Source organism: Caproiciproducens sp., assembly GCF_053840905.1.
Genome location: NZ_JBNLXQ010000012.1, coordinates 1 through 57,671, shown reverse-complemented (window position 1 = coordinate 57,671; position 57,671 = coordinate 1). Strand labels below are relative to the sequence as shown.

General features: G+C 54.5%; 48 protein-coding genes and 2 riboswitches (1 of these 50 running past the window's edge). Of the genes, 11 read left to right on the top strand and 37 right to left on the bottom strand.

The features are described 5' to 3' along the window. Positions 1 to 515 carry the 5' portion of an amino acid ABC transporter permease gene (locus ACQGQ5_RS12515; protein ID WP_455736864.1) on the bottom strand. The gene continues 151 nt to the left of window position 1, outside the view, so 515 of the gene's 666 nt are visible here — the first part of the coding sequence; its start codon is at positions 513 to 515; the stop codon falls past the left edge of the window. 18 nt (positions 516 to 533) lie between these two features. Continuing rightward, on the bottom strand, positions 534 to 1,367 hold the full coding sequence (locus ACQGQ5_RS12510; protein WP_455736834.1) for a bifunctional hydroxymethylpyrimidine kinase/phosphomethylpyrimidine kinase: 834 nt from the start codon (positions 1,365 to 1,367) through the stop codon (positions 534 to 536). Between the two features lie 430 nt (positions 1,368 to 1,797). Between ACQGQ5_RS12510 and ACQGQ5_RS12505 the strand changes: the two genes are divergently transcribed. Further along, on the top strand, positions 1,798 to 3,093 hold the full coding sequence (locus ACQGQ5_RS12505) for a phosphodiester glycosidase family protein (protein WP_455736833.1): 1,296 nt from the start codon (positions 1,798 to 1,800) through the stop codon (positions 3,091 to 3,093). Between the two features lie 61 nt (positions 3,094 to 3,154). Here ACQGQ5_RS12505 and ACQGQ5_RS12500 read toward each other — a convergent pair whose 3' ends face one another. The 4 genes from ACQGQ5_RS12500 to ACQGQ5_RS12485 form a co-directional block, all read right to left on the bottom strand. Next, the gene (locus ACQGQ5_RS12500; RefSeq protein ID WP_275716563.1) at positions 3,155 to 3,298 is read right to left on the bottom strand and encodes a CPC_1213 family protein; all 144 of its coding nucleotides are present in this window, start codon (positions 3,296 to 3,298) and stop codon (positions 3,155 to 3,157) included. An 18-nt stretch (positions 3,299 to 3,316) separates the two neighbouring features. Then, positions 3,317 to 3,526, bottom strand: a complete 210-nt coding sequence (locus tag ACQGQ5_RS12495) for a heavy-metal-associated domain-containing protein (protein ID WP_038325264.1) — start codon at positions 3,524 to 3,526, stop codon at positions 3,317 to 3,319. Continuing rightward, positions 3,523 to 3,687: a hypothetical protein gene (locus ACQGQ5_RS12490; RefSeq protein ID WP_455736832.1), complete on the bottom strand. Its 165-nt coding sequence runs from the start codon at positions 3,685 to 3,687 to the stop codon at positions 3,523 to 3,525. The genes ACQGQ5_RS12495 and ACQGQ5_RS12490 overlap by 4 nt, the downstream gene beginning before the upstream one ends. A 183-nt stretch (positions 3,688 to 3,870) precedes the next feature. Further along, complete coding sequence (locus ACQGQ5_RS12485) at positions 3,871 to 4,980, bottom strand: DUF362 domain-containing protein (RefSeq protein ID WP_455736831.1); 1,110 nt, start codon at positions 4,978 to 4,980, stop codon at positions 3,871 to 3,873. Positions 4,981 to 5,280: 300 nt separating this feature from the next. Between ACQGQ5_RS12485 and ACQGQ5_RS12480 the strand changes: the two genes are divergently transcribed. After that, a complete protein-coding gene (locus ACQGQ5_RS12480) occupies positions 5,281 to 5,772 on the top strand; it encodes a chemotaxis protein CheW (RefSeq protein ID WP_455736830.1) in 492 nt (163 codons plus the stop codon). Positions 5,773 to 5,831: 59 nt separating this feature from the next. On the opposite strand, the gene ACQGQ5_RS12475 is transcribed toward ACQGQ5_RS12480, so the two are convergent. The 7 genes from ACQGQ5_RS12475 to ACQGQ5_RS12445 form a co-directional block, all read right to left on the bottom strand. Further along, positions 5,832 to 6,446 (bottom strand): DedA family protein, encoded by a 615-nt coding sequence (locus ACQGQ5_RS12475; protein ID WP_455736829.1) that lies wholly within the window; start codon positions 6,444 to 6,446, stop codon positions 5,832 to 5,834. A 59-nt stretch (positions 6,447 to 6,505) separates the two neighbouring features. After that, a complete protein-coding gene (locus tag ACQGQ5_RS12470) occupies positions 6,506 to 7,534 on the bottom strand; it encodes a lysylphosphatidylglycerol synthase transmembrane domain-containing protein (protein ID WP_455736828.1) in 1,029 nt (342 codons plus the stop codon). Between the two features lie 327 nt (positions 7,535 to 7,861). Then, a complete protein-coding gene (locus ACQGQ5_RS12465) occupies positions 7,862 to 9,220 on the bottom strand; it encodes an MATE family efflux transporter (protein ID WP_455736827.1) in 1,359 nt (452 codons plus the stop codon). Positions 9,221 to 9,440: 220 nt separating this feature from the next. Next, positions 9,441 to 9,962, bottom strand: coding sequence for a type 1 glutamine amidotransferase domain-containing protein (locus tag ACQGQ5_RS12460; protein WP_455736826.1), 522 nt, complete (start codon positions 9,960 to 9,962; stop codon positions 9,441 to 9,443). Positions 9,963 to 10,044: 82 nt separating this feature from the next. Next, complete coding sequence (locus ACQGQ5_RS12455; RefSeq protein ID WP_455736825.1) at positions 10,045 to 11,205, bottom strand: ABC transporter permease; 1,161 nt, start codon at positions 11,203 to 11,205, stop codon at positions 10,045 to 10,047. Next, on the bottom strand, positions 11,192 to 12,331 hold the full coding sequence (locus tag ACQGQ5_RS12450) for an ABC transporter permease (protein WP_455736824.1): 1,140 nt from the start codon (positions 12,329 to 12,331) through the stop codon (positions 11,192 to 11,194). Before ACQGQ5_RS12450 ends, ACQGQ5_RS12455 begins: the two co-directional genes overlap by 14 nt. A gap of 11 nt (positions 12,332 to 12,342) precedes the next feature. Further along, entirely contained in the window at positions 12,343 to 13,275 is a 933-nt protein-coding gene (locus ACQGQ5_RS12445) for an ATP-binding cassette domain-containing protein (protein ID WP_455736823.1), read from the bottom strand. Between the two features lie 196 nt (positions 13,276 to 13,471). Between ACQGQ5_RS12445 and ACQGQ5_RS12440 the strand changes: the two genes are divergently transcribed. The 3 genes from ACQGQ5_RS12440 to ileS all read left to right on the top strand — a co-directional run bounded on the left by ACQGQ5_RS12440 (position 13,472) and on the right by ileS (position 18,693). Then, on the top strand, positions 13,472 to 14,539 hold the full coding sequence (locus ACQGQ5_RS12440; RefSeq protein ID WP_455736822.1) for a sensor histidine kinase: 1,068 nt from the start codon (positions 13,472 to 13,474) through the stop codon (positions 14,537 to 14,539). Further along, entirely contained in the window at positions 14,539 to 15,159 is a 621-nt protein-coding gene (locus ACQGQ5_RS12435; RefSeq protein WP_455736863.1) for a response regulator, read from the top strand. Before ACQGQ5_RS12440 ends, ACQGQ5_RS12435 begins: the two co-directional genes overlap by 1 nt. A 411-nt stretch (positions 15,160 to 15,570) precedes the next feature. Next, entirely contained in the window at positions 15,571 to 18,693 is a 3,123-nt protein-coding gene (gene ileS, locus ACQGQ5_RS12430; protein WP_455736821.1) for an isoleucine--tRNA ligase, read from the top strand. 189 nt (positions 18,694 to 18,882) lie between these two features. On the opposite strand, the gene ade is transcribed toward ileS, so the two are convergent. From ade to pflB, 7 genes are all read right to left on the bottom strand, one after another. Further along, the gene (ade, locus tag ACQGQ5_RS12425) at positions 18,883 to 20,679 is read right to left on the bottom strand and encodes an adenine deaminase (protein WP_455736820.1); all 1,797 of its coding nucleotides are present in this window, start codon (positions 20,677 to 20,679) and stop codon (positions 18,883 to 18,885) included. A 140-nt stretch (positions 20,680 to 20,819) separates the two neighbouring features. Further along, positions 20,820 to 21,359, bottom strand: coding sequence for an inorganic diphosphatase (locus ACQGQ5_RS12420; RefSeq protein ID WP_455736819.1), 540 nt, complete (start codon positions 21,357 to 21,359; stop codon positions 20,820 to 20,822). 63 nt (positions 21,360 to 21,422) lie between these two features. Next, a riboswitch (Fluoride riboswitch) is annotated at positions 21,423 to 21,496 on the bottom strand. Between the two features lie 43 nt (positions 21,497 to 21,539). Next, positions 21,540 to 23,810: a sensor domain-containing diguanylate cyclase gene (locus ACQGQ5_RS12415; protein WP_455736818.1), complete on the bottom strand. Its 2,271-nt coding sequence runs from the start codon at positions 23,808 to 23,810 to the stop codon at positions 21,540 to 21,542. A 566-nt stretch (positions 23,811 to 24,376) separates the two neighbouring features. Beyond that, the gene (locus tag ACQGQ5_RS12410; protein WP_455736817.1) at positions 24,377 to 27,028 is read right to left on the bottom strand and encodes a cation-translocating P-type ATPase; all 2,652 of its coding nucleotides are present in this window, start codon (positions 27,026 to 27,028) and stop codon (positions 24,377 to 24,379) included. 275 nt (positions 27,029 to 27,303) lie between these two features. Then, positions 27,304 to 27,765 (bottom strand): MarR family winged helix-turn-helix transcriptional regulator, encoded by a 462-nt coding sequence (locus tag ACQGQ5_RS12405; RefSeq protein ID WP_455736816.1) that lies wholly within the window; start codon positions 27,763 to 27,765, stop codon positions 27,304 to 27,306. Between the two features lies 1 nt (position 27,766). After that, complete coding sequence (locus tag ACQGQ5_RS12400; RefSeq protein ID WP_455736815.1) at positions 27,767 to 28,309, bottom strand: glutathione peroxidase; 543 nt, start codon at positions 28,307 to 28,309, stop codon at positions 27,767 to 27,769. Between the two features lie 225 nt (positions 28,310 to 28,534). After that, positions 28,535 to 30,766 carry a formate C-acetyltransferase gene (gene pflB / locus ACQGQ5_RS12395; RefSeq protein WP_455736814.1) on the bottom strand — a complete coding sequence of 744 codons (2,232 nt, stop codon included), beginning with the start codon at positions 30,764 to 30,766 and terminating at the stop codon, positions 28,535 to 28,537. Between the two features lie 75 nt (positions 30,767 to 30,841). Next, a riboswitch (ZMP/ZTP riboswitch) is annotated at positions 30,842 to 30,926 on the bottom strand. Between the two features lie 236 nt (positions 30,927 to 31,162). Between pflB and ACQGQ5_RS12390 the strand changes: the two genes are divergently transcribed. The 3 genes from ACQGQ5_RS12390 to ACQGQ5_RS12380 all read left to right on the top strand — a co-directional run bounded on the left by ACQGQ5_RS12390 (position 31,163) and on the right by ACQGQ5_RS12380 (position 32,831). Beyond that, entirely contained in the window at positions 31,163 to 31,531 is a 369-nt protein-coding gene (locus ACQGQ5_RS12390) for a demethoxyubiquinone hydroxylase family protein (RefSeq protein ID WP_455736813.1), read from the top strand. Positions 31,532 to 31,556: 25 nt separating this feature from the next. Continuing rightward, positions 31,557 to 32,372, top strand: coding sequence for a family 1 encapsulin nanocompartment shell protein (locus ACQGQ5_RS12385; protein WP_455736812.1), 816 nt, complete (start codon positions 31,557 to 31,559; stop codon positions 32,370 to 32,372). Between the two features lie 84 nt (positions 32,373 to 32,456). Further along, on the top strand, positions 32,457 to 32,831 hold the full coding sequence (locus ACQGQ5_RS12380) for a desulfoferrodoxin family protein (RefSeq protein ID WP_455736811.1): 375 nt from the start codon (positions 32,457 to 32,459) through the stop codon (positions 32,829 to 32,831). Between the two features lie 79 nt (positions 32,832 to 32,910). Here ACQGQ5_RS12380 and ACQGQ5_RS12375 read toward each other — a convergent pair whose 3' ends face one another. The 3 genes from ACQGQ5_RS12375 to ACQGQ5_RS12365 all read right to left on the bottom strand — a co-directional run bounded on the left by ACQGQ5_RS12375 (position 32,911) and on the right by ACQGQ5_RS12365 (position 36,735). Continuing rightward, the gene (locus ACQGQ5_RS12375) at positions 32,911 to 34,191 is read right to left on the bottom strand and encodes a diaminopimelate decarboxylase (RefSeq protein ID WP_455736810.1); all 1,281 of its coding nucleotides are present in this window, start codon (positions 34,189 to 34,191) and stop codon (positions 32,911 to 32,913) included. A gap of 7 nt (positions 34,192 to 34,198) precedes the next feature. After that, positions 34,199 to 34,894 carry a TrmB family transcriptional regulator gene (locus ACQGQ5_RS12370; RefSeq protein WP_455736809.1) on the bottom strand — a complete coding sequence of 232 codons (696 nt, stop codon included), beginning with the start codon at positions 34,892 to 34,894 and terminating at the stop codon, positions 34,199 to 34,201. Between the two features lie 65 nt (positions 34,895 to 34,959). Continuing rightward, positions 34,960 to 36,735 carry a methyl-accepting chemotaxis protein gene (locus tag ACQGQ5_RS12365; RefSeq protein WP_455736808.1) on the bottom strand — a complete coding sequence of 592 codons (1,776 nt, stop codon included), beginning with the start codon at positions 36,733 to 36,735 and terminating at the stop codon, positions 34,960 to 34,962. Positions 36,736 to 37,119: 384 nt separating this feature from the next. Between ACQGQ5_RS12365 and ACQGQ5_RS12360 the strand changes: the two genes are divergently transcribed. From ACQGQ5_RS12360 to ilvD, 3 genes are all read left to right on the top strand, one after another. Beyond that, positions 37,120 to 37,722 carry a LexA family protein gene (locus ACQGQ5_RS12360; RefSeq protein WP_455736807.1) on the top strand — a complete coding sequence of 201 codons (603 nt, stop codon included), beginning with the start codon at positions 37,120 to 37,122 and terminating at the stop codon, positions 37,720 to 37,722. Between the two features lie 155 nt (positions 37,723 to 37,877). Further along, positions 37,878 to 38,564: a FadR/GntR family transcriptional regulator gene (locus ACQGQ5_RS12355; protein WP_455736806.1), complete on the top strand. Its 687-nt coding sequence runs from the start codon at positions 37,878 to 37,880 to the stop codon at positions 38,562 to 38,564. 124 nt (positions 38,565 to 38,688) lie between these two features. Next, a complete protein-coding gene (gene ilvD / locus ACQGQ5_RS12350) occupies positions 38,689 to 40,344 on the top strand; it encodes a dihydroxy-acid dehydratase (protein WP_455736805.1) in 1,656 nt (551 codons plus the stop codon). Positions 40,345 to 40,504: 160 nt separating this feature from the next. Here the strand turns inward: ilvD and ACQGQ5_RS12345 are convergent, their stop codons facing one another. The 14 genes from ACQGQ5_RS12345 to ACQGQ5_RS12280 form a co-directional block, all read right to left on the bottom strand. Then, the gene (locus ACQGQ5_RS12345; protein WP_455736804.1) at positions 40,505 to 41,233 is read right to left on the bottom strand and encodes an HAD family hydrolase; all 729 of its coding nucleotides are present in this window, start codon (positions 41,231 to 41,233) and stop codon (positions 40,505 to 40,507) included. Positions 41,234 to 41,401: 168 nt separating this feature from the next. Further along, the gene (gene msrB / locus ACQGQ5_RS12340) at positions 41,402 to 42,418 is read right to left on the bottom strand and encodes a peptide-methionine (R)-S-oxide reductase MsrB (protein ID WP_455736803.1); all 1,017 of its coding nucleotides are present in this window, start codon (positions 42,416 to 42,418) and stop codon (positions 41,402 to 41,404) included. 102 nt (positions 42,419 to 42,520) lie between these two features. Further along, on the bottom strand, positions 42,521 to 43,297 hold the full coding sequence (locus tag ACQGQ5_RS12335) for a phosphatase PAP2 family protein (RefSeq protein WP_455736802.1): 777 nt from the start codon (positions 43,295 to 43,297) through the stop codon (positions 42,521 to 42,523). Beyond that, positions 43,294 to 44,256 (bottom strand): diacylglycerol/lipid kinase family protein, encoded by a 963-nt coding sequence (locus ACQGQ5_RS12330; RefSeq protein WP_455736801.1) that lies wholly within the window; start codon positions 44,254 to 44,256, stop codon positions 43,294 to 43,296. Before ACQGQ5_RS12330 ends, ACQGQ5_RS12335 begins: the two co-directional genes overlap by 4 nt. 26 nt (positions 44,257 to 44,282) lie before the next feature. Then, complete coding sequence (locus ACQGQ5_RS12325; protein WP_455736800.1) at positions 44,283 to 44,747, bottom strand: late competence development ComFB family protein; 465 nt, start codon at positions 44,745 to 44,747, stop codon at positions 44,283 to 44,285. A gap of 3 nt (positions 44,748 to 44,750) precedes the next feature. Then, positions 44,751 to 45,515, bottom strand: coding sequence for a ParA family protein (locus ACQGQ5_RS12320; protein WP_455736799.1), 765 nt, complete (start codon positions 45,513 to 45,515; stop codon positions 44,751 to 44,753). A gap of 96 nt (positions 45,516 to 45,611) precedes the next feature. Continuing rightward, positions 45,612 to 46,538 carry an alpha/beta hydrolase gene (locus tag ACQGQ5_RS12315; protein ID WP_455736798.1) on the bottom strand — a complete coding sequence of 309 codons (927 nt, stop codon included), beginning with the start codon at positions 46,536 to 46,538 and terminating at the stop codon, positions 45,612 to 45,614. Between the two features lie 238 nt (positions 46,539 to 46,776). Beyond that, positions 46,777 to 49,332 carry a diguanylate cyclase domain-containing protein gene (locus tag ACQGQ5_RS12310; RefSeq protein WP_455736797.1) on the bottom strand — a complete coding sequence of 852 codons (2,556 nt, stop codon included), beginning with the start codon at positions 49,330 to 49,332 and terminating at the stop codon, positions 46,777 to 46,779. A 259-nt stretch (positions 49,333 to 49,591) separates the two neighbouring features. Continuing rightward, positions 49,592 to 52,681, bottom strand: coding sequence for an AAA family ATPase (locus ACQGQ5_RS12305; RefSeq protein ID WP_455736796.1), 3,090 nt, complete (start codon positions 52,679 to 52,681; stop codon positions 49,592 to 49,594). Further along, the gene (locus tag ACQGQ5_RS12300; RefSeq protein ID WP_455736795.1) at positions 52,671 to 53,810 is read right to left on the bottom strand and encodes a metallophosphoesterase family protein; all 1,140 of its coding nucleotides are present in this window, start codon (positions 53,808 to 53,810) and stop codon (positions 52,671 to 52,673) included. The genes ACQGQ5_RS12305 and ACQGQ5_RS12300 overlap by 11 nt, the downstream gene beginning before the upstream one ends. 162 nt (positions 53,811 to 53,972) lie before the next feature. After that, positions 53,973 to 54,398, bottom strand: coding sequence for an Hsp20/alpha crystallin family protein (locus tag ACQGQ5_RS12295; protein ID WP_455736794.1), 426 nt, complete (start codon positions 54,396 to 54,398; stop codon positions 53,973 to 53,975). A 368-nt stretch (positions 54,399 to 54,766) separates the two neighbouring features. Further along, positions 54,767 to 55,108 carry a cupin domain-containing protein gene (locus ACQGQ5_RS12290; RefSeq protein ID WP_455736793.1) on the bottom strand — a complete coding sequence of 114 codons (342 nt, stop codon included), beginning with the start codon at positions 55,106 to 55,108 and terminating at the stop codon, positions 54,767 to 54,769. Positions 55,109 to 55,119: 11 nt separating this feature from the next. Next, positions 55,120 to 56,706, bottom strand: coding sequence for a hydroxylamine reductase (gene hcp / locus ACQGQ5_RS12285; protein WP_455736792.1), 1,587 nt, complete (start codon positions 56,704 to 56,706; stop codon positions 55,120 to 55,122). Between the two features lie 19 nt (positions 56,707 to 56,725). Beyond that, positions 56,726 to 57,436 carry an ATP-binding protein gene (locus ACQGQ5_RS12280; protein WP_455736791.1) on the bottom strand — a complete coding sequence of 237 codons (711 nt, stop codon included), beginning with the start codon at positions 57,434 to 57,436 and terminating at the stop codon, positions 56,726 to 56,728. Between the last annotated feature and the right edge of the window lie 235 nt (positions 57,437 to 57,671).

Sequence of the window (57,671 nt, the reverse complement as noted above, 5' to 3'; positions counted from 1 at the left end):
ATCAGATCCGGCAGCGCCACCGCGCTGACGATCGACGTCTCTTTCATCAGGAAAATCGCGTTGGCTTCCAGAGCGGGCATGGAAACGGAAAACGCCTGAGGGAAAATGACATAGCGCACCAGCTGCGCGCGGGAAAGGCCGATACTGAGCCCCGATTCGATCTGGGTTTTCCCCACCGCCTCCAGTCCGCTGCGGAACGCTTCCGCCATATAGCTTCCGCCCAGAAAAGTCAGCCCCGCAACCGCGCAAAGCTCCGCTTCCAGCTTCAGCCCGATCTGCGTCAGTCCGTAATACAGGAAGAACAGCTGTATCAGCGACGGGGTGTTCCTGGAAAACTCAATATAAACCTTCACAATGGATTTCAGCACGCGGACCCGGTAATAAATCGCCAGGCTGCAAAGGAAACCCACCAGAAGCGACAGCGCAATTGCCCACACGGAAATGGTCAGCGTCAGCTGCGCCGCTTTCCAATAGAGAGGCAGGCTCTGTACAATAAAGCCGAAGTTCAATGAAATCCGCCTTCCTTTTGTGATTTAGCCGCAAAGCTTCAATGCTTTGAGAAAATCCGGGATACCGGCTTCAAAGCTGATCCCGAAGCGGAAATCCGAACCCGCCGCCCGGGTCCGGCGGATCCCTTCCACCGTAAAATCGGCGGCGATCCGGGCCGCCTTTACAAGCGGAAAATCGTTCAGAAGCGCGGCGAACAATGCGCTTGCGAAAACGCCCTCCGCTCCGCGGCAGTCTCCTTCCGTACAATCGGAAAGGACATAATCGATTTCTCCGTTTTTCGTGTCGTAAACGGCGGCGCCCGGATGGGCCGCGTCGAAGCGGACGCCGGTCAGAACAATTTTTTCCGGGCCAAGCCCGCCCAGCTTCTTTAAAATACTGTCAACATAAACTCTTTTGTACGGCCCTTTCAGATACGGTTCGTTCAGCAGAAGAGAGGCTTCCGTCAGATTCAGCACAAGGATATTCGCTTTGCCGCAGAGGTTTCTCATTTCCGCCGGGAACGTGCCGCCCAGGTGCGGATACAGCTTTCCGCCGTCTGCCATGTCCGGGTTCACAAGAACGAGCGCATCCTCCTTCTGAAACCCGTCGATCAGGGCGAATACGGCTTTTACCTGTTCCGGGGAGCTCAGATCACCGGTACAGATCCCGTCAAATTTCAGCCCAAGGCTTTTCCAGTGCTCCTGAATTTTGGGGATATCCCCCGCAAGACCGCGATATGTACAGTCCGGGAATCCGTCCCTGCGGGCGGACAGCACCGCGGTGGGAAGCACGGCCGTTTCGATTCCCGCCGCCGAAAGAATGGGCAGCGCAACCGTCAGCAGGCCTTTCCCGAAGCAGGGCAGGTCATGGATCGCCAAAGCCCTCTTCCGGGGTCTCTCCCTCGCTCCGGTTTGATCAATTCGTCTGAACAGGGTGTTTATGAACTGGGACCGCATCTTGCCACCGCCTCGTGCTTATATTAAACATATATTTTTAGTAGTTATTATATGCGCTATCCTCACTTTTGTCAACAGGAAAATCAAGATTCCCTGAAAATGACGATGTGCGGAAAAATCGGGAAAACCAGCTTATTTCCCGACCGACATAAACTATTAATGAATTTTTAACAGAATCCCATTTAAAATGGGATATAATATTATTTACAGCATCTACAGTCGATTCTGCAACAAGTTTGCGTTTCTCCCCCGCCGAAGGCGGGGGAGAAACATGTTCTGTCTTTCAAACTGAAAACGGAAAAGTTTGAAAACAGAGAAGGTTCATGATCGCACGGAAGGGAGATATCAATTCATGAATATCAAAACAAAATCGAAAACGAAAAAAGGAATCGTTTGCGCGGCGGTCCTTTGTCTGGCGGCCCTGCAGGTCACATCGGCAAGCCCGGTGCAGGCCCTCGGCGCTCCGGATGTTTCCGTCAGCGCGGCGTCCTCTCTGGTGGATGAGATCAAAACCACCGTCGCGTTCGGACTCACCCAGAAGGAATTGATATACACCGATCAGTCCGGCAAGAGGCTGACCTGCTTTATCATGGAGTACAATCCGCAGCAGGCCGGCGTGACCCTTGCGGCGGGCACTCCGCACGACGGAACGAAGATCGGCCTCGCCACCGTACGGGATCAGGCGGGCGCCGCGGTCCGAAACGGAAAACAGGTGGTTGCCGCCATCAACGCGGATATGTACAATATGAGCACGGGCGACCCGTGGGGCGTAGTGGTCAAGGACGGGGCCGAAATCCACTCCTATGCGCCGGTGCGCACCTGGTGGAAATTTTTCGGCGTTAAAAAAGACGGCTTCCCGATTTACGGAGACCGCCGGACTTACGAAGCCAACAGGGGAAACATCCAGCAGGCGTTGGGTATTCACAGTATTCTGGTCGACGGCGGCATCGTCGTCAACACGGACCTGACGTCCACGCTTGCCCCCCGCAACGCCGTGGGCGTGCGCAGTGACAACTCCGTTTTCTTCCTGCTGGCGGACGGCAGAAAGGACCCGTATTCCCACGGGCTGACGCTGCAGCAGACCGCGCAGCTGATGAAAGACCTGGGAGCGGTGTGGGCCGGAAACCTGGACGGCGGCGGCTCGTCCACCCTGATGACCAGGACCCCCGGGGAAACCGCGCTGACCGTAAAGAACCATCCTTCCGACGGCTGGGAGCGCGCCGTAGCCAACTCGTGGCTTTTCATCGCCAACCCGAAGCCGGACGGCGTCTTTGTCTCCGCCGCGCTGACGCCCTATGACAAAACCTATTCCCCGAAATCCATCGTTCCGGTCACGGCGAAGGGTCTGGATTTCTCAGGCGCTCCGGCCGCCCTTCCCAAGAGCGGATTGAGCTGGGCGCTGTCCGATTTCAGCTTCGGCAGCATCGGCCAGGACGGTGTTTTCTCCTCCAACGGCAAAGAGGGGCAGGTACAGGCACAGCTTTGGTACAACGGCCGGATCGTCGGTTCCACCTATATTGAGATCGCCACACCGGACAATTATGTCTCCGTCGGCACCGTCTCGCCGAACGCCGGGAAAGACGCCGGCCTGACGGCCACCTATCAGGGACGCGAGGTCATCCTGACCATGAACAAATCGGACTGGTGATTTTCAGACGCAAAAATGCTGTCCCGGTTAAAAACCGGGACAGCATTTTTGCTCGGGAAGGTTAGTTCCCGTATCCGCTCTGCCCTTCTTTGCCGAATTTCGCTCTGGCGCTCTCGGCCTGAGGGTCGTGCCTGATGTGCTTCTTATCCGTTTTCGCCTGTTTTTTGTCGCTGCCGCCCTTCTTGTCCTTCTGTGTATGGCTCATTGAAATCCCCCTTCCGCCTTATTCGTATTCGATTTTAAAGCCGGTGTGCTCAATGCAGTCCTTGATCTCCTCTTCCGTCGCGGGCTCATTGTACTCCACCTTGACCGAACCGGTCGTCAGGTTCACGCCGACTTCCTGGACTCCCTTGATTTTGTCCAGCGCGTTTTTGATTTGGGTTTTGCACTCTTTATTCTGAATTCCCGATACGCTGCAAAGCATCGTATTCATTTTCTCTCTCCCTCGTTGTTGTTTTTTTCATGCCTGCCGTCATGCATGCCCAGTTTGCGGCCGTCGATCATCCCGGCGTCCGCATTTTCTCCGGGCTTCATTTTTCTCAGTTCCGGGCTGCTCTTTTCCCGGTCCTTCCTTCTGTTTTTGTTATTGTCCATCTTTTTTCCCTTCCCATCATGGTATTGTGCCGCCTATTTAGTATTGATGGAATGAAAAAATTTATACGGGCGCCCCAAAACGCAGAAAAGCCGCATCGGCACGAACCAATGCGGCTTAAATAAAAGGAAACAAAATCCACAATTTTGCGGCTGCGCGATTTTATCGGCAGCCTGAAACCCGGTTTACTTTACCGTGATCAATTCATATTCCCGGCTGCCCAGGCCGATCTTTACAGCGTGGTCGATGCAGCTTTTCCAGTTGGTTTCCGGATGCGTATCGGTAAAATGGTCGTGATGGCCGTGCGGCTTTTTCGACAGGAGGCTGCCGCTGAGGACGGGCTGGCGGTTGACCGCGTCGACACAGGCGACATCCAGCGCCACCGGGTCAAAGGAAGCGAACATGCCGACATCCGGAACGATCGGGATATCGTTTTCGGGGTGGCAGTCGCAATACGGGGAAACATCCACCACAAGGCTGATATGGAACTGCGGGCGGCCCTTTAAAACGGCGTACGCGTACTCCGCAATTTTGCAGTTCAGAATATCGTTCGTTTCGTCGCGCATGGGGCTGACCGCGTCGAAATTGCAGGCGCCGATGCAGCGGCCGCAGCCGACGCACTTATCGTGGTCAATCTGCGCTTTTTTATGTTCGTCAAAGGAAATCGCGTCATGCGCGCAGTTTTTACGGCACACCCCACAGCTTCTGCAAAGCTCTTTGTCCACAATCGGTTTGCCCGCGCTGTGCATTTCCATTTTTCCCGCGCGGGAACCGCAGCCCATTCCCACATTTTTCAGCGTGCCGCCGAAGCCGACGGACTCGTGGCCCTTAAAATGGGTCAGGGTGAGGAAAATATCGGCGTCCATCATCGCGCGGCCGATTTTGGCTTCCCTGACATATTCGCCGTCGATCGGGACCAGGGTCTCGTCGGTCCCCTTCAGGCCGTCCGCAATGATCGCGTGGCAGCCGGTCGCAAAGGGGTTGAAGCCGTTTTCATACGCCGCGTCAAGGTGGTCGAGCGCGTTCTTCCTTCTGCCCACATACAGGGTATTGCAGTCGGTCAGGAACACCTTTCCTCCCTGTTTTTTAATCAGGTCCACAATGACCTTCGCGTAGTTGGGGCGCAGGTAGGAAATATTGCCCGGCTCCCCGAAATGAATTTTGATAGCCGTATATTTGTCTTTAAAATCAATGGATTCCATTCCCGCTTTTTTGACCAGCTTTTCCAGCTTCTGCAGCAAATTACAGCTTGCTGTCGCGCTGAAATCCGTGAAATATACTTTTGAAGCCCCCATATTCTGTTCTCCTTTTCAGCTGAACGCATCCTGCTTCCTCCGCGGGAGGCAAAGCAGGACCGATTTTTTATTTATTATAACATAAGTTTTTCGGAAGGGAAACATCCTCTGCGCGGGAACCGGAAGAAGATCCCCGTACAGATATTCCCGCCGCGGCACAAAAAGCAACCGGTGATTCATAATGTATAAAGATTCCATCAAGAAATGGAAATTTCTATACATTTCAATAAAATCCTATCATTATTTTTCCGGAAAATCCGATACAAAATGTAGAATAAAATTGCAAAAAGGAGATATTTTATGCTAACACCGTATCAATTATCCGAAAATTCAATGGGCGGACAGTTTTTGCCATTCAAGCTGGACAATGAGATTTTTGCAATTGAAAGCACGTATGTAACGGCTATTTCCAAAATGCTGATGATTTCTCCCTTGCCCGGCACCCCGGAATACTGCAAGGGAATCGCCAAAGTGGAGGGAAAGATCCTTCCGGTCATCGACATGCGCTTAAAACTGCGCAAAAACTGCATTCCCTACAATGATGAGACACAGATCATCATGGTCAATCTGGAAGGGGCACGGAGCGGGCTGATCGTAGACACGCTGGCAGAGGGTCTGACCGTATACTCCGGATATCCCGGATATCCCGACGGATATGAGGAGCCTCTTCCAAAATCAAATCCGTATTTTAAAGGCATCATAAAAATCAGCGGCAGCCCGGCAATGGTTCTGGACTGTAAAAAGATCCTGATGGAAGACGGTATTCTTGATCTGGCGCAGCTTGTCTCTTAAGCATCCATAAAGACAGCGGCGGAAAATTCCGCCGCTGTCTTTATGAAGAAGGGCCGGTGTCACCGGCCCTTTGACCTTCTGAAAAAGTACCACGCGCAGAAAGCGGCCAGGGATACGGTGGCAACCGCGATCGCAGCCATGGAGTAAGTATCCACATACCGTACCACCGTTTCCCAGGAAGAGCCAAAAAAAGCCCCCAGATAAACCAGAACGACGTTCCACAGAAACGTTCCCAGCGCGGTCAGCGGCAAAAACATCCCCATCCTCATTTTCGCCATTCCGGCGGGGATGGAAATGAGACTCCGCACGACGGGAATAAATCGGCAGAAAAACACCGTAAACTTTCCCCGCCGGGCAAACCACGCTCCCGCGCGGTGAACGTCCTCGCTTTTTAAATGAAGGACTCTCCCCAGCTTCCCGCCCAGCAGATGCTCCAGCCGCTGCGGGCTCATCAGCCTGCCCACGCTGTACAAAACCACGGCGCCCAGAACGGAGCCAAGGGTCGCCGAAAGCACCACCCCCCATATTTTCAGGTCCGTTACCGTGGTCATGAATCCGCTGAAGGTTAAAATCACCTCTGACGGAATCGGGGGGAATATATTTTCAACCGCAATCAGCAGCGCGATTCCAAAATAGCCGTATTGGTTGATAATCCCTATGATCCAATCCTGCATTTGATCAAACTCCTTGCCTCACCTGAATCCTCAGCATTTTCCGGACATGGTGTCCGCCGTCAATTGGGAAGATATTTCTTCCCTCCGAAATAAACGAGCACGCTTCCCAGAAGAATATTAAGATAATAGCTTGAAAATCTCCAAAGGGTAATCCCCGGAATGATATACGGGCCGAAGAATTCCCGGAAGAAGAGATAGAAGCCGCCCTCCGCGCCGCCGGAAGAACCCGGCAGCGGAATGAACGACGCGGCCATCGTCACGAAGGTATCGGCCGCAACCATAGTAAACACCGGTTCCCCCTTCAGGTTGAAGCTGCGGTAAACAAAGAAGGACAGCAGGCTGGCAATCGTGATCTGGATCAGCGTGAAGAAAACCGCGGTCGCGTACAGGGCGTAATTTTTTCCGAAAAGTTTGGAGCTGTCGTGGAAAACAACAAGCTGGCCGTGCACCTGATCATAAAATTTCTGAGAGAGCTTATGAAGGTGTATTTTGTCCATAAAGCGGACGACCGCCCGCAGGATCAAATCGGTAAGCCTTTCATTCATCATAAACATCAGCGCAAACAAAATAAAAAGGCTGTTTGTAACCAGCCCGAAAACGGCGATCACGGCAAAATTACTGACTTTGGTCCGAAAATAATTCAGTTCAAACGCAACCAGAATGAAGGAGTACACAAACGTAACCCCATGGTGGATCAGGGACTTTACGGTCACGATGGAAGTAGCGGCGCCTGTTTCCATTCCCATCTTTGTCATACAGTAGACTTCCATGGGCTCCCCCGTCCCGAAGGGGGCAAGGGCGCTGTAAAAAATCTCGACCATACCGATATAAAGCGATTCCCCCAGGGTCCATGCTTTGTCAAGATGATTGCAGAGCAGATGAAGCACATATCCCTCCAGAAACCATCCGGCAAGCACCCCTGCCAGAATCCAGAGAAGCCAGACCGGCTGAAGCTCTGAAAGAACATGTCCCAGACTTTCCATCCCGTCTTCGGAAAACAGAAAAAAGGCCAGAATTCCTATCGAAATTAAGATGGTCACCGCCGAAAAAATATTTTTGGCGGTCGCCGGTTTTTTTTGATTCTGCATGGCATCCCCTTCAGATACTGTTTCCATTCATTATCACAGCATGAGTTTATATTATACAACAGAAAATTTTAAAAAAACAGCGTCCATTTATAAACAATACATGAAAACTTTATGTACAGGCTTTCATCCCATCGAAAGCCGGCTGCAGGAAGCCCTTAAACCCGGTTTTCAGCCGAAGCATCCGCAGTGATTATTTTATTATTGCTCTATCCGGCAAACAACATACATCAACCGGAAAAAACCGCCTTACGGCGGACAAAGCGCCGCATTGGCAGTTCCAATACGGCGCTTATTACAATCCGAAGGATGGAAAACGATGTCGGGGGGCTAACGCAGCACGGAGGACCATTTTACCCGCAGGATCAGGATAATGGAGATGACCGCGGCGGCATAATTGGAAAACAGGTTGCCCCAGAAAACGGAATAGAACTGCAGTGTCTGCTCCGTGGCCAGAATAAAAAGATACCGCAAAAGCCAGATGCGCAAGACCCCCAGCACCAGCGGCACGCCGGTCCGGCCAAGGCCGATAAACGCGCCCTGCACCGCCATACAGACGCCGAAGCCCACCACGGAATAGGTATAGATATGCAGCGCCCTGTTGGCTATTTCCAGCACGTCCGCCCTCTGCGTGAACAAAACCGTGAGAAAGGGGGACAGCGGTACGATCAGGCCGATGACGGCGACAGCCGTTACCGCGCTGGCTACGCACCCGATCAGGCAGGAGCGCTTCGCTTTGTCCGGCTGCTCCGCCCCGATATTCAGGCTGACCATGGTCGTTACGGCCGAGCCGAAGGCCGCCGGCAGGTTGAAGCAGACGGCGGTAATATTGTTGGCGATGCCCTGCCCGTTTAAGACCACCGCGCCGTATTTCTGGGTTTCGTTATTAATAAGGAAAAATCCCAGATTCAGCATCAGGCTGGTAAGCATGGCGGGGACCCCCACCTTGAAAAGCTGGGAAAGCAGCCGTTTGTCAAACCGGAATCCCTTCAGGCTGAGCTTGTCCTCCCCTTTCCTGACAAACAGCTCATAGAACATCCAGCCGCAGATCAGGAAGTTGGCGCAGAACGAGGACAGCACGCAGCCGACTACCTCCAGCCGCAGCCAGACGACGAATATGATATTAAAAATAATTTTCAGGAGGAGCATGAGCAGCATGCGGATAAAGGTAGCCTCCGGTTTCCCGGTAGCGTTTTTGATCGCGTTGTAGATGCTCTCCAAAAAGGAAAAGGGAAGAACAAACGCATAAAGGCTGATATACAGCATGACATTGTGCGATATTTCGGGATCCACATTGGCCGAAATCGGAAACGCCACCAGCGCGGACAGGGGCGCGATACAAAAGCCCATGGTAAAGGCAAACACGACGATCTGCGCGGAAATGCTCCGCACCCGGTCAAAATCGCCGTGACCGTTCGCCTGGCCGATAATGGCCATCGCCGCCACGCTCAGCCCCTGGGCCAGCGCCGTCATCATGTTGATGACGGGTTCGCTGTAGGTGACCGCGCTCGCGACCAGCGTTCCCGCCGCATTATTGATAAAGAGTCCGTCCGTCAGCGGCATCAGGGACTGTATGACGCTCATCATCAGCGTTGGCAGTGACAGCATCATCAAGGTCTTCAATATGTTTCCGTGCAGAATCAGATCCCGCCGCTGCTCGGTGCTCTGATGTAAAAATTCAAGTTTCAATCTAAACTAAACCCGCTTTCTGTCTGTGAGTTTTTATTGTAACATGATGAAATCGGGTTTTCAAGACAGAAATTCCTTCTTTTCGCGTTTCTTCGGGAAAATTTGAACCGCCGCGCGAAAAAGAAGCCGCGCCGGGTATTTCTTCCAAAACGGAAGCCATACCGGGCACGGCCGGGTTAGATGGTGAAAGCACCCCGTCTGCCGCCCTGCGTACGCAGCGTCACTGTTTTTCGAGCAGCTCGATGAACGCCTTCATATATTCCGGCAAATCCGGCGGGCGGCGGCTGGAAACGATATTGCCGTCCACAACCACCGGAAGGTCGTACCAGACGGCCCCGGCATGAATCAGGTCATCCTTGATGCCCGGAGTGCTCGTGACCTTTTTCCCCTGCAGGATATCCGCGGAAGCCAGGACCCACCCCGCGTGGCAGATATGCCCGATGGGCTTTTTCCGCCGGTCCATCGAGCGGACCATTTCCAGAACCTCCGGAAAACGCCTTAATTTGTCCGGCGCCCAGCCGCCGGGTACCAGAAGCGCGTCGTAATCCTCAATGCGGATATCCCCGAACGCATAATCGGAAACCGCCGGAACACCGTATTTGCCGACATACTTTTGGTTTGCCCTTTCGCCGGCCAGATGGACGGTGACGCCCGCTTCCCGGAGCCTCAGCACCGGATACCACAGCTCCAGATCCTCAAAATCGTCCGAAATCAGGCAAACGGCTTTCAAGTCCTTTTTCATGGAAATTCCCTCCTTTTTCTGCTGTTTAGATTGATTATAATATTACGGCCCGGATTTATCAATAAGGAAAATCAGCGGCTTTTTAAGAACCCATTCTCTTTTTCTTCCCCACGACCATGGAAACCGCGAAAAACGCGACCGCGAAGCCCGCCTCGATCAGCATGGCGACATAGACTTCGGAAAGGCTGGAGAAGCTGAAACTGGCCAGTGAAGAAATCTGATTATTCGCTTTGACATACCAGTAGGTCGGGGTAAAGCTGGCGATTTTCAAAACGGTGGAATTCAGGAATTCCTGCGGCACAAATACTCCGCTGATAAAGCAGGGGCCAAGGGTAACAACGTTGCAGACCGCCGAAATCGCTCCGCGATTTTTCAGCAGATTGCCAATGAGAAAGCTGACGCCGGACATGCTGAGCGTAAACACAAAGGAGTTCAAAACCAGATAAACCATATTGCGGGTCATGATGTGCCCGTGATCCAACAGGAAGCAGAAGCCGACCATGACCGCCCAGCAGACAACGGTAAAAATCAGGTTCGCAAGAATAAACTGGAAATTGATCTTTCCCGCGCTTTGGGGAGAACAGAAATTCCTGCGGCTCAGATCCCGGTCGTTGAACACCAGCATGATGGCGGAGATGCCCAGAACGAGAACGGAAGAAAGCGCATAGGCAAGGTAATTGAAGTAATCCTCGGAAAAGCCGTCGGTATCCGGCCGCGCATCTGTTTTCATCGCGACGGGGGTATTGATTTCCATATCCGTTTTCAAATGCCGGACCATGTCTTCCTGCGTAATACCGGGCACCGTTTTTACATAGAGCGCCGCCGTGTTGAAATACTGGTTGATATTTAAATCGATATAGGCGTTGCTGACGGAATTCGGCACGGTGGTTTTCCCGATCCGTACGTCTTCTCCCCGCATGAAGCTTTGGGTAAAACCTTTTGGGATGCGGAGAATATAACTGACGGAACGGAAGAAAAGCGCGTCCTGAAGCTTTTCCGTTTCGTCCGGAACCTCCACGAAGCTGGCTGTTTTGGCGAGCTCGGCCCGAAAGCCGTCAATCAGGGGACTGTCTTCTTCGCTGAGAAAGACGATGTTGGTTTTTTCCTGGGAAAAACCGGCTTCCCGCACTTTTGAGCTGTTCAGCGAGAGAAGCGTGGAGACGGCAAGAAAAACGACTACATAGATCATCATGGAGGGCAGATTTTTTCGAATAATTTTCATACAGAGTTTAAAGACTGGCATATTTCTGCCTCCTTATTAGGAAATACGACCCCGAACAGAACAGAAGCACAAACACGCCGACCATCGCCATATTCCACCCGTACCGGGTCATGACGTCGTAATAGTACAGGGAATAAAAGGCGTCCGTAAGCAGGTTCACCGGATTCAGGTAAGAGAGAACCGGCGCGTTCTGCGCGACGATATACTTCATCTCCTCGAACATCATTCCCGCCAGAAACGAACCGCTCATGCTGACCGCCAGCAGAACCGCGACCTTGACTCCCTCCCCCTTCTTTACCAGCGCGCTGACAAAGGCGCCGAAGGAAACGCCTAAAACGCTGCCGGCAAAGGTTGTCAGAAGGACAAAAAACGTTTTTGAACCAAAGTCGATTTTCAGCCCGAAATACAGATAGGCGAGAAGCACCAGCATTTCCGCGAAATGGAGCAGGATCGCCGCGCACATGTTGTACAGAAAGATTTTCAGCTTGTGGACCGGGGCCACGTTGACGCGCGCCGCCCGCTGGGAAAGATCGGCCTGAATATCCGTCACTTCCTTCAGTCCCCAGAAACCGCCGTACAGGCAGCTCATGGCGATCAGGGAGTAAAAATAATTGAGCACATTGTTCGGCTTTGCGCTGCTTCCGGAAACCTCCCGGGTGTATTCCCCGCGGTCGGAAACAGCCTCGAGCAGCCCGTCTTTAATGGAAGCGGGGTTCTCCCTGACAATCGAGGTCACCGCAGAGGACGTCTGGCTGTAGCTGTTCAGGAAAGCCCGGACAATGTTCTGACTGAGGCCCGATTCCCGGACCGTCATCCCAATCGTTGTATCCACCGTAACGTACGCCTTGATTTTCCCGTCGTCAAGCAGCTTTTCCGCCTTTTCCCCGTCGGTTTTTGTCAGGTTGAAAATCCGGTCTTCCCCTTGGGAGACTTCCTCCAGCACCGACTGAAAATCCTTGCTCTGTCGGTACCGGTCGTTGTCCACCACGGCGATATCGATGGGATGAAAGGCTTCCGTATTGTTCAGATTGGACAAAGCCATATTGAAGAAGGTGGCAAGCAGCAGCGGGAAAAGCAGGGTCCAGAACATCATCTGCCTGTCGCGGGTCAGGCATTTCAGCCTTGCCGTGAAAAGATGCTGAAACATTCTTCTCCCCCCTAATCCCTGAGCTGTTTTCCGGTGATTTCCAGAAACACGTCGTTGAGGGTGGGCAGCTCGGAATAAATCTTCCCGAAGGTGATCTCATTCTTTTTGAGAAAATCCAGTACGGCTTCCAGATTGTTCTGCCCTTTCCCGGACTTTACGATCAGCAGATGATCGCGGTACTCGGCGGAAACGATATTCGGAAGCTTTTTCAGGGCGGCCAGATGTTCTTTGCTGAAGGAGAAGGTCTCGACCGTGATTTTCTCCCCGAGCGTGATCATATCCTTCAGCTCTTCCTTGGTGCCGTCGGCGATCATCCTTCCCTTATCCAGAATCATGATTCTGGTACAGATCTGTTCCACTTCCTCCATATAATGGGAAGTATAGACGATGGTGGCGCCTTCCTTGTTCAGCCGCACAATGCCTTCCAGAATATTGTTCCGGCTCTGGGGATCGACCGCCACCGTCGGCTCGTCCAGAATGATCAGCTTTGGCCGGTGCGCGATTCCGCAGGCGATGTTCAGCCGGCGAAGCAGGCCGCCGCTCAGTTTTTTGGGGTAAAACTTCCGGAAATCGTTCAGTCCTACAAAATCGACGGCGTCTTCCACCAGCTTTTTTCTTTTTGCTTTGTCCGGGACATACAGCCCGCAGAAGTAATCGATGTTCTCGTACACCGTCAGTTCCTCGAACACGGCGACATTCTGCATGATGATTCCAATGTCCCGTTTGATGTCGTATGCGTCCGGCGCCATGGGCCGGTCAAAAATTTCAATTTCGCCCTTGTCGTATTTTAAAAGGGATAAAATACAGTTGATGGCCGTCGTCTTTCCGGAGCCGTTCGGCCCGAGCAGCCCGAATATTTCCCCTTCCTTCACTTTCAGCGAAAGGTGATCCAGCGCGACCAGGTCGCCGTATCTTTTCACCAGATTGTTCACACTGATAATCATAAGCGGAGCCTCCTTGTTTTCATGCTCCTATTTTAGCGCATAATAACGGGGATGGTCAGTGCCGCCTGTCAGCGTTTGATATGACGGATGTCATGTTCTTCCGTGATCCCCGTAAATTGCGATTGTGAACCGGAAAGAAAGATGGTACTATAAAGAAAACGACGGGCTGCCCGAAAGATAGGAGGAGTTGACCGCAATGATTTTCGTCGATAAGATCATCCTTCTGATCTGCTGCTTTATCCTTTACCTGTGCGAGCCCGGTTTCGGCGCAAGCGTGGTGCCGGTACTGACCGCCGTTGTTTTCACGTGCTTTTTAAGCTATTTTGAAAAACCGGTTTTTCGGGCCGTGCTGACCGGCGGATTTATCGCGGCAAGCGTGTTCCTTCCCGGGTTGACCATATTTCTGCCGCTGATCTGCTACGATCTGCTGTTTGAAAGATTCCAGTTTCTCTGTCTGACCGCGCTGGTCCCGCTCTTGTTCCTCTGGCAGAGCGCGGACGCTGCCGTCAGCGCGGCAGCGTCCGTGCTTGCCCTGTTCTGCGTATTGCTGAAACACCGTACCGCCCGGCTGGAAAAGCTGAGAGCGGATTACAACGAGCTGCGCGACACCGCAAGGGAAATGACGCTCCGGCTGAACCAGCAGAACAGCGACCTGCTGGAAAAGCAGGATTATGAAATCAGCATCGCCACGTTGAACGAGCGCAACCGCATCGCGCGGGAAATTCACGATAACGTAGGGCATCTGCTGTCCAGCTCGCTGCTGCAGGTCGGCGCGCTGCTCGCCGTCAACAGGGACGAAAAGGGGAAGGAAAACCTGCTGGCGGTAAAAGACACCCTGACGCGGGCCATGGAAAGCATCCGCTCCAGCGTACACAACCTGTACGACGAGTCCATCGACCTGTACGGGCAGCTGGAAGAGCTGACGCATAAATTCACTTTCTGTGAGCTGAGTCTGGACTACGACATCCGCAGCAACCCGGACATCCGGCTGAAATACGCGTTCCTCTCCATTGTAAAGGAAGCGCTGGCAAACATTATCCGGCACTCCGACGCAAGCCGGGCGAGCATCACCTGCCGGGAGCATCCCGCGCTTTATCAACTGATTATAGAAGACAACGGGACCGTGAAAGATTACGACGCGGGAAGCGGGATCGGCCTGAAAAACATCACCGACCGGGTGGACGCTTTCCACGGAAACATCAACATCACGACCGATCACGGCTTTAGAATTTTTATCACCATCCCGAAGGAGGCGGCAAATTGATAAGAGTACTGATTGTAGACGATGACAGGCTCGTTTCCAGCTCGCTCAAAACCATTCTGGAAGCGGACGGCGATATCGAGGTGGTCGGGACGGGCTCCAGCGGAAGTCAGGCGATCGAGCTGTACGGCGAGTGCAGGCCGGACATCCTGCTGATGGATATCCGCATGGACGGGATGACCGGCATAGAGGTGGCCGAAATTCTGCTGAAACGGGACCCCGACGCGAAAATCCTGTTTTTGACCACCTTTTCCGACGATGATTACATCATCAAGGCGCTGCGGATCGGCGCGAAGGGCTATCTTTTAAAACAGAATTTCGAGAGCATCGTGCCTTCCATCAAGACGGTCGCGATTGGGCAGCGGGTGTTCGGGGATGAAATCATCACCAGAATCCCCGCCATGCTCAGCAGCGGCACGAGGGACGATTTCAAGGAATTCGGCCTGAGTGAAAAAGAGACGGAAATCATCACACAGGTCGCGAACGGCCTTTCCAATAAAGAGATCGCGGAAACCCTGTTTTTGAGCGAGGGAACCGTGCGCAATTACATCAGCGTCATCCTCGAAAAACTGGAACTCCGCGACAGAACGCAGCTTGCCATTTTCTATTATAAGCATTCCTGACTTTCCGTTTTCTCCGCATTGCTCCAGGCGGCGGTGCCGGTAGCCGGACTTTCCTTCCGCACACGATAGCTTTCGATTTTTTGCGTGTGGAAGGGAGGGTGAGGATATTTGACTTTTTTTGATTCCTGTGCTATGATTAATTTCTGAAAATATGATAAAAACGTTGAAAGAGACAGTAGGATTCAGACAAAAAGCAAAGCGAGCCGGTGACAGTGAGAGTCCGGCCTGAGTCGTTTGTTTCCGAACATCACTCCTGAGTTCCAGGCTGAAAGAGTTCGTCGACTAAGCTTTGGCGGGTTTCCCCCGTTACCGGGAACACATATGACAGTATGCAGCAATAGGTGGTATAACGAAGCGAAGCCTTCGTCCTGTTCTCAGGGCGGAGGTTTTTTATTTTGGGAGGTTTCAGCAATGTACGACAAGGTTCCCGCAAATTTAAACTTTGTAGAACGCGAAAAGAAGATCGAAAAGTTCTGGGAAGAAAACAAAATCTTCGAGAAGAGCATCGACAGCCGCAAAAACGGAAAAACCTATATGTTTTACGACGGTCCGCCGACCGCGAACGGCAAGCCCCACATCGGCCATGTCCTGACAAGGGTCATCAAGGATATGATTCCCCGCTACCGGACGATGAAGGGCTATCAGGTCCCCCGGAAGGCCGGCTGGGACACGCACGGGCTTCCCGTGGAGCTGGAGGTGGAAAAATTCCTTCACCTGGACGGCAAGGATCAGATCGAGCAGTACGGGCTGGAACCCTTCATCAAGCAGTGCCGCGAAAGCGTGTGGAAATACAAGGGCATGTGGGAGGATTTCTCCCGGACCGTCGGCTTCTGGGCGGACATGGAGCACCCTTACGTGACCTATGAAAACGATTATATTGAGTCCGAATGGTGGGCACTGAAGCAGATCTGGGAAAAGGGCCTTCTGTACAAGGGCTTTAAGATCGTCCCCTACTGCCCGCGGTGCGGGACTCCCCTTTCCAGCCACGAGGTGGCCCAGGGGTACAAGGACGTCAAGGAAAAATCCGCGATCGCGAAATTCCGGGTAAAGGGCGAGGACGCCTTTATTCTGGCGTGGACAACCACCCCCTGGACGCTGCCGTCCAACGTGGCCCTGTGTGTGAATCCCGACGAAAGCTACGTGAAGGTGAAAACGGCGGACGCCGTCTATTACCTGGCGGAGGCCCTTGCCCCCAAGGTGCTGGGGGAAGAATACACCGTGCTGGAAACGTATGTCGGAAAAGACCTGGAATATAAGGAATACGAGCCGCTCTTTGACTTTGTAAAACCGGACAAAAAGTGCTGGTACGTCACCTGCGACCGCTACGTTACGCTGACGGACGGCACCGGCGTGGTCCATATCGCGCCCGCCTTCGGCGAGGACGACGCGAATGTCGGCCGCAAATACGGCCTGCCCTTCGTACAGCTGGTGGACGGAAAGGGCGAGATGACCAGGGAGACCCTCTGGCCGGGCATGTTCTGCAAGGACGCCGACAAGGAGATCCTGAAAAACCTGAACCAGCGCGGGCTTCTGTTTGCCGCGCCCGCTTTTGAGCACAGCTATCCGTTCTGCTGGCGCTGCGACACCCCGCTGATCTATTACGCCAGGGATTCCTGGTTCATCAAGATGACGGCGGTCAAGGACGATCTGATCCGCAACAACAATACCATCCACTGGATTCCGGAAAGCATCGGCAAGGGCCGCTTCGGCGACTGGCTGGAAAACGTGCAGGACTGGGGCATCAGCCGCAACCGCTACTGGGGCACCCCGCTGAACATCTGGGAGTGCGAGTGCGGGCACAAGCACTCTGTCGGCAGCATTGAGGAGCTGAAAGCCATGTCCCCCAACTGCCCCGAGAATATTGAGCTGCACCGGCCGTATATCGACGCGGTGACCATCACCTGCCCGAAATGCGGCAAACAGATGAAACGCGTGCCGGAGGTGATCGACTGCTGGTTCGACTCCGGTTCCATGCCGTTCGCGCAGCATCACTATCCGTTTGAGAATCAGGAGCTTTTCCATCAGCAGTTCCCCGCCGACTTCATTTCCGAGGCGGTGGACCAGACAAGAGGATGGTTCTATTCCCTTCTTGCGATTTCCACCTTGATTTTCAACAAGGCCCCGTATAAAAACGTCCTCGTCCTCGGCCATGTGCAGGACGAGAACGGGCAGAAGATGTCCAAATCCAAAGGCAACGCGGTCGATCCGTTCGAGGCGCTGGAAACCTACGGCGCGGACGCGATCCGCTGGTACTTCTACAGCAATTCCGCCCCCTGGCTCCCGAACCGTTTCCACGGCAAGGCCGTGACGGAGGGCCAGCGCAAATTCATGGGGACGCTGTGGAACACCTATGCTTTCTTCGTACTGTACGCCAATATCGACGAATTCGACGCCGCCAAATACACGCTGGACCGCGGCAGCCTGACCGTCATGGACAAATGGCTGCTGTCCCGCCTGAACACCTCTGTGAAAGCCATCGACGGCCATCTGGAGAACTACCGGATTCCGGAGGCGGCGCGTGCGCTTCAGGATTTCGTCGACGAAATGAGCAACTGGTATGTCAGAAGAAGCCGCGAGCGCTTCTGGGTCAAAGGGATGCCGCAGGACAAGATCAACGCCTACATGACGCTGTATACCGCGCTCGTCACCATAGCGAAAACGGCGTCTCCCATGATTCCGTTTATGACGGAGGATATTTACCGCAATCTGGTCTGTAAAATCGACCCCTCCGCGCCGGAAAGCGTCCATCTCTGCGATTTTCCGAGCGTCGACGAATCCCTGATCGACAAAGAGCTGGAAGAAAACATGGAGCTGGTGCTCGACATCGTCGTGCTGGGCCGCGCGGCGCGAAATACCGCCAACATCAAGAACCGCCAGCCGATCGCGAAAATGTATGTCCGTTCGGAAAAGCCGCTGAGCGAATTCTACCGGACCATCATCCGCGACGAGCTGAACAGCAAGGAAATCCTGTTTACCGAAGACGTCTCGGACTTCACCTCCTACCACTTCAAGCCGCAGCTTAGAATTCTGGGGCAGAAATACGGCAGGAAGATCGGCGAAATCCGCACCGCGCTCGCCGGACTCAACGGAAGCGCGGCGAAGAAGGAGCTCGACGCCAACGGCGCCCTGACCCTCGCCCTTTCGGACGGGGAGATCTCCCTGACCCCCGAGGAACTGCTGATAGAAACCGCGCAGGCGGAAAATTACGTTTCCATGGCGGACAACGGAATCACGGTGGTCATCGACACCCATCTGACGGAAGCCCTGATCGAAGAGGGCTTCGTCCGCGAGATCATCAGCAAGATCCAGACCATGCGCAAGGACGCGGGCTTTGACGTGACCGACCATATCGTCGTCTATGAAAAGGGAAACGACCGGATCGCGAAAATCATTTCCGACAATCTCGCCTCCATTCAGAACGACGTGCTGGCCGAAGAAGTCAGGCTGGACGAAATGGCGGGCTTCGCCAAGGAATGGGACCTGAACGGCGAAACCGTCGAGCTGGGCGTTCAGAAAACTGGCGCGGTAAAATAGGATTCCGGAGCAATAAAGCTGAAACGGGCTGCCGCAAAACTTTCGTTTTGCGGCAGCCCGTTCGTTGTATAAGGAAATCGCCGGAGCACTTTCACTTGAAATGTTTTCTCCCCACCCCTGACCCTTCCGGTTTTTGCTTGCTCTGTGTGCGGGAAGGGGGGGATAGGATGTTCCCACGGCAGACATCTGTTATTCTTCCACAAAGAGCGGAGTAAACCGGAATTCCGTACAGTCCACCAGCCCCCTGTCGGTCAGGCGCAGTTCGGGCAGGCAGGCAAGCGGGATCAGCGCCATGGTCATAAAGGGAGAAACCATGCCGCACCCGATCTTTTCCCACGCCTCGCTCAGCTTTCCGACGATTTCAGCCATTTCCTCCACCGGCTTGTCGTTCATCAGGCCGGCGATCGGGAGCGGAACCGTCCCCAGAACCCTGCCGTTCTGTACGGCGGTCATTCCCCCGCCGCACGCGATCAGCGTATTGGCGGCCAGCGCCATGTCCTCGTCGTTGGTGCCGATCACCAGCAGGTTGTGCGCGTCATGCGCCACGGTGGAAGCCATGGCCCCGCACCGGATACCAAACCCTTTGACAAAGCCGAATCCGGCCTTTCCCGTTTCATGGTGCCGCTCAAAGACCGCCGTTTTCAGGACATCCTGTTCGACGTCGGAACCGACCCGCCCGTTTTCCACCCTGAGCGAAACATGCCGTTCGTAGGAACCGACCCTGGCGGGGATCACTTCAATGACGCGGGCGGTCACCCGTTCGCCCTTCGCGGGAATGGCAAAGGACTCCGGCGTAATGGGATTTTTGATATGCATGGATTCCGTCGCCCACTTCGGGTAATGATAGGGCGGGAGTTTTTCGGTAAGCTTTCCGTTTTCCGCCGCAACGGCACCGTTGATCAGCACCCGCGTAACGTCCAGCCTGTCCAGGCTGCCGATAAAAACGATATCCGCGCATTTCCCGGGCGTAATGGACCCCAGCTCGTGGTCCATCTGAAAGCACTGGGCGCAGTTGATGGTGACCATCTGAATGGCGGTCATGACATCGATTCCCTCTTCCACCGCGCGGCGGACGATGTGGTCCAGATGCCCCTGATTCAGCAGGGTGTGCGGATGGGTATCGTCGGAAATCAGCACCCCGAACCGGGTGTCAATTTTATTTTCGGTAATGCTCTTCGCCACCTCATGAAGGTCTCGCCACGCCGAACCTTCCCGCAGCATGGCGTACATGCCGAGCCGCATCTTCGCCAGCGCGTCCTGCGCGCGGGTGGACTCGTGGCAGCAGCGCACGCCGGAGGCAATATAGGCGTTCAGCCCGCGCCCCGTCTCCGGCATGGAGTAATGACCGGTCACGATCCTGCCCGCCCTGAGCGTTTCGGCGATCTCGCCGTGCATCTGCGGGTCCGAGTTCAGCACGCCCGGGAAATTCATCAGTTCCCCAAGGCCCACCACGCTGTCCCACCGCATGGTCTTTGCGATCTCCGCCGGGCCGATGGAGGAGCCGGTATCTTCAAAGCCGGGAACGGCGGGAACACAGGCCGGTGTGGTGACCATCGTTTTCAGCGGGGTCCTTTTGGAGTCCTCGATCATGCAGGAAACCCCGTCCAGCCCGAGGACGTTGCAGATTTCATGCGGGTCCATATAGATTCCCACCGTGCCGTGAGGAATGACCGCCCGCGCGTATTCCCCCACGCTCATCATGGAGGATTCCACATGCATATGCCCGTCCAAAAATCCGGGGGCGATATACTGGCCGGCTGCGTCCAGGACGGTTGTACCTTCTCCGATACAGTGCTTCGCGTCGCCGACAAGGGCGATCCTGCCGCAGGAAATGGCCACATCGGTATCCGGCAGGATTTCCCCGGTACAGACATTCACCAGTCTGGCGTTGATAATCACGGTTTCCGCCGGAACGGCGCCCTGCGCGATCGCGGCAAGCGTCCTGCCGGATTCCCACAGCGGAGAAGTACAAAACTTGTTAATCATCACAGCACCCCTTTACATGTTTTTCATTCTATATTAAACGTCATCAAAATGCCTGTCAAGCATCTTTTACTGCCGCAAAATAAAAAAGGCGCCCCGCAGCGGCCGGAAGCCGCCGGAGCGCCCGTTTCCGACAGGGGAGATCAGGCGTTGGCACCGCCGAATTTTTCCGTGTAAGCGTCGATGCTTTCCTGTATGATCCGTTTCGCGTCCTGCACTCCGCGGATGTAGTCCACCGCCGTGGCCTTGCCCTCCAGTTCCTTATACACCGCAAAAAAGTGAATCATTTCGTCAAAAATATGCGGGGGCAGCTCGTCGATGTTCCGGTATTCGTTGAAGGTCGGGTCGCCGAACGGGATCGCGATGATCTTGTCGTCCACAAAGCCCCCGTCCTCCATGGAGATCACCCCGATGGGGTAACAGCGCACCAGAGAAAGCGGCTGAATGTCCTCGGAGCAGAGCACCAGCACGTCCAGCGGATCGTGATCCGCCGCGTAGGTACGCGGAATAAAACCGTAATTCGCCGGATAATGCGCGGAAGTGTACAGGATACGGTCCATGGAAAGAAAGCCGGATTCCTTATCCAGCTCATATTTCGTCTTGCAGCCCTTGGGAATTTCAATCACCGCGAAAAAGCTGTCCGCATGAATTCTGTCCTGAGAAATCTCGTGCCAAATATTCAAAAAAAGTCCCTCCTGCATCTTGAATTTTCTGATTTGCAAATAAAAAAGCCGACAACCCGCTGTGATATCACAGAAGTCATCAGCTTAAAAAGCAATTTTAGCGTTTGCTACGGGAGAACTTCATTCCCGGTTTTTATTATAGCACAATACAAAACATCCTGTCAATAAACAGAGGGGTTCTCATTCCTGCGCAAACCATCGGACGCAGTCGCGCCCTTCGTTTTTCGCCAGGTACATCGCCTTGTCCGCGCGATTGATCAGGTCGTACAGGTTCACCCGCTCCTCTTTCCCTTTTGCGACGCCGATACTGACCGTCACGTGAATACGGTCGTTGCCCTCAAAGGAATAGCTGCAGCTTCTGATTTCCCCGTTCAGCTTTTCCGCCAGCAGGCTGACGTCCGCCTGTTCCATGTCCCTGAGGAAAATGAGGAATTCCTCGCCGCCGTACCGCCCTACCACTGCGCTGGCCGGGATACACCGTTTGCAGATATTCGCGATGTTTTTAATGATTTTATCGCCGAACAGATGGCCGTATGTATCGTTGACGGCCTTGAAAAAATCGATGTCCAGCATCATTGCGTAAAAATCGCAGCCGGCTTCTTTGGCTGAAATATATTCCATAATGCCGAGCTTCATCAGCTGCCTTCGGTTGTAAATACCGCTCAGCTCGTCATACAGGGCCAATTCTTTGATTTTTTCATAGGATTTTACGTTTTGAAGCGCCAAAATCGACTGCTCCGTATAGATATCCACCAGCTCCAGGTCTCCGGCAGAAATCTCCCTGCTTTTGCTGACAATCATTTTTATAACGGAGAACAGCTTATGATTATAGTAAAGAGGCTTTGCGATCAGGACTTTTCCGTCTCTGTCCCGGCTGTAAAGATCGTGTACGCAAATTTTTCCGCCGCCGTTTCGGTTCTCGGGCTGATTTTGATCCCTGAGGGCGATCCTCCCGGAATACCTGCGGCAGACCACCTTTTCGTGATTCAGTTTGGTCACGATATAACCCAGGTTCTCGTTCACCCGCAAAACCATGACGGCGCTTTCAAATTCGATAATCTGATACAGATTTTCCAGAATGCTGACCAGAAGGCCCTCGGTTTCCAAAGTGGAGACCATCGCTCTCAGTCCGTTGTTGAGTTTTTCCGTAACGCTCCTTTGCTTCATCGCGTATTCCAGCTTCAGGTTTTTGATCCCGACCTCATTGGCCAGCTTTTCGTTCAGCAGGGTGCTTTCCCTGAATCTTCCCACCTGCAGGAAGACCTGAATGAACGTGACGACGAGCATTGCGATCGGAGTGTAATAAAGGTTTATCACGGTAAGCCCGTTATTTTTCAGGATATCCACAATGGACAGGAAAAACAGGAGCAGAACGCTCAAAAGGTTGATTTCGGCGTTTTCGTATTTTTTTCTCATTGCGCGCACCAGCGTCACAAGGCAGTTGGCGACGGCGACGGGAATCATCGCTTCCAGCAAAACAACCGGATACAGCATATACCGGGCCGGAAGGAAAACGCCCACAAAAACAATGGCGGACACCGCCGCTCCGCTGGCACGCATAAACCTTCTGCTCGACAGTTCCTGATACTGATAGTAAAAAAACAGGCACATCAGCTGGATCACCAGGAAATTGACCAGATACAGCTTGGTGTTGAATTGAAAATTGATGCCGGGGAAAATCTTATTGAAATAGCACTCGCCGTACAGCAGCGGGCGCAGGGAGATAGCCGCCGCAAAAAGCGCCAGACAGATGTGGGCCTTGTCGTGAGAACGCACAAAATACAGCAGAAAGAAAAACACCGACATCACAAACAGGGACGAAAAGAGAAAGGTGTCCATAAACAAGCCCTGATCGCCCAGCCGCTGGATCTGCTGCTGGGTTCCCACCAAAATGGGAATCGTCAGGCCCGAACGGAAATAATCGAAGTTGGAAACCTCTATCAGAATTTCCGTGTCTTCCCGCTGCGTCTGAAAGAAAACAGACTGCGTCGTCCACTGCGGTCTGGATTCCGCCGCGGTTTTCCCGACCCGGCCGCTTTCGAAACGCGCGTTTCCGTCGATCCACAGCCGATAGGAAGAACCGATCTGGGGAAACTTCACCCCAAGGCAAAGGCCCTTCGGCGCTTTCAGAACCACCCGGTAGACGGCGTATCCCTCCTGTGAATAGGGTTTATTGTCCGCATCACGGTACGCCGTCCAGTTTGCGGGAACCGGAACAAGCTGTTTGTTGTCCGCATCCGTTATCCTCCCCCGGGGGCTCACCTGCCGTCCCCAGTAAAACTCCCAAACCCCGGTCATCGGAACAGGTGAGGAAAGGCCGGCGGCGCCGATATCCAAAACGCCGTTCGAAACAGCGTTCCCCTGCCGGCCGGTCCCCGAAACAACCGAAACCAGAGTCAGGCAGAAGGATACAATCAGCAGCCCGTCGGCAAATTTGATAAACCTTTTCATGGATACCCCCCAAAAACACATGGGAACCGCCGGCAGGCGCCCGGCCGAAAATCGATCCGCATGGTTTTCGCCGTTACGGCGCCCGGTCGGTATCATCGCAAATACTCCCATACACCCTGTGTTATATGTACTTTAAAAGTACCTATATTTTAGCACAGATTTCTTTCAATAACCAGATTGGGCCCCAAATTTATTGTCAAAACTTTTTGTTTTCCAGTAATATTCCGGCACAGGCCGGAATGCAGAAATGCGAAAAAAAGAAAAGGGACGGAAATCCCATTCGGAATTTCCGCCCCTCCAAGCTCGTATTTAATTGTCAAAACTTGAGAATCAATGAGTTCAGCCAAACTTATCCTTGGGTCTTCATAAAGGCGTTACTGCACGGATCATGATAGGTTCCCAGACTGATCTGTTCAACTTAACCATCTCCCAGTATTCATGATTAAATCTTTGCTTGCCAATCTTTTTTCGTTTAAAAGGGTACTGATCCGTTAAGAATCATTCAATGTACCCAGAACTTATTATGTGCTCCCGATTCGTTTTTATTCCGCCGTACCGAAGAGAAATCAATTCCCATAAGTGGAATTTTTTGCGAATTTTCTTTGGAACACTTTCACGATTTCCACAATCGGAATTACTGAGAAAGCAAGCAGCAGCGCGACTGAATACTCCAGCAGGGAGATTTCTTCAAACTGGAAGGCAAACGCCAGAGCAGGGATATAGATCACGGCCGTGGTCAGCAGCAGCGACACGAGCATGGCGCCGATCAGGTATCCGTTCTGCTTCTTCATGCTGAAAATCGAATGGCGCTGGGAACGCATGTTGAAGGAATGGAAAATCTCCGCCATCGACATGGTCAGAAAAGCCATGGTCATGCCGTCGGCGCTGTTGGTGATTTCCCAGGCCCCGGATTCGAGAAAATGGCCGATGAAATACGCGGACAGGGTGACAACCGTGACCAGAACCCCCTGATAGGCGACGTCCGTGCCGAGTCCTCCGGCAAAAATGCCGTCGCGGGGATTGCGTGGACTGCGCCGCATGAGGTCCTTTTCCCCCTCCTCCATCCCGAGTGCCAGGGCCGGGAAGCAGTCGGTAATCAGGTTGATCCAGAGCAGGTGCACCGGCTTCAGAATGACAAAGCCCAGAAGGGTGGCGACAAAAATGGAAAGCACTTCGCTCAGGTTGGAAGCCAGCAGAAACTGAATGGCCTTCCGGATATTGTCGTAGATTCTTCTGCCCTCCTCCACCGCGGAAACGATGGTGGCGAAGTTGTCGTCCGCAAGCACCATGTCCGCCACGTTTTTGGTGACGTCCGTGCCCGTAATTCCCATGCCCACGCCGATATCGGCGCTTTTGATCGACGGGGCGTCGTTGACGCCGTCGCCGGTCATGGCGGTAATCATCCCGTTGGTTTTCCATGCGTTGACAATACGGACCTTATGCTCCGGCTGGACTCTGGCGTAAACGGAATAATTCCCGATGGTATCCTTCAGCTCGTCGTCGCTGATTTCGTCCAGCCGGGCGCCGGTAATCGCCTGCGACTCGTCCGTGATGATCCCCAGCTGGGTCGCAATGGCCACCGCCGTATCGCGGTGATCGCCCGTGATCATGACCGGACGGATGCCGGCCTCCCTGCACTCCTGAATCGCGTCCACAACCTCGGGACGGATGGGGTCGATCATTCCGGTCAGGCCGATCAGGGTCAGGCCGTTTTCCAGATCGGACGGCTCAAAGGAAGCGGGCATGCCGTCATATTTCTTAAATGCCGCGCAGAGCACGCGCAGGGCCTTGCCCGCCATCGCCTTGTTCTGCGTGTGGATTTCCCCGCGCAGGCCCTCCGTCATCGGCACGGCCTGGCCGTTTTTGAGGACATGGGTGCATTTTTTGATGACCTCGTCCGGGGCGCCCTTCGTGTACTGGATATAGCTTCCGTCAGCGAGAGAATGAACGGTGGACATCATTTTGCGCATGGAATCGAACGGCGCTTCGCCGACGCGCGGATTGGTCTTTTTCAGCTCGTTTTTATCGAGCTTCAGGCTGGCGGCGTAGCTGACAAGCGCCGCTTCCGTCGGTTCCCCGGTGACTTCGCCGTCTTTGCCCAGCTCGGCGTCGCTGCACAGGGCCATTGCGGTGGCAAGCAGCGGCTCGTCTTCCGAGTAATGCTCCACGACGGTCATTTTGTTCTGTGTCAGCGTGCCGGTTTTATCGGAACAGATCACCTGCGCGCAGCCGAGCGTTTCCACCGCCGTCAGCTTCCGGATGACGGCGTTTCGTTTGGACATGTTGGTAACGCCGATGGAGAGCACGATCGTCACGACGGTTGCGAGCCCCTCGGGAATCGCCGCGACGGCAAGGCTGACCGCGACCATGAAGGTGTTCAGCACGACCTGGCCGCTGAAATCTCCCGATTTAATCAGGCTGAACGCAAAGATGAAAATACAGATGCCGATGACCAGACGGCTCAGGATTTTGCTGAGCTGATTCAGCTTGATCTGGAGCGGGGTAACGCTGTCCTTCGCGTTTGCGAGCGCGTCGGCGATTTTTCCCATTTCGGTATCCATGCCGGTCGCGACGACCACCGCTTTTCCGCGGCCGTAAACGACGGTGCTGCCCATGTACGCCATATTTTTGCGGTCGCCGAGCGGCACTTCCTTCTCTTTTTTCAGCGTCAGCGCCTGAATGATCTTGTTGACCGGCACCGACTCGCCCGTCAGGGCGGCCTCCTCGATTTTTACGCTTGCGCTTTCAATCATGCGGCAGTCGGCCGGGACGGCGTCGCCCGCTTCCAGCAGAACCACGTCGCCGGTGACCAGGTCTTCGCTTTTCATCGTCACGACGCTGCCGCCGCGCAGGACCTTCGAGGTCGCGGCGGACATTTCCTGCAGCGCTTCAATCGCTTTTTCCGCCTTGCTTTCCTGATAGACGCCAAGCACCGCGTTGATCAGGACGACGATCATAATGATGAAGACATCCGCAAAGGATTCGTGCGCGTAAAACGCGGTAATACCCGAAATGACCGCGGCGACGATCAGGATGATGGTCATCGGGTCGCCGAGCTGCTGGACAAACCGCCTCAGTACGGAAACCTTTTTGCCTTCGGCCAGCTTGTTCTTTCCGTCGCGCTGCAAACGGGAATCCGCGTCGGCCTGTGACAGGCCCTGCGGGCTGCTTTGGACCTGCTCAAGGACCTGGTCCAAATCTGCTAAATAGTACTTCATGCGTAATTTCTTCCTCTCATTCATTCAACTGATGATTATGATATGTATTATGATAAAAAAAACTCATGTACAGCCCATACAAAGCTATACATGAGTCTTGTTCATTAAGGCAAGCCAGACCGGAACCGGCCATGCTGTTGACTTGACACACGCGGCGGACCGCATGCAAACTACTCCCTCAGGAAATATTGTTTTTGTGTCTTTTTATCATATCATCTCTCAGGCGCTCTGTCAACAGGATTTCATCGGCAAACACCTATAAAAAACTCAGGGCCTTAAGCATCGGTGTCCTTCCGTACGGCCCGGATGTTCCCGAGAAGCTGAGAAAGCATTTCCTTAAGGCGAAGGGCTTCTTCCGGAGCAAGGCCCGTAGAGCAGAACATTTTCCGAGGAAGGTCCAGAAAATATCCTTTCAGGCTTCTTCCCTTTTCCGTCAGACAAACCTGTACGCTCCGCTCGTCGCGGGCGCTGCGCACACGTTCGACAAGCCCCTGCTTTTCCAGCTTTTTCAGAAGCGGGGTCAGGGTGCCTGAATCCAGAAGCAGCCGGCTTCCCAGCTCCGACACGCTGAGCTTGTCCTTTTCCCACAGCACCAGCAAAGTGATGTACTGCGTATACGTAAGGCCGTACGGTTCGAGGTACGGCTTATAAAGGCGGATCACTTCCTTTGAGCACGCGTAAAGCGCAAAACAAAGCTGGCTGTCGAGCTTTAACAGATCGTCGGGACGCGCATCCAAATTACAGGCACTCCTTAATTGCGGATTCCATGTCCTTAGGCGTCGTCGTCGGTTCAAAACGTCCGGCAATGTTTCCTTCCCTGTCGATCAGGAATTTTGTAAAATTCCATTTGATGGAGCTGTCGCTGAACTCTTTTCCGTATTTCGTTTTCAGCATCAGTTCCAGCGTCCTGCTTTTTACGCCCTTTCCAAAGCCTTCAAAGGTTGTGTGGCCGGTCAGGTAGCGGAAAACCGGGTCCGCGTTTTCCCCGCGAACGTCAATTTTCACCGAAAGCGGAAAAGTAACCCCATACCGCAGCTTACAGAATTCCTGTACCTCGCTGTTTGTTCCCGGCTCCTGCTCCGCAAACTGATTGCAGGGGAAACCGATTACCGTAAGACCCTGTTCGCGATAGGTCTGATAAAGCTTTTCCAGACCTTCGTACTGCGGAGTAAAGCCGCACTTGCTTGCCGTATTGACGAGAAGCAGCACCTTGCCTTTTAATTCTGAAAGCGGAACGGTCTTTCCCTCCATCGTCTGAATGGAATAATCATAAATCGTCATAAAGGATCACCTTTCAAATTGTATTTTTTACAATTCTATTGTATGCAATTTAATTTACTTTGTCAAGAGTTAAATTTTTCATTGCAGACGGGGATATCCGCCGGGATGATTCGGGACGCCGGGATCAGGATGCCCTGTCCGGAATTTATTGTGATCATGACGACCAAAAATATCCCGGCGTGTGCCGGGATATTTTTGAGACGCATAAGAAGGTTCCTTTTTTCCTCACATCGCTTCGTGGAAGGTTCTGGAAAGCACCTCGCGCTGCTGCTGCCGGGACAGCTTGTGGAAATTCACGGCGTAGCCGGAGACGCGGATGGTCAGGTTGGGGCAGTACTCCGGGTCCTCATAGGCTTTCAGCAGCGTTTCCCTGTTCAGCACATTGACGTTGATGTGGTGCGCCTTCTGCCGGAAGTATCCGTCCAGGACAGCGACCAGATTGCCGTAACGCTGCTCCTCCGTATGCCCGAGCGCCTGCGGAACAATGGAGAACGTATTGGAGATGCCGTCCTTGCAGACCTCGTAGGAGAGCTTCGCGACGGAGTTCAGCGCGGCGAGCGCGCCGTTTTTCTCGCGGTTGTGCATGGGGTTCGCGCCGGGCGCGAAGGGTTCCCCCGCTTTTCTGCCGTCCGGTGTGGCGCCGGTCTTTTTGCCGTAGACGACGTTGGACGTAATCGTCAGAATGGACAGCGTGTGTTCCGCGCCGCGGTAGGCGGGGACCTTTTTCAGCTCTTCATAGAACAGCCTGACCTGTTCCTGCGCGATGGAGTCCACCCGGTCGTCGTCGTTCCCGAAGGCGGGATATTCCCCGACGGTCCCAAAATCCGTAATCAGCCCGGTTTCATCGCGGATACATTTTACCTTCGCGTACTTGATCGCGGACAGAGAGTCCGCAAGGACGGACATTCCCGCGATCCCAAACGCCATAAAACGGTGGACGTCGGTGTCGTGCAGGGCCATCTGTGTTTTTTCATAAGCATATTTGTCATGCATATAATGGATGACGTTCATTGCGCCGACATAGGTTTTCGCCAGCCACTCCCGGTAGACGTCCATCAGCTTCAGCACCCGGTCATATTCGAGGTATTCGCCCTCATAGGGGGGATGCGCGGGGGCGACCTGAACGCCGCTCTTTTCGTCCCGGCCGCCGTTCAGGCTCATCAGCAGCAGCTTTGCCAGATTGGCGCGCGCGCCGAAAAACTGCATGTCCTTTCCCACCCGCATGGCGGAAACGCAGCAGGCGACGGCGTAGTCGTCGCCGAACACGGGGCGCATCACGTCGTCGTTTTCGTACTGGATCGCGTCCGTGTCGCAGGAAACCTTCGCGGCGTAGCGCTGAAAGGCTTTCGGCAAATCCGCCGACCACAGCACGGTCAGGTTCGGTTCCGCCGAAGGCCCCAGATTATAGAGCGTGTGCAGAATCCGGTAGGAGCTTTTGGTGACAAGGGTCCGGCCGTCCTCGCCCATGCCGCCGACCGCCTCCGTGATCCACATCGGGTCGCCCGCGAAAAGCTCGTTGTACTCCGGGGTGCGCAGGTGGCGGGCCATGCGCAGCTTCATGACAAAATCGTCGGTGATCTCCTGAGCCTGTTCCTCCGTCAGCAAGCCGCTTTGCAGGTCGCGCTCAAAATAGACGTCCAGAAAGGTGCTGACGCGGCCCAGGCTCATGGCGGCGCCGTTCTGCTCCTTGATGGCGCCGAGATAGGCAAAGTACAGCCACTGCACCGCTTCCCTCGCGTTCTGCGCCGGCTGGGAGATATCAAAGCCGTACAGGGCCGCCATCTCCTTCAGATACCCCAGAAAGGTGATCTGCTGATACAGCTCCTCCAGCAGGCGGACGTTATCCGCTTCCATGCTCTGTGAGGCTGCCTTCCGCTTGTCCCTTTTCTTTTCCTCAATGAGCCGGTCGACGCCGTACAGCGCGACGCGGCGGTAGTCGCCGATGATCCTTCCCCTGCCGTAGGCGTCCGGCAGCCCGGTGATGACGCCGCAGTGGCGGGCGGCTTTGATCTCGTCGCTGTAGGCGCGGAAAACGCCCTCGTTGTGGGTCGTCCTGTACCGGAATTCCTGCTCCACCTTTTCGGAAAGCCGGTAGCCGTAAGCTTCGCACGCCCTGCGCGTCATGTTCAGGCCGCCGAAGGGGTTCACGCCCCTTTTGAGTGGGCGGTCGGTCTGCAGGCCCACAATGATTTCCTTCTCCTTATCCAGATAGCCGGGCCGGTAGCTGGTGAGCGAGCTGACCGTCTGCGTGTCGATATCCAGCACGCCGCCGAACTCCTGTTCCAGCTCCAGCAGGCGGTCGAGCTTTTTCATCAGCCCACGGGTGCGCTCCGTGGCGGGGGCGAGAAACGCCTCGCCGCCCGAATACGGCCTGTAATTGGTCTGGATAAAGTTTCTGACGTCAATGCTTTCCCGCCAGCTTCCGCCCTTGAAATTCTTCCATGCCTGATGGTCCATTGGTTGACTCCTTTCCATGAAACAAAGCATCCGGCCCCTCTTTTCAATAAAAAAAGAGCACCACTCGGTAAAACCAAATGCTGCCCAGACGGTCGGCTGAAGGAAGGCCTTTATTCCACTGTGGTGAATCCACAATTATCCGTCAGTAATAAAAGCCCTTATGTTTTTATGACCTGATTATAATATATCCGTGCGGCTTCTGTCAACCGGCCCGTACGGATTTCTCAACAGATTACGGAATTGTAAAGGGAATATAAAATATTTCGGAAATCTCTTTGCTGTTTGTAAAAATATTGCTATAATATAAAAGAGGCATTTGACAGATATTTACAGAAAACAAATTGGATTCCGTCGAATCTGTCAAAAAATAACAATCATAACAGGAGGTTGAGAAAAATGCCGGCTTTTGCAAATCCTTTTCAGGCAAACGTTGAAAGAAAATTAACCCATGAGGAACTCGTTCAGGCCATCCGTCTGGACATCGCAGGGGAACTGGAAGCCATCTATCTTTATGACGCCCACGTTCAGGCCACGGACAATGAACTGGCCAAAACGGTCATCAGCGATATCCGCGATGAAGAAAAGGCCCATATCGGTGAATTGATGACGCTGCTCCGGCAGCTGGACCCGAAAGAAGCGGAGCTGTTCGCCTCCGGTGAAGCGGAAGTAAGAGAGATGCTGGAGGACCTGGGAATTTCCGAAGCGTCCGCAGAGCCCGCCGACGGCGCCCCCGAACAGACGGTAGGCAGTCTGCTGGGCAAATAAATAAATCTGTAAAGGAGCTGATCATATGGATTATCTTTCAAGAGAAGGTTCCCCGGTACCGCAGGAGCTTTGGAAACAAATTGACACCGCCGTAGTGGAATCGGCGCGCCGTATTCTGGCGGGCAGAAGGTTCTTACATATTTTCGGGCCTCTCGGCATCGGAGCGGACAGCATCGCGATTGACGACGCGGACAAGATCGGGGAAGTCACCAAAGACGGGCTGACGGTCACCGCCGGCAGAAAGCACGTGGAAATCCCCACCGTTTACGACGACGCCACCCTTTTGGCAAAAGATCTGGAAAGCAGCCGCAAATCCGGCTACCCGGCGGATTTATCCGCCGTTATGGCTTCCGCCGAGGCCTGCGCCCTGAAAGAGGACCGGCTGATCTTCTTCGGAGACGAGGGACTGGGCTATGAAGGGCTTCTTACCGCGGCGGGAACAAACCGGATCGAAAAGAAAGACTGGTCCGAGGGAGAAAACGCGTTTACCGATATCGCCGCGGCAGTCCAGCTTTTGATTTCAAAAAACGTTTACGGCACTTATGCGCTCGCGGTCAGCCCCGACCTGTATCTGCAGATGCAGCGGATTCAGCCGGGAACGGGTCTACTGGAAATTGATCGTGTGAAAAAGCTGCTGAACGGCAATATTGTCAGCAGCCCCGTATTGGGAAATAACAAAGCGGTGCTCGTCTGCACCGAGCCGAGAAACGTCGATCTGGTGGTCGGGCAGGACCTTGCCGCCGCTTATCTGGAGCAAAAGGACCTTAACCACTGCTTCCGTATTCTGGAAACCGTTCTGCTCCGCATCAGGCGCAGGCAGGCTATCGTCGTTTTTGAATGACCCGAAGCCCCGGCACCGCACGGCACATCTTTTATTTGCTGTTTTATTGATTGAGAATCAAATGATGGAAATGAGGTTGTAAAAATGTCAAAAGTTGTTTTTTACCGCTGTGAGATTTGCGGCAATATGGTAGCGCTGATCAGGAGCGGCGGCGGCACCCTTACCTGCTGCGGCCAGAACATGACGAAGCTGGAAGCAAACACCACCGACGCCGCAACCGAAAAGCACGTTCCGTTTATCACAAGGGAAGACGGAAAACTCAAGGTTCAGATCGGTTCCACCATTCACCCCATGCTTCCGGAGCATCATATTGAATGGATTGCGCTGGAGTCCGGCGACAGGCTGGAAATCGTGCATCTGAAGCCCGGCATGGACCCGAAAGCGGAGTTCAACGACGCCGAATCCGGCACGGTTTACGAGTACTGCAATCTTCACGGCCTTTGGAAAGTTGAATTCTAATGGATTAAAATGAAAAATGGCTTTGCGGGTTTTCCGCAAAGCCATTTTTGTTATATCATCCTATTTTGGCGGGATAAACTCAATCATCTTTCCCGCGGCCGCCGTTTTCCGGAAACAGCCCCAGAAAATCAAGGGTCGCGAAATAATCGGCCGGGGTTTCCGCGCGGCGGATGAGCCGCGCCGACCCGTCCTCTTTCAGCAGCACCTCCGCGGAACGCAGCCTGCCGTTGTAGTTGTAGCCCATGGCATGGCCGTGCGCGCCGGCGTCGTGGATCACCAGAAGGTCCCCCATGTCTATTTTCGGAAACATGCGGTCAATGGCAAATTTGTCGTTGTTCTCACACAGGCTTCCGACAATGTCGTATTTGTGGTCGCAGGGAGCATTTTCCTTCCCCATCACCGTAATATGGTGGTAAGCGCCGTACATGGCGGGGCGGAGAAGGTTGGCCGCGCAGGCGTCCACCCCGATATATTCCTTATAGATATGTTTTTCGTGAATCGCTTTCGTCACCAGACAGCCGTACGGCCCAAGCATGAAGCGCCCCAGCTCGGTGTAGATCGCCACGTCCTTCAGGCCCGCCGGAACGAGGATCTCCTCAAAGGCTTTGCGGACGCCCTCCCCGATCTTTGCGATATTGGCCGGCTTTTGTTCGGGGCGGTAGGGAATTCCTACGCCGCCGGACAAATTGATGAAAGAAACCGCAATGCCCGTTTTACGGTAGATGTCGGCGGCCGTACGGAACAGGATACCGGCCAGCGTCGGGTAATACCCGTCGTCCGTCGTATTGCTGGCGAGAAAAGCGTGGATGCCGAAGCGCCTGGCCCCCAGCTCCTTCAGCTTTACAAATCCCTGCTCCAGCTGTTCGCGGGTAAAGCCGTATTTGGCTTCCCCCGGCGTGTCCATAATGGCGTTGCTGATCTGAAAGGTCCCGCCCGGATTGAAGCGGCAGCAGATGGTTTCCGGAATGCCCGCCGTGGATTTCAGAAAATCGATATGCGTAAAATCGTCCAGATTGATCAAAGCGCCCAGCTTTTTTGCCAGCACAAATTCCTCGGGCGGCGTTTCGTTGGACGAAAACATGATGTTCTGTCCGTGAAAACCCACCGCGTCGGAAAGCATCAGCTCGGTCAGCGAGGAACAGTCCACCCCGCAGCCCTCTTCCTTCATGATTTCCAGAATGACCGGGTTGGGCGTTGCCTTCACCGCAAAATACTCACGGAAGCCGTTGTTCCACGCAAAAGCCTTCTGCAGTCTGCGCACGTTCTCCCGGATCCCCTTTTCATCATAAAGATAAAACGGAGTCGGAAACCGGGCCGCGATCTTTTCAAGTTCTTCCTTTTTTACGAACGTATCTTTCAAAACAGTTTCAGCTCCCTTTCGTTACGGTAATCAATGTGATTTCATTTTTCAGCGCCTCTTTGAAAAGCTCAACCAGATTGCGCTTTTGAGAATACAGGCAGGTGGACTCGGAACCCGCGGCAATATCGCCGGTCAAAACGCTTTTGGAATCGGCAATCAGGCGAATCTGATGCCGCCCGGTTTTCGTGTGGTACACCAGCGCGCCCTCCAGTTCAAAAGGAGGGTCGGTGATGACGACGACCTTCAGCCCCCGGCACAAAGCCGAACAGAGCTGCGGCAGAAGCAAAGAAAGCGTCTGTTCGGACACGGCAAGGTAAATACGCTCTTTCGCCGCGTCGATCATATTTTTCATTTTATCCACGATGTTGGTCTCGCCCTTGACGGTGATATACCCCTCGCCGGCTTCCCGGCGTTTGGGCGCCGCCCTCACCAGCAGTTCCCGGTACTCCTGCATGCGCCGGATACGGTTGCTGCAAAACTCCCCGACCGGAACGGGAAGATAGTGGGTGGCCGTGCCTTCCTCCACAAGAGCCGCGCCTTTTTCAACCAGACCGGCCAGCGCCGTATAGGTATTGGAACGGGATATGCCGGACGCTTTCGCGGCCTCATATCCCGTCAGTTTTCCTTCGGAGCAGAGCAGAAGATACAGGGCCGATTCCTGCCGTGTAAGATTGTAATATCCCAGCAGTTCCACCAGATCCATCGCGCCGCCCCCCGTATAGTGTTTCTCTATAGGAACACTATACGATATTGATCATGATTTGTCAATTAATATTTCTGACCCGCCGCCTCCAACGTCAGGTCTGAAGGATTCTTTTCAGCTTTCGCTCCGGTTTTCGGGCCTCCCTCGATCACCGTAAGCTTTCTCTTTTTCAGCTGGAAGGAGCCGACCAGCTTCCTGAGCATATCCGCCTGTGCGGACAGCTCCTCGCTCGCCGCCGCGCTTTCCTCCGCCGTGGCGGAATTCGTCTGGACGACCGCGGAAACCTGATCCACGCCGGTTGTGATCTGTTCGATCGCGGCGGCCTGATCGGAAGAGGCCATATCGATTTTGACGATCGTTTCTCCCACAAGCCCCACCTTGGCCGCGATCTCATTCAGTTCTTTCGCCGTACGCCCGGCGATAGCGGTACCGTTTTTTACGCTCTGGATGGAACCCTCGATCAGGCTGGTGGTCTGCTTGGCCGCGTTGGCGGACTTGCTTGCCAGATTCCGCACCTCGTCGGCCACCACGGCAAACCCTTTTCCGGCGCTGCCGGCCCTTGCCGCTTCCACGGCGGCGTTCAGGGCAAGGATGTTGGTCTGGAACGCAATGTCGTCGATCACCTTGATAATTTTTCCAATCTCACTGGAAGTATTGCTGATTTCTTCCATGGAAGAGAGCATCTGCCGCATCTGTTCGTTGCCCTGTTCCACCTGTGCGACGGTATCTTTTACGTAGCCCGCCATTACCCTGACATTATCCGCCGTCTCGCTGACTTTTCCGGAAACCTCGGTGACGGAGGCCGCCAGTTCTTCCACGGAGCTTGCCTGCTCTGTCGCGCCCTGCGCAAGCTCCTGAGAACCGTCGGAAACCTGGGCCGCTCCGCTGTTGACCTGTTCCGCGGAGGTATCGATGGCTGCGAGAGTATTGTTCAGCTCGTCGGAGATCTGCATCAGCGCCTGTTTGATCGGAGCAAAATCCCCCGCATATTCCTGTGTAATATCCGCGGTCATATCCCCCTTTGCCATACGCCCCAGCTTGTCCGAAATATCCGCGACATACAGCTTTAGGGTCCCGGCGGCCGACTGCAGCGACCGGGCAAGAGAACCGATTTCATCCTTCGAGGAATAGGTGATATCTACGTCCAGCTTTCCCCGTGCGATGCTCTCGGCGGCGACGGCCATTTCATTGACCGGCCTGCTCAGCTTCCGGGCCAGCCAGAAGCCCCAGCCGACGGAGACGAAGACGCCGAAAAGAATAATCACAATCATCATGAGCATCATCGTATTCCCAAGCTGCTGATTGGCGTCGTTGTTCGCCTTTGCGTTGCTGACCCGGTTCTGCATGCACTGGGTATAATTGTCGGTCACCTTGATGTTGATTTCCATCAGCTTTTTCAGGCTGGTCATGGCTTCGCCGATATTTTTCTGCCCGGTTTTCTGAACGATGTCCTCAAAGACCGGCCAGAATTCTTCATTAAACATGGCTTTCGTCTGCAGAAACAGCTCTTTCGACGCCTCTGTCGCAATGGTCGGTTCATACTGTTCAACCGCATCGTCATATTGCTTTTTATATTTTTCGGTATTTGCGACGATGGTTTTTAACTCTTCCTGATTGTCGTAATACAATATATAATCTCTGGATAACCCTCTTAAACGGTCGAGATTCACAATGATATCCGACATGACCGGCAGCGGCACGGTCTGCTGCTCATAGAGCTTTTTGCTGGAAGCTTCCATCTGCCGCATACTGTAAATTCCGGCGCCGCCGACAATGATCGTAATCAGGGATATCGCCAGAAACGACAGGATCAGCTTATTTGCGATTTTAAGATTTTTCATAATTTTTCTCCATTCCTCATTCTCCACCCTGGACTCTTTCTCACTATTCCGCTTTGTCCGGGTCCTGTACCCGTACTTTTGCCGCCGCCCGGTTTTTCGGGCGTTTTCCACCGCGGCTTTGATCCATCTGTTTTTTCTCCCTGCCCCTTTCCCAAAACGCGGCCGGCTGCCATTCCTCCATCGATGGTGCCGGTCACATTTTTAGTTTGTTTTTTTGTTTCGATCCATTTTATATCTATTACTAATTTATCGTCCAAAATATCAATTATTTTAATATTTTTAGGTATTATTTTTTTAATTGATCATAATATATTTGTTTTGCTTATATTTAGTTTACTTTTTTTTTGGCACAATTAAAATTCATAGTGAAAGGAGTTGACTTTATTGAATCGAATCAAAATACTAAGAATGAAAAATAAATTAAAACAGCAGGAGCTGTCCAAGATCATCAATGTCAGCCAGGCGTCCCTCTCCGGATACGAAAGCGGAAAATACGAGCCCGACAATAAAACTCTGCTGAACCTGGCGGCTTTTTTCGGCGTAACCACGGATTATCTGCTGGGAAAGGACTCCGTTCCCGACCCGCCCGACACCTCCAAAAAAATACCCGTGCTCCGCAGCCTCCGCGCGGAGGTATCGGCCGAATCCGCGAAAGATGTGGTAGGATATGAGGAAATCAGCGGGGAGATGGCAAAACAGGGAGATTTTTTCGCCATCAAGATGCATGGGGACAGTATGGAGCCGCGCATTCAGGACGGCGACACCGTGATCGTACAGACTGGCTCCATAGTGGAAACCGGGGACATTGCGGTTGTTTCCATCAGAGGGGACGAGGCGACCATTAAAAAAATAGCAAAATACGAAAGCGGGATCACCCTGATTCCCTATAACCCCAAATATGAACTGGTTTCCTTTTCAGCGGAAGATCTGACCAGGCTGCCGGTCGTCATACTTGGCAAGGCGGTACAATTAAGAGGAAAGTGTTAGGTAATGCGAAAAAATCATATGGTAACGCCGCATTGGCCAGCAGCCGGTGCGGTATTTTATTGCCGTCTTTACAGACATCGGACATCCTTATTGAAATAGGATGTCTTTTGCGGTATAATCATGCCGAGAACATCAGAAATGCGGAGGAATCGGCAGTGAAGACAAAAGGAAAAAGCCTTGCGGAAAACATCGCGGACGATATTGTCGCAAGGATCACCATCGATAAAAAATATTCGGCCGGAGACAAGCTGCCCAATGAAAACGAGCTGTCCGCCGACTTAAAGGTCAGCCGGACCACCCTGCGGGAAGCGATCCGTATTTTGGTGGCGCACAACCTACTGGAAATCCGCCGCGGAAAGGGCACCTATGTCAAAGACAATCAGGCCATGGACCGGGAAATCGGCCTGAACACGCTTTCCGCTTTCCCGATGGATGTAAAGGACCTGTATGAAATGCGCCTGATTTTCGAGCCCCAGTCCGCCTACCTTGCCGCCAGGAGGGCTTCTGACAAGGAGCTGGAGCGCATTCTGCACTACGGCAGGCTGGAGGAAGACCTGATTTTAAGGAAGCAGGACCGCACGGAGATAGAGCAGGCCTTTCACAAGTCCATCGCAAAGGCGACCCACAACGAATTTATGAACCGCCTGATGCCCATCCTGTATCAGGCCATCGGCAAGGGCGTGATTTTGTCCAACGCAAAAGAGGAGATCGTGCGGAACACGCTGAACGATCACCGCATGATTATGGAATTTTTATCAAAGCGGGACGCGCTGGGCGCAAAGACCGCCATGGAGCTGCATATTATCCACGCGATGCGAGGGTTCGGCATCACGGAGGAATAAATCGTATTTTTTTATCAATTGACATAAGACATCATACAATATATAATAAATTATACAACTGCGGCGGCCGGAACCCCCCTGCTTCAGCCCGCTGCTGTCAATCAAAGAGTGAGGTGCTTGTAAAATGAACAGTGATGCGGTAACCAAAAGCGTACCGCAGCGCGCGCTGTTTCACGCGCTGGGTTTTACCAATGAGGAATTGGAGCGTCCGATCATCGGAATCGTCAGCTCGCAGAATGAGATCGTTCCGGGGCATATGAATCTGGACAAAATCGTGGAAGCCGTCAAAACGGGCGTTTCCATGGCGGGGGGAACCCCGATCGTATTCCCGGCCATTGCGGTCTGCGACGGTCTTGCCATGGGCCACCGCGGAATGAAGTATTCACTGATTACAAGGGAGCTGATCGCCGACTCGACCGAGGCGATGGCTCTTGCCCACGCCTTTGACGCGCTGGTGATGGTGCCGAACTGCGACAAGAACGTGCCCGGCCTGCTGATGGCGGCGGCGCGTCTCAACATACCCACGATCTTTGTCAGCGGCGGGCCGATGCTCGCCGGATTGGTGGACGGGCAGAAAACCAGCTTTTCCAGCGTTTCGGAAGCTTCCGGAGCGTACCGCGCCGGGAAGATCACAGAAGAAAAGCTGCTGGAATTTGAAAACAAGGTCTGCCCCACCTGCGGCTCCTGCTCCGGCATGTACACGGCAAACAGCATGAACTGCCTGACGGAGGCACTCGGAATGGGGTTAAGGGGCAACGGGACCGTTCCCGCCGTTTACTCGCAGCGCCTTCAGCTTGCCAAGCACGCGGGCATGCAGATTATGGAACTGCTGAAAAAGAATATCCGGCCCAGGGACATCATGACGGAGGACGCGTTCAAAAACGCGCTCACCATCGATATGGCGCTGGGCTGCAGCACCAACAGCATGCTGCACCTGCCGGCCATCGCGCACGAATGCGGTATCTCCATCGATCTGAACATCGCGAACGAGATCAGCGACAAAACGCCGAACCTCTGCCATCTTGCCCCGGCGGGACATACCTACATGGAGGATCTGAACGTTGCGGGCGGCGTGTACGCCGTGATGAACGAGATCAGCAAGCTCGGTCTGCTCAAAACCGACCTGATGACCTGCACGGGCAAAACAGTCGGGGAAAACATTGCGGACTGTCCCGTTCTGGACTACGGCGTGATCCGCTCCGTGGAAAATCCGTACAGCAAAACCGGCGGCATCGCCGTGCTGAAGGGCAATCTGGCCCCCGACGCCTGCGTGGTCAAGCGCTCCGCGGTCGCCCCCGAAATGCTGAAGCACGAAGGCCCCGCCAGGGTGTTTGACTGTGAAGAGGACGCGATCGAGGCGATCACCTCCGGGAAAATCGTGGCGGGCGACGTCGTCGTCATCCGGTACGAAGGCCCCAAGGGCGGCCCGGGCATGAGGGAAATGCTGAACCCGACCTCCGCCATTATGGGAAGCGGTCTGGGCGGGAGCGTCGCCCTGATTACGGACGGCCGCTTCAGCGGCGCGACCAGAGGCGCGGCGATCGGGCACGTTTCGCCGGAAGCCGCCGTGGGCGGAAATATCGCGCTGGTCGAGGAAGGTGACATCATCAAAATCGATATTATGGCAAACACCATCGATTTTGTTGTCAGCGATGAAGAACTGAACAAGCGCAAAGAAAACTGGAAGCCGAGAACCCCCCGTATCACGGAGGGCTGCCTTTCCAGATACGCCGCCTTGGTCACCTCTGCAAACAGGGGCGCCGTTCTGGAACTGAAATAAGGAAAGAGACAAGAATTCGACCCTCTGGGAGGGGGCCGGAAAAAGGCTGCGCCGTCAACGGATTTGATCCGTTGACGGCCGCTTTTTGTTTCAGGCCGGAATCCCCCGCTATCAGAATATGCGGGCAAGAGTGCGTCCGTTCCTGTATTTTCAGACTTTTTTAAACAAGGTCCAGCGTATTGATATTCAGGCGATAGGTCACGTCCTTGCGCTCCACAATCACCGTAAATTTCTCTTTCAGCTGATCGTCGTTCTCAATATGGGAAAGCAGTTCGCGCGTGGGATTGACCGCGACCGGGTTCCCGACGAGCTGCAGCATGGAATAATCGCCGTTGGTGTCGCCGTAGGCATAGCTCAGGGACAGATCGATGTTGTGCTTCTCCGCCATTTCCAGAACCGCCTTGCGCTTGCTCTGGGAATCCCACATCGGGATGATTTCCCCGTTGTAGGTGCCGTTCTTTCCGACCTGATAAATGGTTCCCCGGTAATCGTCCATGCCGTACATCCGGGAAACCTCGCTGACCAGCTCGATCGGCGAACCGGAAATGGCGATGACGATATGGCCCTGCTTCTTATGCCACCGGATCCGTTCCCGCGAATAAGTATAGACGCGCTCGCCCTTTTGCTCGATCACCTTTTTCGCGATATAGGCAATGTGAAAAGCGCTGGTGTTTTTGACGGTCTCCGTGTAGATATCCACCATTTTCTGCAGGTAAATATCGTAATCGCCCACGCGTTTGTCCCATCTGGTAAAAGCGGGCTCGACCTCGTTGTCCCATTTGCTGTTGTCGATCAGCTCGTATTTAATCATTTTCCTGAACATTTCGCTGATGAGACCTTCCCGGGAGATGGTCCCGTCAATATCAAAAAAAGCCGCGATTCTTTTCATGATGAATCCTCCTTTCCAAGCTTTGCTTGACCAATGGAAAACGACGGATTTTCAGTCGCTCCCGATCCTTGCCGTTATGTACTCGTCGGCGTACTGCCCCCGTCCCCTTCCGCACCCGGCTGCTTTCGTTTTTTGCTTTGTGTGCGGAAGGGGGAGAGCCGGAAATATTTATTCTTCTATCAGCTTGATAAACTGCCCGTATCCCTGTTCTTCCATTTCCTGAAGCGGAATAAAGCGGAGGGACGCGCTGTTGATACAGTAGCGCAGGCCGCCCTGCTCCTTCGGGCCGTCGGGGAAAACATGGCCAAGGTGGGAATCCCCGCGGCGGCTGCGCACCTCGGTGCGCACCATGGAATGGCTGGTGTCCCGGTGCTCCGTCAGGGCGCCGGCGCGGATGGGTTTCGTAAAGCTGGGCCAGCCGCAGCCCGATTCAAACTGGTCACTGGAAACGAAAAGGGGCTCTCCGGTCACGACGTCCACATAAATGCCCTTTCTGCGGTTGTCCCAGTATTCGTTGTCGAACGGCGGTTCGGTGGCGTTCTGCTGCGTGACGCGATACTGCATTTCCGTAAGGGAAGCCTTCAGCTTCTCCGGCGACGGCTTTGGGTAAGCAGCCTTCCCGGAGGGCGGGGTCTGTTCCCGCAGGGAGGAAAAGTCAACGTGGCAGTAGCCGCCCGGATTCTTTTCCAGATAATCCTGATGGTACTCCTCCGCCGGATAGTAATTTTCCAGCCGGCTGACTTCGACCGCGATCGGCGCGCCGTATTTTTTCTGTTCCTTCGCGACAGATTCCCGAATCACCGGAAGATCCGCCTCATCCCGATAATAGATTCCCGTGCGGTACTGGGCGCCGATATCGTTTCCCTGACGGTTGACGCTGACAGGGTCGACGATTTTAAAATAGAAATCCAGCAGCGTCGGCAGGCCGGTCTTCTCCGGATCATAGAGAATATGGACCGTTTCCGCGTGCCCGGTGACCTTCAGGTCATGGTAGGAAGGATTCGCCGTCCTGCCGTTCGCGTAGCCGACATCCGTTTTCGCCACGCCGTAGATGCGGGCAAAATAGGCCTGTACTCCCCAGAAGCATCCGCCCGCAAGCCAGATTTCCTTTAATTTTCTGTTGCTGTAATCCGTGCCGGCATTCGGGTTTTCCGGAAGGCCGGACTGTACGCCATATTTCTGCATATGACCCTTCCTTTCGCTGTTGGGAATAAATTCAGTATCAAACGATTTAAAAAAATTTTATCTTTTTCCTGATCCGGACAAGGATGAAATTCCGGCAGGGATTCAGCTCACGAGCTGGAAAATCACCGCGTTGACGAGCACGCCGATGAATCCCCAGAAGGTACCCAGAATGGCGCCCGCCAGCACGTCGCGCGGATAATGCATCCCCATATACATGCGCGTGGCCCCGACCAGCGAGGCGAGCACGTAAAGCACAAGCGCCGCCGCAAAGTTGCCCTGAAAATACTGCAGGAGCATCGTCGCCATGTAAAAAGCCTGACTGGTATGCCCGCTGGGAAAGGACTTCCCCCGCGCCCGGATGCCCACCACGCGGACATCCTCAAGATAGATAAACGGTCTGGGCCGCCGGATGACGGCTTTCATCAGTTCCACAACCAGCCACAGGGTCAGCGTACCCAGAACGAATTCATACGCAAGGTGGGCATTGACGGCAAAATAGAGGACAAGCGCGATGATCAGCGTAACAATGCCGTTCCCCAGCTCGGTAAGAAGGAGCATCGTCCGGTCCAGCCAGCGCGGGCGGGCGCCGTGCCGGTTGAAAAGCGCGAATACATACGCGTCTATGCTCTGTCCCTTTGACCACACCAGAGAAAGCAGCAGCAGGCAGAACACAAAGAGCATGCAGATCAGCGGCGTGTTCCCTTTGATGGTGATCCACACATGTTTCCAGAAGGTATGGGGGACAAAAATAACGTAGAAGGACAGCGCGACAACCAGAACGGGTACCCAAACGACCGGCCGGAGATGACGGACCCTGCCGATCAGCCGTTCACACTGCCGCACCCATTGATTCTCTCTTAAATGATCGATCCGCTTCATTTCCCGTCCCCAATCGGTCTTTTTATTCTTTTCGGCTCCGGCGCTTTCGTCATCACCGCCAGTGTCCGGCGCTGCAGCTCAATATGGACCGGCCCTTCGCCCAGCGCAATGCCGTCCGCCATCAGCCGCATGGGAGGGGCGGCTTCCATGTCCACCGTACGGGCATGGAAATGCTCAATGCCGGAGTCCTCCGGCTCACTGAGTTTTGCCCCCCTGAACGCGCGGCCCAGCAGATTCAGCTTGGATAAATTGGAAAAAATCAGGACGTCCAGCAGTCCGTCCCGGAAAGCCGCCGTTTCTCCCACCTGGTAATGCCGTCCGACGTACGGCATGTTGGTGACGAGGACCAGATGACCCATCCTGACGATCTCCCGCTTTCCGTCCAGCAGGATTTTGATCCTGGAGGGCGTCAGCGACACGAGGGTGGAAAGGAAGTCGCCCACCCGCTCCAGATGCCCGTGCTGGATATCGTCCCCCGCCGAAAAAATCGAAGACAGCAGGCCCGCCGAACAGATTTCCAGAAAAGAGGTGCGTCCCGCCGCGCAGCCGAGGAGCCCCATATCGATCTTGGTGCGTTCCCCTGTGCGCAAAACGGCGATGGCGGACGGAATATCCCGCGGGATGTTCAGGCTGAGCGCCACATTGTTCTGGGTGCCCGTGGGGATAATGCCCATCGTCGCGGGCAGCCCCTTCATTTCTCTGGCGACGGCGGAAACGGTGCCGTCGCCGCCGCAGACGACAAACATGTTGACGCCCTGCGCCGTGGTGTCTTTGACCATCCGCGCAAAATCGCTGTCCGGTTCCGTCAGATACACCTCCGGCACGTACTTCCACTGCTGCAGCATGCTGATGATATCCATCAGCTGAACCGGGGAGGCGTTTGCAGAGCCGGAGGCCGGGTTGAAAATGAGCTTGACGCGCCTGCGCCGTTTATCCGTAAAATACGTTTCTTTTTCCATCTTGTCCCGCAAAGCCCTTTCTTTCCTTAATGCCTGGGATGCGCGCGGACCGCCAGAATCGCCTGAATGACCGCCGTGACCACCTGTGCGTTGGTCTGGGGATCGATATCCGGCGTGGGCTGGCCCTCCTGCAAAACCATATATTTCGGGGGAAGCTTGTTCAGCGCCATCGCGACAATGTCCTTTTTGCACCGGTCGCATTTGCAGCACTGAAAACGCGCAAGCGCCGATTCCAGCTTTTCCAGCACGATGCTTTCCATCGTATTGACAAGGATGGTCGGCTGGGTATCCATAAACGCGACGCCCACTTCGCGGCGCATAATGGTTTTGTGCTGGTTCAGCGGTTCCTCCAGCGCGGCGCGCGCGTTCTGCTCGTCGCTGAGGCCATGCGGGCTTTCCGCGTCCTGCGAAGCCTTCGCCGTTCTGGAGCCGGAGGGCATCAGCATTTTATACATCAAATCTTTATCGATATCTTTCTTCGTCCTTGCCATCAGTCATGATTCCTCCTTTTCCAGCAGCTCATCCGTAAATTTCAGGTAATCTTTCGCAATATTGTTTCTCGGCGAGTAATCCAGAATGTTCTGCTGGATGGACTGGGCCTCGCTGATGACGACGCTGCTGCGTATGTAGGAATCGAACAGCGGAATGTTCAGATCCTGTGCGATCAGTTCCGCCGTACCCCGGATTTCCCTGCTCAGGAGGGTACGGGGATTGAATTTTGTCAGAAGGATTCCCGAGATGGTCAGGGACGGATTGCAGTATTTTTTGACTCGCTCAGCGGCTTCATACAGCTTTGCAATCCCCTGCAGGCTGAAAATATCCGAAAGCATCGGAACCACGATCGTGTCCGACGCGGTAAACGCGTTGATGGTCAGGATGCCGAGCGCGGGCGGCGTGTCCAGAAGGATATAGTCGTAGAGGCCGAGGATCGGTTTCAGCGCCTCTTTCAGCAGAAACTCGCGCCCGGTATTGGTAAATTCAAGCTCGATCCCGCTGAGCAAAATGCTGGATATCATGATATCGGCCGTGTCCGATTTCTGAATGGCGTACTGCGTTTTCACGTCGCCCTTCAGCACCTCGTAAATGGTGGCGCAGGTTTCGGTTTCAGCGCCGACGCTGAAGCCGAGGTTTCCCTGCGGGTCAAGATCGATCATCAGAACACGAAAACCCTTTTTCTTTAATCCCGCCGCCAGACTGCAGACGGTAGTCGTTTTGCCTACCCCGCCCTTCTGATTGGAAATGGAAATAATCCTGCTCATTTTCATGTCCCCTTCGTATGAAAGTTGCAACAAAACAATTATCTTTACCATCATAGTATAATTTTACAATATTTTCAATCCTATAGGGCTTTTCCTTCACCCTTCCCGGTTCAAAAAAGCACCGATCAGGCGATAGCACTCGCGGACCTGACGAAAAACCGGCGGAAGCGAAAAAAAGCCGTGCAGCGCGCCGGGGATGCGGCGGACCTCCACTTCGTTGCCCGCTTCCTTCAGGCGCTGCCCGTAATCCTCCGCCTCGTCCCGGAGCGGGTCGTATTCCGCCGTAATAATCAGCGTTTTCGGCTGGCGGCTGAAATCCTTGGAGGCCAGCGGCGCGAAGTAGGGGTTTTGCAGATCCCCGTCGCCGGCCTGATACAGCTTCATATAATCGCAGATCCTTTCGGAGGTCAGCAGATATTTGCTCCCGTTGTCGCGCACGGAAGCGTAGGGCGATTTTGCCGTATGGTCAAAGTAAGTGGAGGGATAGATCAGGATCTGGCGCTCGGGCAGAAATTCGCCCCTGTCGCGCGCCATCAGGGATACGGCCGCCGCAAGGTTTCCCCCGGCGCTGTCCCCGGCCACCGTGATTTTTTCGGCGGGGACCTTTAACAGCTCCGTGTGCAGAAAAATCTCCCGCACCACACGGTAACAGTCCTCCGGTGCGGCCGGGAAACGGTACTCCGGCGCAAGCCGGTAATCGACCGACACCACGGTGCTGCCGGTCATATTGGCCATATTCGCGCAGATCCGGTTGTAGCCGTCAATGGTTCCGGCGACCCAGCCGCTTCCGTGGAAGAAAATCAGCAGGGAATCGGGCCGGCTTTCGCCGGGAGCAAATATCCGTACGGGAATATGATGGTTTTCATAGGACACGACATGATCCCACGTCTGATAAGGCGGCTTTCCAAGATGAAATCCTCTGATGCGAATGATCGCGCGGTGAAACCGGCCGCTTTCCTCTTCTCCGATATCCGTATAGGAAAGCGCTCTCAGCGCAACGCGCATCAGCCTTTTTACCGCCATTGTCCTTCGCCTTCCGATCCTTCGTAATTCTCTGCCGCAATCGTATTGACAGCATTTCCAGTTGCTCCTGCAACAAGGTTGCGTTCCTCCCCCGCCGAAGGCGGGGGAGGAACGCGTTTTGTCTTGCAAACTGAAATGCGATCGCTATAGTATTGACAGCCCGGCTGCATTTTATTGACCTCCGGAAACGAAAAAGCGGCATAGAATTTTCAGGATTCCATGCCGCGTCCGTCATTCTTTATTTTCCACAGTCCGATGGATCGGAATAAAAAGCAAAACAGTCCTTGCCCTGCTTTTTCGCCTTGTAAAGCGCGCTGTCCGCTTTGGGATAAAGCTCCTGATACGTTGTGCCGTCGGCCGGATACATGGCGACGCCGATGCTGCCGGAGATGCTGTATTCCCTATGGCCGTCCGCATGGGTATTGCGGAAGATGTCGCACATCGCTTCCGCCTTTTCCGCAATCAGGTCGTCGGTGGAGATATCGCGCAGAAACACGAGGAATTCGTCCCCGCCGATACGCCCGACCACATCGGAAGTGCGGAACAGCTTCTGGAGCTTCGCGGAAATGTCGCAGATCACCTTGTCCCCGGCCATGTGGCCGAACTGGTCGTTGATGGATTTAAAATTGTCAATATCGATCATCATCAGCGCGTGGATTCCCGACGGATCCGCGCCCGACAGATGATCCTCGATCCGGGACTGCGTGGCGGTCTTATTGTAAAGATTCGTCAGCGCGTCGCGCTGCGACTTGTCCATCAGCCTTTGCATTTCCTTTTTCTGGCTGTCGATATTATAGGCCTTTCCAACCGCTTTGCTCGGCCTGCCGTAGGAGTCGTACATGATTTTCGCTTTCACGCGGTGCCAGACAAACCGGCCCGTTTTGGTAATGAAACGGAACTCGATTTCATACTCCGTATTGCCCATCTGGAACTCCTTCAGCAGCGTCCGGAACCGCGGCAGATCTTCCTTGCAAATGCTCTGGTTGCGCAGAATATCCTTCATGAAATCCCTGATGTGCGGATACTGCCCGGTCAGAGCGGTAAAAAGCGGGGAAAAGTCCATCCGGTCGGTCAGGATATCGTATTCGAACATGATGTCGTCGGAGAGGTTCTCCGCGATCTGGTAACGCTCCCTTTCCACTTCCAGCTCTTCCTGCGTCTGCTTGAGCGAAGTGATATCCGTGTAAACGCACTGGTAAATCACCTGATTGTTCCGGTTGACGGTGTGCGTTCCGCTCAGAGAGACCCAGATGACGCCGCCGTCTTTCCTCACCATGCGGAATTCCGCGATAACGGGCCTGTTTTCCTCAATCTGCCTTTTCAGCAGAACCGACACAAGCTGGGCGTCTTCGGCATGCACATTGCGGATCCCTTCTTCACCCGGAAGCCGGGCGTATTCCTCTTTTGTATATCCGCACAGCTTATAGAACCCGTCGCTCGCGTAGATCAGCTTCAGCCCCCCGTCGTACAGATACTGCGCCACGCCGCCGGGGATGCTGTTTGCCAGCGTCTGCAGCTGCGTCATGATCTCATTCGCTTTTTTATGCGCCTGCTTTGACTCGGTAATATCCACAACGACGGCGTAAAATTCCCGGTAGCCGTCCTCATGCGCCACAATTTTAGCCCGGTTGAGCAGCCAGCGGATATTCCCGTCCGCCGTGACGATCCGGTATTTTACCTCCGCGAAATTCTCTTGGGAAATCTGATGGTGAATGCTGCTGATGGTCTGCATACGGTCTTCTTCATAAATCATGTTATAGAAGGAACGGTCATAGGCGCTGAGGAACTGGTCCAGGGTATATCCCAGCATTTTTAAAAGCCCGTTGCTCACGAACTGGAACTCCGCCTTTTCGTCGGCGCTGAAGCGGAACGCGCCGCCCGGCAGGTTGGCGATGAAGGTTTCCAGCTCCACCTTGGTGCTTTTCAGCTCGTCGTTCTTCCTGCGGAGCCGCTCCCTGTTCTTTCTTTCCGACAGAATGACATAAGCCGCGATCAGAACCAGCCCAACGGTAAGCTTGATCACCAAAGAGACGGTATCGGTCAGAATTTTGTTGGATTTCGACGTAACGGCGTTGATGGAAACCGTTCCGATCACATACCAGTCCTCCATACCGACCGGCGTATAGGAGACATAATACTCCCCTATATTGGAGTAATAGTGGGAACTCCCCTGCTTTCCGTCTTTCATGGCTGACTTGATCTGGGCGAGAGAGGACGGGGCCTCCAGCGCCAGATGCGTGTCCGTAAAAATATTCTGCTCCGTCTGCCGGGAATCCGGCGAGGCGATCACCGTTCCGTCCCCCCCGGCCAGCCAGCATTCTCCCTTTTCCCCGGAATTCTCCGCGTTCAGCAGGCTGCCGAACGATTTTGCGGGGATAATGGAGCTGACGGTACCGGTAACTTCCCCCCCATGCCGGACGGGCACGGCCACGACGATGCTGCGGGTACTGTCCGTCCTCGACCGGGGCACCGCCGAAACGGCCGTTTTGCCGTTCAGTGCCTGCTGAAAATAAGGGCGGTCGCCGATTTGGACGGTCTGTCCCCCTGCAAGGCAGCAGGTTCCGTCGGGCAGCCCCACCCCGACCGCAGCCGACTGGTCCGCTTTCTTCAAATCAACCAGCAGGTCCTTCACAGACGTCTTGTCCAGCACGTCATTTTCCGCGCCGATTGCCTGAGCGGCCAGTTCCATGGAGGAAATCGTGTTATTCAGCTCCATGTTGACCATTTGGGCGTTACGCCGGGTATCGGACAGCAGATTTTCCTGCACTTCTTCTTCAAAAGTTCTGTTTAGCAAAAAAGAATACCTGCTGAAAGACAGAATCATAAACCCAACAAAAATAGCGATGATCAAAATTGCTGTGATGGGCGTATTGATTCTTCTTTTCACTGAAATATTCCTCCAAGACGACGAAATTTTCACCAGTCCCCAGCAGGATCGCGAAAGATAATTCCATACTTATATATTTCTAATAATATCATAAAACGGATATAAAAGAAACATTTATTTCCAATTCCCATTAAAAAGCGCGGCCCGTCGGTTCTTTCAAAAAATGTCACGCGGATACGGTTTGACCGATCTTTTTCGCCACGGCGTTCAGGCCCTCCCGGCGGGCCAGTTCCGGAATATTCTGATGACAGGTGAAGAGGATGATCTGGGCGCCGCCGCTGTTTCCGGCATAATCGGCGAGGAATTTCAGGCCCTGTCTTGTCCGCTCGTCGTCGTACTGCAGAAAAACGTCGTCCAGCAGCAGCGGAAGCTTCGGGCCCTCTTCCGAAAGCAGCTCCGCAACCGCCAGCCTGAGCGCGAAATACGCCTGATCGATCGTGCCGCTGCTCAGATACTGCCATTCGTGCGAAACCGCGTTTTCCGAATCCTGCACGTTGATATCGAAATTTTTTGAAACGATCACATTCTGATATTTACCGCCCGTAATGCTGCTGAAGATCCGGGCGGTTTTTTTGTTCAGGAGGGGACCGAAGCTCCGGCGGATTTCATTGAAGGCCTCCGTGAGCGTGTCCTTTGCAAGGCTGAGGCACTGATACTCCGATTCTCTTTCCGCAATCTCCTTTTGCAGTTCCTCCGTCTCCTCTTCCAGCTCGCTGACATTCTTTTTCCCCGCGAACCGGTTTTTGATTTCGGAGCCCGTCTGAATCAGTTCTTCCCTTGTTTGCTGAAGCTGCTCAAAGCATTCGGCGCTGAGGCGCCTGAGATGCTCCGCACCCTGATCGTCCAGGGGCTCCGGCATCCGCACCCCGCAGGCGCTGAGAATCTCTTCCCGCGCTTCCCCGGCTTCCCGCTCAAGCTGTTCGGCGGGCTTCCCCTCTCCCTGCTCCTTGAGGGATTCCGACTGGCTCTCGATTTTCTGCCGCAGGGAACGGAGCTCCTCCATCCGATTTTTCAGCTCCTGTACGGCGCTCAACGCTTCCTCAAAGGAGGAGACCGGCCGGTACGCGCCGACAAAGGAAAGGAAGGCGGCGGTTTGCCCCCGCAGGCTTTCCTGTGCCTGAGTCAGGGCTTCTTTCGCCCTGTCCAGATTTTCCCGTCTCATGGCCGCCCGCTCCTGAAAGCTTTGGAACCGCATCCGCTTGTCCTGAAGCTCCTCCGTCGTGCGGCACCCCAGCGACTGAAGCTGAGACCGTATCCCGTCCGCAAGCGCCGCTTCCCGGGCCGTTTTCGCGTTCAGCTCCTCCCGCAGAGCGGGAAGACCGGTCCGCTGCTCCGGGCCGTCCGCCGGAAGCTCCGCGCGTTTTTCCCGCACATCCTTCAAAAGGCCGTCAAGCTTTTCCCCGATAAACCCGAGTTTCAGTTCCAGCTCACGGTTCCTGCGTTCCGCTGCGGACATCTGCTCCGCCGCCATACGGCAGAGCTCTTCCGCCTGTGCGGCCGATTTCCGCACTTGCTCTTCTCTGGCCGAGGCCGCCTGCCATTCGCCGGCGGCTTCCTCTTCCGCCCGCTTTGCGGCTTCCGTTTCACGCTCCGCGGCAAGACGCACGCTTTCCAGATTTGCTTTTGCCGCCGCGGCTTCGGCTTCGTCCACGACCGTCGTGGCCACGGCTCTGGTTCTGGCTTTCCCAACGGAGAGAACCGCCGCCACTCCGGCGACGGCCAAACCGGCAAAGCAGGCGGGCGACAGAGTGACACCCAGCGCAACCGACGCAGCGGCGATCAGAATCGCCCCGATCAGCAGCCCTTTCCGGATTTCACGACCGGCATTTTCGTTGACCGTTACCTGCCGGGGAGTACCGGCCTGTTTCAGCCGCTCCTGTGCCGTCTCTATTTTTTGCGCGGAAAGGGACTGTACGGATTTCAAATCCTGCCCGGCGGCCTGATACGCGGTATTTGCGCTTTCCCTGCGCTGCCCGGCGAGCGCATGCTCTTTCTTTTTCCGGTCGAAGTCCTCCCGGCAGGCCTGGCAGGACCGCCGCGCTTCCTCCAGCTCCAGAGAAGCCTCTTGGCAGGCGTTTTCCTGATCCCGCTTCTGCTGCAGTTGCTCCTGCAGCGCTTTTTCCGCTTCCGCCAGAGCCGACCGTTTTTTCTCCGTTTCGGCGGCGGCGCGGACGGCTTCCCGAAGGGCAAGGATATCCTGCTGCAGCTTCGCACGCTCCTGCTCCCGCTTTTTTACTTCCTCCGACACTGCCGGTGAAATTTCCTCGACCGGCTCGGCCGGGTCCTCCCGCTCCAGGGTACGGACATTTCTGTTCCTCTCCTCCAGAAGCTGCTGAAGGGACCGGACCTGAGTGATCCTTTCTTCCGCGTTTTGAACGAATTCCTCGTCAAAAACAATATCGCCCGAAGTAAGGAGGCCGGATTTCTCCCCGTATTCTTTGATCTGCGCGTCGAGTTCCTTTTGCTTCTGAACGATTTTGTCTAGATTCTGAAGCTGGACGAGCTTTTCCTGCAAAGCGGACCGGGCTGTGGAATGCCGATATTCCTTTTCCAAAGCTTCTTTCTTCTCGTTCAGCCCGGCGTACCGGCGCTCCATCCGCTTTTTTTCTTCCTCGTCCGCCAGAGCCGCCGCCCGCTCCTGAGCAAGCCGCTCCTGCTGCTGATAGCCTTTATCCAGTATGCCGATTCTGCCGCTTCTGGACTTCAGCTCGTTCATGGCGGCCTGCAGACGGGTTTCCACCCGTTTCTGCGACACGCTTTCATCCCCGGTAGAGACCAGATTCAGAAGCTTCTGGGTAATTTCATCGTCCCTGTCCGCACCGGCCATGCTCCCGGCCTGCCCGATGAAGACGCTTTTCTCAAACGCCGCGGCCCCGATTCCAAAAAAGCGCTGGCCAAGGTCGGTGCCGCTGGCGATCTTTTCTTTTTCCCCGGCCGCCGTATTCCACAGGCTGATTTTATCCGTCGCGTTGGACGCGCCGAATAGCCTTTCCAGCCGATAGACGGTCCCGTTGTCCTCAAATTCGAGGAATCCCGACATTTTGGCCCCGTCCCACGGCTGATATTTTTTCCGCATATTTTTGGAAAGGTCGCCGCTCCTGCCCTCGGAACCGTAAAACATCATTCTGATAAACGCCATGACGGTGCTTTTTCCGTCCTCGTTATTTCCGTAGAGGATTTGGAAGCCGTCCGTCAGATCGAGCGTATACTCCCTCAACTTGCCGAAATGTCCAATGTAAATTTTGTTAATTTTCATTCAGCTTTACCTCGCTGTCAAACGCTTTTAAACCGATATCGAGCGCGCGCCGGCACTGCTCCTTCTGCGCTTCGCCCGCCGCAGCGGCGAGCTTTTCCAGCATGCGCCGGACAAAAATCCCCTTGAGGGAGGTCTCCTTGGACAGCGCGTTCAGATCGGCCTTCAAACGCGTCTCGTCCCTGAGCTTCACAAAGTACAGCTCGTTTTCCAGCCTTGCCGCAATCGCGGCGCAGTCCGGCGAAAAGGAAGCGTCGAGCGCGCCCTCCAGAATGATTTTATAAAGATTTTCCGCATACGTATCCCCAAACTGCCGCTGCAGCGTGTGAAGGACGACGGCAGCCGCCTCGCTGTTGGCCGAGACCCCGCCGATATCGACGCGGACCTCTAAATTTTTCCTTCGGCACACCGGGCGGAAAGCGAGGTCAAGCCTGTCCCTGCTCACGGTGCCGATATAGACGCCCTTTTCCCCCAGCTCGTCGAACCCCCTGCCCTCCGGACAGCCGCAGTAGGCGTAAGCGGTCCTTCCGCTGCGCAGGATTTCAGTGCGCATATGAATATGGCCGAGCGCAAGGTAATCCATGCCGCTGAAACGGATCCGGGAAGGGGTGATCGGGTTGTAATTGCTCGACTGGTTCTCGGCGACCAGGTCCCCGTGCAGGACGCAGATATTCAGCAGGTCGTCCCGGGGCGCGCCGATTTCTCCCAGCAGGGGTTCCGTGACATACGTTCCCGTAAATCCCGCGCCCCACACGCGCACGCCCTTGCCGGGCAGCTCAAAACAGTCGAAGCCGGACTGAAAAATATGTACGTTTGCCGGCCAGTCCGGGTCGGCGTACGGGGAATCCAGAGAAACATAGTCGTGGTTTCCCGGCGCAACGGCGACTGCCGTTTCGGGAATTTCGGACAGCGCCCTTTTGACGGAACGGACCGTCGCGGCGTCCGTACCGGAGCTTTCAAAAAAATCCCCGGCGATCAGGAGCAGCTCAACGCCTTCCTCTTTGCAGAGGGAGACGATCCTGTCAAACGTCATCAGCATTTCTTCCCTGCGCTGGCCCGCTTTGCTCCCCAGCGAAGTAAGCTCCGCGCCGAGGTGCAGGTCGGCACAGTGCAGTATTTTGATTTTATTCATTCCTTTACGCCCCCGGACAATCTTCTTTTCATTGTTTCCATTATATCAAAATCAGCAGGGGAAAGCAATTGCCGGGCGGCTTTTCCGACGGGGCGGAAGGCCCGTAAAACAGACGAAAAGGGCCGCCCGGGATTGCTCCCGGGCGGCCCTTGGCCGTTGCTGTTAACGGATTTCTATTCTGCGGCTTTCGGGCACCACGGTTTCCACCTTCGGCATACTCAGCTCCAGGATCCCATCCTTATACTCCGCGGAGATTTCATTGGCTTTGACATCGGAGATATCGAAGCTGCGGGAGAACGAGCCGTACTTGCGCTCCCTGCGAATGTAATTGTCCTTTTTCTCCTCGGTTTCATCCTTGTGCTCCGCGCTGACGGTCAGCCTGTCGCCCTCGATATCGATCTTGATATCTTCCTTCTTGAAGCCCGGCAGCTCCGCCTTCAGCAAATACTTGCCGCCCTGATCGATCACATCGGTACGAAAAGCGGAAAAGCTTTGCGGCAGATCGCCGAAGAAGTTTTTCTCCATGTTATCAAAATAGTTGAACAAGTTGTTTTCCCTGCGTCCAAACGGCATTAAATCAAACATCATCAAAACCTCCATATCAATTCATTTGATTTCTTCGGAAGCGCTGCTTCCTTTTACAATTATTACTATATCCAATAATTGTGAAAAATAATCAGATAAAATATTGCCAAATTATTAATTTTAGCACTCTCGTGTTTAGAGTGCTAAAATTGATCAAAATTTCCGATTGGAACGGCATTTCTCACCCCCGGCCCCTCCCGCACACAAAGCAAAACCGAAAGCATTTTGGCGCGGAAGGGAGCCGGGCGGGAGGGGTTGAGGACAGCGAAAGCTCTTCTGAACATCCCGGTATAGCCGGAAGTTTTCGGCATAACAGGAAAAACCGGCCCTCAGGCGATACGAAATCACCGAAGGGCCGGCCTGACGAACGATCAACCGGGGAACACGACTACCAAAAACATTTTGAACTGCTGGGAAGCACGGACCGCGTGGGGCGTTTTCGCGGGCATGACGATGGTCTGGCCGGCTTTGAGAAGATGCTTTTCGGAACCGATGGTAATTTCGCCTTCTCCGTCCAACGCAATGACCATCGCGTCGCCGTTCGACTCGTGGGAGCTGATCTCCTCCCCCTGGTCAAAAGCGAAAAGCGTAAGGCTGACCGCCGGGTTCTGCGCCAGCGTCTTGCTGACGACCTGACCCGGCTGATAGGTTACCAGCTCCGCCAGAGTCAGCGCGGTTGAAAAATCGATATTTTTGATATAATTTTTTTGCATACGGCGCCCTCCTATTTCAGCATAGCGGCCAGATCCTGTTCGGGTGTGGTGATCGGCATGATGTTGAATTTCTCCACCAGTATTTTAAAAACATTCGGGGATACAAACGCGGGAAGCGTCGGGCCCAGGCGGATATTGGCAATGCCGAGCGACAGCAGGGTCAGCAGGATACAGACCGCCTTCTGCTCATACCAGGAGAGCACGATGGATAGCGGCAGGTCGTTGACGCCGCAGCCGAAGGCTTCCGAAAGGGCGACCGCAACCTTGATCGCGGAGTACGCGTCGTTGCACTGGCCCATATCCATGATGTGCGGCAATCCGGCGAGCGTTCCCATGTCGAGGTCGTTGAAGCGGTACTTTCCGCACGCGCAGGTCAGGACGACGGTGTCCGGCGGGGTAAGCTCCACCAGCTTAGTGAAATAGTTTCTGCCGGGCTTTGCGCCGTCGCAGCCGCCGATGAGGAAAATGTGGCGCAGGGCTCCGGATTTCACCGCCCCGACCACCTTGTCGGCAACCGACAGCACGGTGTTGTGGCCGAAGCCGGTCATCAGCTTTTCGCCGCCGTTGATGCCGGGCATATGCGTGTCCTGCTCGTATCCGCCGAGCTCCAGCGCTTTTTCGATCACGATGCCGAAGTCCTTTTTACCGTCCGATTCGCCGATGTGGGGCATTTCGGGATAGCCGACCACCGCGGTCGTGTAAACCCTGTCGGCATAGGCGGGCAGGGGGCGCATCAGGCAGTTTGTCGTAAACAGGAACGGCGCCGGGACATTGAGAAATTCCTTCTGCTGATTCTGCCACGCAGTACCGAAATTGCCTTTCAGGTGCGGATACTTTTTCAGCTCGGGATAGCCGTGCGCGGGCAGCATTTCGCCGTGTGTATAAATGTTGATCCCCTTGTCCTTTGTCTGCTCCAGAAGCTGTTTCAGATCGTAAAGGTCGTGGCCGGAAACAACAATGAACGGGCCTTTCTCAATCGTATTGCTCACTTCGGTCGGCACGGGATTGCCGAACGACTCCGTATTGGCCTGATCCAGCAGAGCCATGCACTTCAGGTTCACCTGGCCGAACTCCATCACAAGCTCCAGAAGGCGGGACGGGTCCTGCTCATAGTCGATCGCCGTCAGCCCCTTGTAGAACCAGCCGGTCACCTCGTCGTCGGTATAACCCAGCACATAGGCGTGATACGCGTACGCCGCCATTCCTCTCATGCCGAGCAGGAGCAGGGATTTCAGCGAACGGATATCCTCGTCGCCGTTCCAGAGTTGCTTCAGGTCAAGGTCGTCGGTGCCGCCGCATTTTGAGCCGCAGGCGGCGCAGCCGGGCGCCAGCGAAGCCTTTTCGTTCCTGATCTCGGCGATAAGAGCCTCGATCGCCTCATTGTCAAAATTCACGTTGGTAATGCACATGAACAGGCCGCGCAGAATCAGCTCGTCCGATTTTTTGGTCCTTCCCGAATTCCCCGCCGCTTTGGCCAGGCCGACCAGCGCGCCGGTCAGCTCATCCTGAAAATCGGCGGTCACGCTGCTTTTGCCGCAGACCCCCATTTTGGTGCAGCCGGTTCCTCCGGCGGTTTGTTCACACTGAAAACAAAACATTTTTCTTTTCCTCCTTCAATTAATCTTCTAATATTTCACCGTCGGTAGCGACGGTAACGACACGCCACGGGATCATTTTCCCCGAATTCTGCAGAGCGGTCTTCACAGAGTTCACCATTCCGCCGCAGCAGGGCACTTCCATGCGCACAACGGTGATGCTTTGAATGTCGTTCAGGTTCAGAATATCCGTCAGCTTTTCACTGTAATCGATATCGTCCAATTTCGGGCAGCCGATCAACGTGATTTTATTTTTCATGAACTGATGAATATTCGCGCAGGCATAAGCCGTGCAGTCCGCGCAGATAACAATGTGCGCGTTTTCAAAATACGGGGCGTTCGGCGCGACCAGCTTCAGCTGGCACGGCCACTGGCGCAGCTCCGAGCGGGCGGCTGCCGGTTGGACCGGGGCCGCCGGCTGGGCCGGGGCGGGCGCGCGGTCAAACGTCCTCATGCGCATGGACGGGCATCCCCCGAAAGGAGGCTGGGCCGACTTCCGCTTCATTTTGGCGTCCACCATTTCCTGATCGTACTCCCCGGCCTCGCGCTCAATAATCCGGATCGCGCCGGTCGGGCATTCGGGAAGGCAGTTTCCGAGCCCGTCGCAGTAGCTGTCGCTGACCAGGGTCGCTTTTCCGTCTATCAGCTGCAAAGCGCCTTCCTGACAGGCGTTGACGCACAGGCCGCAGCCGTTGCATTTATCAGAATCAATCTGAACGATTTGTCTTTTCATTCAACGTTCCTCCATTTGTTTTGTTGGTCTCAGTATATCATTCAGCTCCCGTTATTTCGGTATCCGTAGCTACAAAATTCTGATTTCATTGAAATTTTTTAACGGGAGAATACACGACGGCTGAAGAAACGTCCTGTCGGCCGCGCGGCGCCGTTCTTTTCCGCAAAGCAAAGCGGCCGGGAACGATATCGTTCCCGGCCGCTTTGCTTTGTTATGGTGAATTGACGTGTAATCA

Coding starts and splice junctions, on each gene's coding strand:
- ACQGQ5_RS12505 (WP_455736833.1), top strand. CDS start 1,798: ATGAATATCAAAACAAAATCGAAAACGAAAAAAGGAATCGTTTGCGCG.
- ACQGQ5_RS12500 (WP_275716563.1), bottom strand. CDS start 3,298: ATGAGCCATACACAGAAGGACAAGAAGGGCGGCAGCGACAAAAAACAG.
- ACQGQ5_RS12495 (WP_038325264.1), bottom strand. CDS start 3,526: ATGAATACGATGCTTTGCAGCGTATCGGGAATTCAGAATAAAGAGTGC.
- ACQGQ5_RS12490 (WP_455736832.1), bottom strand. CDS start 3,687: ATGGACAATAACAAAAACAGAAGGAAGGACCGGGAAAAGAGCAGCCCG.
- ACQGQ5_RS12485 (WP_455736831.1), bottom strand. CDS start 4,980: ATGGGGGCTTCAAAAGTATATTTCACGGATTTCAGCGCGACAGCAAGC.
- ACQGQ5_RS12480 (WP_455736830.1), top strand. CDS start 5,281: ATGCTAACACCGTATCAATTATCCGAAAATTCAATGGGCGGACAGTTT.
- ACQGQ5_RS12475 (WP_455736829.1), bottom strand. CDS start 6,446: ATGCAGGATTGGATCATAGGGATTATCAACCAATACGGCTATTTTGGA.
- ACQGQ5_RS12470 (WP_455736828.1), bottom strand. CDS start 7,534: ATGCAGAATCAAAAAAAACCGGCGACCGCCAAAAATATTTTTTCGGCG.
- ACQGQ5_RS12460 (WP_455736826.1), bottom strand. CDS start 9,962: ATGAAAAAGGACTTGAAAGCCGTTTGCCTGATTTCGGACGATTTTGAG.
- ACQGQ5_RS12455 (WP_455736825.1), bottom strand. CDS start 11,205: ATGCCAGTCTTTAAACTCTGTATGAAAATTATTCGAAAAAATCTGCCC.
- ACQGQ5_RS12450 (WP_455736824.1), bottom strand. CDS start 12,331: ATGTTTCAGCATCTTTTCACGGCAAGGCTGAAATGCCTGACCCGCGAC.
- ACQGQ5_RS12445 (WP_455736823.1), bottom strand. CDS start 13,275: ATGATTATCAGTGTGAACAATCTGGTGAAAAGATACGGCGACCTGGTC.
- ACQGQ5_RS12440 (WP_455736822.1), top strand. CDS start 13,472: ATGATTTTCGTCGATAAGATCATCCTTCTGATCTGCTGCTTTATCCTT.
- ileS (WP_455736821.1), top strand. CDS start 15,571: ATGTACGACAAGGTTCCCGCAAATTTAAACTTTGTAGAACGCGAAAAG.
- ade (WP_455736820.1), bottom strand. CDS start 20,679: ATGATTAACAAGTTTTGTACTTCTCCGCTGTGGGAATCCGGCAGGACG.
- ACQGQ5_RS12415 (WP_455736818.1), bottom strand. CDS start 23,810: ATGAAAAGGTTTATCAAATTTGCCGACGGGCTGCTGATTGTATCCTTC.
- ACQGQ5_RS12410 (WP_455736817.1), bottom strand. CDS start 27,028: ATGAAGTACTATTTAGCAGATTTGGACCAGGTCCTTGAGCAGGTCCAA.
- ACQGQ5_RS12400 (WP_455736815.1), bottom strand. CDS start 28,309: ATGACGATTTATGATTATTCCATTCAGACGATGGAGGGAAAGACCGTT.
- pflB (WP_455736814.1), bottom strand. CDS start 30,766: ATGGACCATCAGGCATGGAAGAATTTCAAGGGCGGAAGCTGGCGGGAA.
- ACQGQ5_RS12390 (WP_455736813.1), top strand. CDS start 31,163: ATGCCGGCTTTTGCAAATCCTTTTCAGGCAAACGTTGAAAGAAAATTA.
- ACQGQ5_RS12385 (WP_455736812.1), top strand. CDS start 31,557: ATGGATTATCTTTCAAGAGAAGGTTCCCCGGTACCGCAGGAGCTTTGG.
- ACQGQ5_RS12380 (WP_455736811.1), top strand. CDS start 32,457: ATGTCAAAAGTTGTTTTTTACCGCTGTGAGATTTGCGGCAATATGGTA.
- ACQGQ5_RS12370 (WP_455736809.1), bottom strand. CDS start 34,894: ATGGATCTGGTGGAACTGCTGGGATATTACAATCTTACACGGCAGGAA.
- ACQGQ5_RS12365 (WP_455736808.1), bottom strand. CDS start 36,735: ATGAAAAATCTTAAAATCGCAAATAAGCTGATCCTGTCGTTTCTGGCG.
- ilvD (WP_455736805.1), top strand. CDS start 38,689: ATGAACAGTGATGCGGTAACCAAAAGCGTACCGCAGCGCGCGCTGTTT.
- ACQGQ5_RS12345 (WP_455736804.1), bottom strand. CDS start 41,233: ATGAAAAGAATCGCGGCTTTTTTTGATATTGACGGGACCATCTCCCGG.
- msrB (WP_455736803.1), bottom strand. CDS start 42,418: ATGCAGAAATATGGCGTACAGTCCGGCCTTCCGGAAAACCCGAATGCC.
- ACQGQ5_RS12335 (WP_455736802.1), bottom strand. CDS start 43,297: ATGAAGCGGATCGATCATTTAAGAGAGAATCAATGGGTGCGGCAGTGT.
- ACQGQ5_RS12330 (WP_455736801.1), bottom strand. CDS start 44,256: ATGGAAAAAGAAACGTATTTTACGGATAAACGGCGCAGGCGCGTCAAG.
- ACQGQ5_RS12325 (WP_455736800.1), bottom strand. CDS start 44,747: ATGGCAAGGACGAAGAAAGATATCGATAAAGATTTGATGTATAAAATG.
- ACQGQ5_RS12320 (WP_455736799.1), bottom strand. CDS start 45,515: ATGAGCAGGATTATTTCCATTTCCAATCAGAAGGGCGGGGTAGGCAAA.
- ACQGQ5_RS12315 (WP_455736798.1), bottom strand. CDS start 46,538: ATGGCGGTAAAAAGGCTGATGCGCGTTGCGCTGAGAGCGCTTTCCTAT.
- ACQGQ5_RS12305 (WP_455736796.1), bottom strand. CDS start 52,681: ATGAAAATTAACAAAATTTACATTGGACATTTCGGCAAGTTGAGGGAG.
- ACQGQ5_RS12300 (WP_455736795.1), bottom strand. CDS start 53,810: ATGAATAAAATCAAAATACTGCACTGTGCCGACCTGCACCTCGGCGCG.
- ACQGQ5_RS12295 (WP_455736794.1), bottom strand. CDS start 54,398: ATGATGTTTGATTTAATGCCGTTTGGACGCAGGGAAAACAACTTGTTC.
- ACQGQ5_RS12290 (WP_455736793.1), bottom strand. CDS start 55,108: ATGCAAAAAAATTATATCAAAAATATCGATTTTTCAACCGCGCTGACT.
- hcp (WP_455736792.1), bottom strand. CDS start 56,706: ATGTTTTGTTTTCAGTGTGAACAAACCGCCGGAGGAACCGGCTGCACC.
- ACQGQ5_RS12280 (WP_455736791.1), bottom strand. CDS start 57,436: ATGAAAAGACAAATCGTTCAGATTGATTCTGATAAATGCAACGGCTGC.